39 protein-coding genes and 2 pseudogenes are annotated in these 50,441 nt (G+C 60.6%); 29 read left to right on the top strand and 12 right to left on the bottom strand.

Annotation, left to right across the window (positions count from 1 at the left end; genetic code table 11):
- The 10 genes and pseudogenes from BN2475_RS35025 to BN2475_RS19080 form a co-directional block, all read left to right on the top strand.
- Nucleotides 1-603: pseudogene (locus BN2475_RS35025) on the top strand (hypothetical protein); the annotation flags it as partial.
- Nucleotides 594-1,313, top strand: a complete 720-nt coding sequence (locus tag BN2475_RS19120; protein WP_094781070.1) for a CIS tube protein — start codon at nucleotides 594-596, stop codon at nucleotides 1,311-1,313. The pseudogene BN2475_RS35025 and the gene BN2475_RS19120, both read left to right, overlap by 10 nt.
- Nucleotides 1,310-2,380, top strand: coding sequence for a phage late control D family protein (locus tag BN2475_RS19115; protein WP_094781069.1), 1,071 nt, complete (start codon nucleotides 1,310-1,312; stop codon nucleotides 2,378-2,380). Before BN2475_RS19120 ends, BN2475_RS19115 begins: the two co-directional genes overlap by 4 nt.
- Entirely contained in the window at nucleotides 2,377-3,027 is a 651-nt protein-coding gene (locus BN2475_RS19110) for a phage baseplate assembly protein V (RefSeq protein WP_094781068.1), read from the top strand. Before BN2475_RS19115 ends, BN2475_RS19110 begins: the two co-directional genes overlap by 4 nt.
- Before the next feature lie 13 nt (nucleotides 3,028-3,040).
- Nucleotides 3,041-3,436 carry a GPW/gp25 family protein gene (locus BN2475_RS19105; RefSeq protein WP_094781067.1) on the top strand — a complete coding sequence of 132 codons (396 nt, stop codon included), beginning with the start codon at nucleotides 3,041-3,043 and terminating at the stop codon, nucleotides 3,434-3,436.
- Nucleotides 3,433-6,357: a putative baseplate assembly protein gene (locus tag BN2475_RS19100; protein WP_094781066.1), complete on the top strand. Its 2,925-nt coding sequence runs from the start codon at nucleotides 3,433-3,435 to the stop codon at nucleotides 6,355-6,357. Before BN2475_RS19105 ends, BN2475_RS19100 begins: the two co-directional genes overlap by 4 nt.
- Nucleotides 6,358-6,359: 2 nt before the next feature.
- Nucleotides 6,360-7,502 carry a hypothetical protein gene (locus BN2475_RS19095; protein ID WP_094781065.1) on the top strand — a complete coding sequence of 381 codons (1,143 nt, stop codon included), beginning with the start codon at nucleotides 6,360-6,362 and terminating at the stop codon, nucleotides 7,500-7,502.
- On the top strand, nucleotides 7,495-8,181 hold the full coding sequence (locus BN2475_RS19090; protein WP_094781064.1) for a phage tail protein: 687 nt from the start codon (nucleotides 7,495-7,497) through the stop codon (nucleotides 8,179-8,181). Before BN2475_RS19095 ends, BN2475_RS19090 begins: the two co-directional genes overlap by 8 nt.
- A gap of 12 nt (nucleotides 8,182-8,193) precedes the next feature.
- A complete protein-coding gene (locus tag BN2475_RS19085; protein WP_094781063.1) occupies nucleotides 8,194-9,210 on the top strand; it encodes a hypothetical protein in 1,017 nt (338 codons plus the stop codon).
- Entirely contained in the window at nucleotides 9,210-11,402 is a 2,193-nt protein-coding gene (locus BN2475_RS19080) for an AAA family ATPase (protein ID WP_094781062.1), read from the top strand. The genes BN2475_RS19085 and BN2475_RS19080 overlap by 1 nt, the downstream gene beginning before the upstream one ends.
- A gap of 29 nt (nucleotides 11,403-11,431) precedes the next feature.
- Here the strand turns inward: BN2475_RS19080 and BN2475_RS19075 are convergent, their stop codons facing one another.
- Nucleotides 11,432-12,112 carry a glycoside hydrolase family 19 protein gene (locus BN2475_RS19075; protein WP_094781127.1) on the bottom strand — a complete coding sequence of 227 codons (681 nt, stop codon included), beginning with the start codon at nucleotides 12,110-12,112 and terminating at the stop codon, nucleotides 11,432-11,434.
- 303 nt (nucleotides 12,113-12,415) lie between these two features.
- On the opposite strand from BN2475_RS19075, the gene BN2475_RS19070 reads away from it, so the two are divergent.
- From BN2475_RS19070 to BN2475_RS19050, 5 genes are all read left to right on the top strand, one after another.
- Nucleotides 12,416-13,294, top strand: a complete 879-nt coding sequence (locus BN2475_RS19070) for an eCIS core domain-containing protein (protein ID WP_094781061.1) — start codon at nucleotides 12,416-12,418, stop codon at nucleotides 13,292-13,294.
- A 108-nt stretch (nucleotides 13,295-13,402) separates the two neighbouring features.
- Nucleotides 13,403-14,764 (top strand): hypothetical protein, encoded by a 1,362-nt coding sequence (locus BN2475_RS19065; protein ID WP_094781060.1) that lies wholly within the window; start codon nucleotides 13,403-13,405, stop codon nucleotides 14,762-14,764.
- 191 nt (nucleotides 14,765-14,955) lie between these two features.
- Complete coding sequence (locus BN2475_RS19060; RefSeq protein ID WP_143325814.1) at nucleotides 14,956-15,474, top strand: hypothetical protein; 519 nt, start codon at nucleotides 14,956-14,958, stop codon at nucleotides 15,472-15,474.
- The gene (locus BN2475_RS19055) at nucleotides 15,475-15,912 is read left to right on the top strand and encodes a hypothetical protein (protein ID WP_094781058.1); all 438 of its coding nucleotides are present in this window, start codon (nucleotides 15,475-15,477) and stop codon (nucleotides 15,910-15,912) included. It abuts the gene before it with no gap.
- Between the two features lie 356 nt (nucleotides 15,913-16,268).
- Nucleotides 16,269-16,706, top strand: coding sequence for a hypothetical protein (locus BN2475_RS19050; protein ID WP_143325813.1), 438 nt, complete (start codon nucleotides 16,269-16,271; stop codon nucleotides 16,704-16,706).
- 60 nt (nucleotides 16,707-16,766) lie between these two features.
- Here the strand turns inward: BN2475_RS19050 and BN2475_RS19045 are convergent, their stop codons facing one another.
- Nucleotides 16,767-18,458: an ATP-binding response regulator gene (locus BN2475_RS19045; RefSeq protein WP_094781056.1), complete on the bottom strand. Its 1,692-nt coding sequence runs from the start codon at nucleotides 18,456-18,458 to the stop codon at nucleotides 16,767-16,769.
- Nucleotides 18,459-18,467: 9 nt separating this feature from the next.
- Nucleotides 18,468-19,430, bottom strand: a complete 963-nt coding sequence (locus tag BN2475_RS19040) for a substrate-binding domain-containing protein (RefSeq protein WP_245841405.1) — start codon at nucleotides 19,428-19,430, stop codon at nucleotides 18,468-18,470.
- Between the two features lie 714 nt (nucleotides 19,431-20,144).
- Between BN2475_RS19040 and BN2475_RS19035 the strand changes: the two genes are divergently transcribed.
- The 4 genes from BN2475_RS19035 (at nucleotide 20,145) to BN2475_RS19020 (ending at nucleotide 25,182) form a co-directional block, all read left to right on the top strand.
- Nucleotides 20,145-21,206, top strand: a complete 1,062-nt coding sequence (locus BN2475_RS19035) for a cupin domain-containing protein (RefSeq protein WP_245841404.1) — start codon at nucleotides 20,145-20,147, stop codon at nucleotides 21,204-21,206.
- Between the two features lie 59 nt (nucleotides 21,207-21,265).
- Nucleotides 21,266-23,293, top strand: a complete 2,028-nt coding sequence (locus tag BN2475_RS19030) for a LodA/GoxA family CTQ-dependent oxidase (protein WP_094781054.1) — start codon at nucleotides 21,266-21,268, stop codon at nucleotides 23,291-23,293.
- Complete coding sequence (locus BN2475_RS19025; protein WP_094781053.1) at nucleotides 23,290-24,408, top strand: FAD-dependent oxidoreductase; 1,119 nt, start codon at nucleotides 23,290-23,292, stop codon at nucleotides 24,406-24,408. The genes BN2475_RS19030 and BN2475_RS19025 overlap by 4 nt, the downstream gene beginning before the upstream one ends.
- Before the next feature lie 87 nt (nucleotides 24,409-24,495).
- On the top strand, nucleotides 24,496-25,182 hold the full coding sequence (locus BN2475_RS19020) for a response regulator (RefSeq protein ID WP_094781052.1): 687 nt from the start codon (nucleotides 24,496-24,498) through the stop codon (nucleotides 25,180-25,182).
- 56 nt (nucleotides 25,183-25,238) lie between these two features.
- Here the strand turns inward: BN2475_RS19020 and BN2475_RS19015 are convergent, their stop codons facing one another.
- Together BN2475_RS19015 and BN2475_RS19010 are read right to left on the bottom strand one after the other, a co-directional pair.
- Nucleotides 25,239-25,490 carry a hypothetical protein gene (locus BN2475_RS19015; RefSeq protein WP_094781051.1) on the bottom strand — a complete coding sequence of 84 codons (252 nt, stop codon included), beginning with the start codon at nucleotides 25,488-25,490 and terminating at the stop codon, nucleotides 25,239-25,241.
- 77 nt (nucleotides 25,491-25,567) lie between these two features.
- The gene (locus BN2475_RS19010; RefSeq protein ID WP_094781050.1) at nucleotides 25,568-26,338 is read right to left on the bottom strand and encodes a hypothetical protein; all 771 of its coding nucleotides are present in this window, start codon (nucleotides 26,336-26,338) and stop codon (nucleotides 25,568-25,570) included.
- An 816-nt stretch (nucleotides 26,339-27,154) separates the two neighbouring features.
- On the opposite strand from BN2475_RS19010, the gene BN2475_RS19005 reads away from it, so the two are divergent.
- Both BN2475_RS19005 and BN2475_RS19000 read left to right on the top strand, forming a co-directional pair.
- The gene (locus BN2475_RS19005) at nucleotides 27,155-28,780 is read left to right on the top strand and encodes a hypothetical protein (RefSeq protein ID WP_143325812.1); all 1,626 of its coding nucleotides are present in this window, start codon (nucleotides 27,155-27,157) and stop codon (nucleotides 28,778-28,780) included.
- Between the two features lie 41 nt (nucleotides 28,781-28,821).
- A complete protein-coding gene (locus tag BN2475_RS19000; protein WP_143325811.1) occupies nucleotides 28,822-30,861 on the top strand; it encodes a hypothetical protein in 2,040 nt (679 codons plus the stop codon).
- 71 nt (nucleotides 30,862-30,932) lie between these two features.
- On the opposite strand, the gene BN2475_RS18995 is transcribed toward BN2475_RS19000, so the two are convergent.
- Nucleotides 30,933-31,712: a pyrroline-5-carboxylate reductase gene (locus tag BN2475_RS18995; protein WP_245841402.1), complete on the bottom strand. Its 780-nt coding sequence runs from the start codon at nucleotides 31,710-31,712 to the stop codon at nucleotides 30,933-30,935.
- A 412-nt stretch (nucleotides 31,713-32,124) separates the two neighbouring features.
- Here BN2475_RS18995 and BN2475_RS18990 point away from each other — a divergent pair, with 412 nt between their 5' ends.
- Complete coding sequence (locus tag BN2475_RS18990) at nucleotides 32,125-32,973, top strand: N-formylglutamate amidohydrolase (protein WP_094781047.1); 849 nt, start codon at nucleotides 32,125-32,127, stop codon at nucleotides 32,971-32,973.
- 70 nt (nucleotides 32,974-33,043) lie between these two features.
- Here BN2475_RS18990 and BN2475_RS18985 read toward each other — a convergent pair whose 3' ends face one another.
- On the bottom strand, nucleotides 33,044-34,054 hold the full coding sequence (locus BN2475_RS18985; protein ID WP_094781046.1) for a LysR family transcriptional regulator: 1,011 nt from the start codon (nucleotides 34,052-34,054) through the stop codon (nucleotides 33,044-33,046).
- 604 nt (nucleotides 34,055-34,658) lie between these two features.
- Between BN2475_RS18985 and BN2475_RS18980 the strand changes: the two are divergent.
- The 7 genes and pseudogenes from BN2475_RS18980 to hutG form a co-directional block, all read left to right on the top strand.
- Nucleotides 34,659-34,982 (top strand): annotated as a pseudogene (locus BN2475_RS18980) (branched-chain amino acid ABC transporter substrate-binding protein); the annotation flags it as partial.
- A 324-nt stretch (nucleotides 34,983-35,306) separates the two neighbouring features.
- Entirely contained in the window at nucleotides 35,307-36,917 is a 1,611-nt protein-coding gene (gene pruA / locus BN2475_RS18975; RefSeq protein WP_094781045.1) for an L-glutamate gamma-semialdehyde dehydrogenase, read from the top strand.
- A 32-nt stretch (nucleotides 36,918-36,949) separates the two neighbouring features.
- Entirely contained in the window at nucleotides 36,950-38,026 is a 1,077-nt protein-coding gene (locus tag BN2475_RS18970; protein ID WP_094781044.1) for an ABC transporter ATP-binding protein, read from the top strand.
- Nucleotides 38,027-38,338: 312 nt separating this feature from the next.
- Nucleotides 38,339-39,601, top strand: a complete 1,263-nt coding sequence (locus BN2475_RS18965) for an ABC transporter permease (protein WP_094781043.1) — start codon at nucleotides 38,339-38,341, stop codon at nucleotides 39,599-39,601.
- 4 nt (nucleotides 39,602-39,605) lie between these two features.
- Nucleotides 39,606-40,442, top strand: a complete 837-nt coding sequence (locus BN2475_RS18960) for an ABC transporter permease (RefSeq protein WP_094781042.1) — start codon at nucleotides 39,606-39,608, stop codon at nucleotides 40,440-40,442.
- 46 nt (nucleotides 40,443-40,488) lie between these two features.
- Nucleotides 40,489-44,256, top strand: coding sequence for a bifunctional proline dehydrogenase/L-glutamate gamma-semialdehyde dehydrogenase PutA (gene putA / locus BN2475_RS18955; RefSeq protein ID WP_245841400.1), 3,768 nt, complete (start codon nucleotides 40,489-40,491; stop codon nucleotides 44,254-44,256).
- An 81-nt stretch (nucleotides 44,257-44,337) separates the two neighbouring features.
- On the top strand, nucleotides 44,338-45,153 hold the full coding sequence (hutG, locus tag BN2475_RS18950; protein WP_094781041.1) for an N-formylglutamate deformylase: 816 nt from the start codon (nucleotides 44,338-44,340) through the stop codon (nucleotides 45,151-45,153).
- A 206-nt stretch (nucleotides 45,154-45,359) separates the two neighbouring features.
- Here the strand turns inward: hutG and BN2475_RS18945 are convergent, their stop codons facing one another.
- The 5 genes from BN2475_RS18945 to BN2475_RS18925 all read right to left on the bottom strand — a co-directional run bounded on the left by BN2475_RS18945 (nucleotide 45,360) and on the right by BN2475_RS18925 (nucleotide 50,090).
- Nucleotides 45,360-46,289 (bottom strand): electron transfer flavoprotein subunit alpha/FixB family protein, encoded by a 930-nt coding sequence (locus BN2475_RS18945; protein WP_094781040.1) that lies wholly within the window; start codon nucleotides 46,287-46,289, stop codon nucleotides 45,360-45,362.
- Complete coding sequence (locus tag BN2475_RS18940; RefSeq protein WP_094781039.1) at nucleotides 46,290-47,063, bottom strand: electron transfer flavoprotein subunit beta/FixA family protein; 774 nt, start codon at nucleotides 47,061-47,063, stop codon at nucleotides 46,290-46,292.
- Nucleotides 47,064-47,079: 16 nt separating this feature from the next.
- Entirely contained in the window at nucleotides 47,080-47,658 is a 579-nt protein-coding gene (locus tag BN2475_RS18935) for a HutD/Ves family protein (RefSeq protein WP_094781123.1), read from the bottom strand.
- Nucleotides 47,659-47,677: 19 nt separating this feature from the next.
- Nucleotides 47,678-48,865: an NAD(P)/FAD-dependent oxidoreductase gene (locus BN2475_RS18930; protein ID WP_094781122.1), complete on the bottom strand. Its 1,188-nt coding sequence runs from the start codon at nucleotides 48,863-48,865 to the stop codon at nucleotides 47,678-47,680.
- A 205-nt stretch (nucleotides 48,866-49,070) separates the two neighbouring features.
- The gene (locus tag BN2475_RS18925; protein ID WP_159444576.1) at nucleotides 49,071-50,090 is read right to left on the bottom strand and encodes a LysR family transcriptional regulator; all 1,020 of its coding nucleotides are present in this window, start codon (nucleotides 50,088-50,090) and stop codon (nucleotides 49,071-49,073) included.
- Between the last annotated feature and the right edge of the window lie 351 nt (nucleotides 50,091-50,441).

Below are 50,441 nucleotides of genomic sequence, written 5' to 3'. Positions count from 1 at the left end.
GCCGCGAACGCCACCGGCCGGGAAACGCACCCGCCGCTCGCGCACGCCGAGGCAACGGCCCCGCCCGGACACACCGCGTCATCGCCAGGCATCGCATCGCACGCGATCCAGACGAAGCCAGTCGACGGCGCATCACCGCTCAAGCCCGCGATGAACGCCTTGCAACGCACGCCAGCCACGAGCCTCACGGTCAAGCCGCAAGCCTCCGTGCGCCAGACGGCCAGATTACCGCTGCGTCTCGCTGGAGAGCCGCGTGACCCGCGCGCAACGTGTCGCGATGGAGTACCGGTCGCGGCATGGACCGAGCGCGGGATTGCACCGTCAAGCCCTGCGAGTGAACCCGCGTTCATCGACCGCGCCGCCGAGCAGTACGGCGTGATTTCCCCGCTCACGCACATCTCGCGCGACGCCGGCGCCCCAGCGACCGCCAGTACGCCGCCGCCGCCCACGAGCGCTACCGCCGACACGCGAGCAACGGCAGCAGCAGGCTCAGCCGCGAACCCGGCGGCAGACGCCAGCGAACTCGCCGAACAGGCCTGGCAGCTGATCCTCGACAAGCTCGCCATTGAACAGGAACGCCGGGGGTATACGTCATGGGCCTAGCGAAGATGGTCATTCAGGTCGAGGTCGGTCACGGCGAGAAGGACGTGCGCTTCGACGACCACAGCGAAACCAACATCGAGGTGAAGTTCAACCCGAAGACGCTGTCGGTCTCGCGCTCCGTGAGCTGGCAAAGTCAGAAGGCGGCCAAGCGCGACGCTCCCGAGCTGCAATACACGAGCGCAGACCCGGCGACGCTCTCGGTCGATCTGTTCTTCGACACCTACGACTCGGACAAGCCCATAGACCAGAAGGACAGTGTGTTCGCCGAAACGAAGAAGCTGCTCGCGCTTGCGGCTGTGTCGGGCGACAAGCATCGTCCGCCCGTGTGCCGGCTGCAATGGGGCACCCAGGCGGTATTCTTCCAGGGCGTGCTCATACAGATCGATCAGAACTATACGATGTTCACCGAACTCGGTACGCCCGTGCGCGCCACGCTCAAATGCTCGTTCAAGCAATGGCGCTCGAACATCGACGATCGCAAGAAGCAGAACCTCATGTCCGCTGACGTCGCCAAGGTCTGGACCGTCAGGCGCGGGCAGACACTCGCCAGCATCGCCGCGCAGGAATACGCCGATGCGAATCGCTGGCGTGACATCGCGGCGGCCAACGGCATCGACGATCCGCTCGCGCTCGCGCCAGGCTCGACGATCCTGCTGCCGCCGGTGCGCCCGAGCGCCTCGCGCGTCATCAGAGCGGAGGACATCCTGTGAACGCGCGCACCGGCTTCGATACGCTCGCGCCCGAGTTTGGGCTGAAGATCAATGGCGCGCCGCTGCCGGAGGCTGCGACGGCTGACCTGATCGACGTCTGCGTGCTCGAAGATGTCGACGCCATGAGCATGTTCACGTTTTCGCTGACCTGCTACGACACCGCGCAGATGAAAGTGAAGTGGATCGACGAAGCGATCTTCCGCGAGGGCAATCCCGTCGAGATCGAGATCGGCTATCGCGACGACCGCCAGGTGATCTTCAGCGGCGAGATCACCGGACTCGAGCCGGCCTTCCTCGAAAACACGCCGCCGACGCTCACCGTGCGCGGCTACGACCGGCGTCACCGGTTGATGCGCGAGCGCAAGACGCGCTCGTACACCAACGTGAAGGACAGCGACATCGCCAGCCAACTTGCGGGCGGCGCGGGACTGAAACCGCAAGTCGAGGACTCGAAGGTCACCTTGCCCTACGTGTTCCAGCACAACCAGACGGACCTCGAATTCCTGCTCGCGCGTGCGAAACGCATCCATTACGAAGTGGTCGTCGACGACCGGTCGCTGATCTATCGCCCGCGCAAGATCGACGCGAGCGAGACGCTCACGCTGCGGCCCGAGATCGAGCTGCTCGAATTCCGGCCGCGCATGTCGACGATGGGGCAGGTGCAGGAAGTGCTTGTCAAAGGCTGGGACCCGAAGAGCAAGAAGGAAATCGTCGGCCGCTCGGGCGCGGGAGACGAAGCCGGCCTGATGGCGGGCAAGAAGTCGGGACCGTCGAGCGTGGCAGGCATCTTCGGCAAATCGGGCGGCGCGAGCGTGTGCGCGCCCGTGCAGAACCAGGCCGATGCCGATCTCATGGCGAAGCAGCGCTTCGGCGAAATGGCGCTCGGCTATATCCGTGGCGATGGCGTGTGTATCGGCGATCCGCGGATGCGCGCGGGCATCGTCGTGAAAATCGAAGGGCTCGGCGATCGCTTCAGCGGGCTCTATTACGTGACGAGCACCGAGCAGCGCTTCTCGCTCAAGAAAGGCTATCGCGTGCGCTTCGCCGCGCGGAGGAACGCGACATGATGCACGACCAGCTCCTGCACGGCCTGCTCGCGCACGCTGACAGCGAAGGGCGCTATTACGGCGTGGTGGTCGGCGTCGTGACGAACAATCAGGATCCGGACGGCATGCATCGCGTCAAGGTGCGCTTTCCGTGGCTCAATCAGGACGACGAGAGCAACTGGGCGCGCGTCGCCGCGATGATGGCCGGCAACGGGCGCGGCGCGTACTTTCTGCCCGAAGTAGACGACGAAGTGCTGGTCGCGTTCGAGCATGGCAGCGTCGAACATCCATTCGTGATCGGCTCGCTGTGGAACGGCAAGGACGTCGCACACGAATCGAACGCCAACGGCAAGAACGACAACCGCGGCTTCAAGTCGAGAAGCGGGCACATCGTGCGCCTGTCTGATGCGGCGGGCGACGAGAAGATCGAGATCATCGACAAGACCGGCAACAACAAGATCACGATCAGCGCATCGGGCAACACCATCGCGATCGAGGCGCAGGGCGATATTTCGATCCGCTCGACGACGGGCAAACTCACGCTCGAGGGCATCGGCATCGAGATCGATTCGAAGACGGACGTCAAGATCAGCGCGATGTCCACGCTCGACATGACATCCACCGGGCCGATGAGCATTTCCGGCGCGCTCGTGAAGATCAACAGCTAGGGAGGCAAAGGACATGCCCGTGCAGGTGCTTGGAGTCGGTTGGGAGTTCCCCGTCGCGCTGAAGGACGAGCGCATCAGGGTCGCGCGCTACGAGGCGTGCGTGCGGCAATCGATCTTCCTCATCCTTTCGACGGCGAAGGGCGAGCGCGTGATGCGCCCGGACTTCGGCTGCGGCCTGCACGACCTGGTGTTTAGCGTGAATGGACCATCCACCCAGGGCATGGCGGAGTTTCATGTGCGCGAGGCGCTCGAGAAGTGGGAGCCGCGCATCGACGTGATGCGCGTGCAGGCATCGGGCGCGGGCGGCTACGGCGAGCAGTTGCTGATCGAAATCGACTACCGCGTGCGGCTCACGGACAACCGCTTCAATCTCGTCTATCCGTTCTACCTCGACAGGCCGCTCACGTGACGCTCGTCCATGCACCTTTCGTGACGCAGGAACGCACGGCGGCCGCGATCGACGCCGTGGTCTCGGACGCGCTCGAGCTGCGCGACACCGGGCACGATGCGAGCGCCGCCGATCCGCTGCGGCATGCGCTCACGCACGTCTTCACGCACTACTGCGCGGTGTTGACCGAGCGCCTGAACGCGGTGCCCGTCGCGCATCTGGCCGCGTTCGTCGAGCTGCTCGACACCGCACAAAACGGGCGCGAGCCGGCCACGCCCGCGTACGCGCCGCTCGCGTTCAAGGCGGCGCAGGCGGGCGAGGGCGCAGCCGTGCCGGTGGTGCCGAAGTTCACCGAAGTCGCCGCGCCGGGCTCGGGCGGGCGGGCGCAGCCGGTCGTGTTCCAGACCACGGCGGATCTCGAAGTGCTGCGTGCGCAGGCCATGCGCGCCGTGTGGGTCGATGCGCAGGCGGGCACGCTCGCTGATGCGAGCGCGGCCGTTTCGCCGCAAGGCCTGCGCGATGGCGACTCGCTCGGCACCCATGCGCAGCCCATCGTGCGGGCGATGCACATCGGGCATCGCGCTTTCTTCTGCGCGCCCGATCTCGCCGGCTTCTCGCTCGATGTGCGGATCGCACGCGCTCAGGCACCGACAGAACCGCTTTCGCTGCAATGGGGCATGTGCGGGCCAGATGGCTTCGTTCAGTTCGATCCGTCGAGCGATACGACGCACGGCTTCACGAAGAGCGGAACGGTCGTCTTCAACGCGCCGCCGAAGTGGCAGGCGAGCAAGCTGCACGGCGTCGAGAACGGCTGGCTCACGTGCCGCTTGCGCGCCAATGCGAACGCGCCCGGCACCGTCAGCGCGACGATCACCGGCCTCGCGATTTGCGCGGATCGCTCGCTGACGGCAGCTACGCTCGATACCGCGCTGTGTAACCGCGTGCCCGTCGATCTGACGCGCGACTTTTATCCGTTTGGCGAGCGGCCGCGCTTTAACGACGTGCTCTTTCTGGCGTCGAAGGCGTTCGCCGTGGCGGGCGCACGCATCGTGCTCACCATCGAGCTGACCAATCCAGCCGACGCCGCGCCCGGCGCCTCGCCGATTCCGCCCGTGAGCCGTGACGGCGCGCCGCGCGTGAGTTGGGAAGCGCACACCGCCAGCGGCTGGCGCCCGGTCTCCGTCGACGATGCCACGCACGCCTTCACGACGAGCGGCACGGTGAGCTTCGCGCTGCCGGCCGACGCGGTTCCGGCGACCATCAACGGCGCCGCCGAAGGCTGGCTGCGCGCCCGGCTCGCGTCGGGCAACTATCGCGTGGGCACGACATCGGCGGAAAACTTCGCCATGCCGATGGATGCGCCGCCTTCGATCGCGCGCATCGGCCTTGCGATGTCGCTGCACGCGGGGCCGGTGGCGCCGCAAGAGATCATCATCGAGAACGGGCTGACGTGGGCGCGCCCGGCTTTGGACGAGACCGGCGAGCGAGCCGCGTTCCAGCCGTTTCGATCGCTCGATCAGACTGCGCGCGCGTTATATGTCGGACTGCGTGCGCTGCCTGAACAGCTTGCTGGCCACAATCTGAGCCTGTATGTCGGCATGGCGCAGCATGGCGCGCGTGCGATCTATCGCGACGATGAAGCTTCCGGCCACGGCGCGGACAAGCTGCGCTGGCAAGTCTCGAACGGAGCTGGCTGGCGCGACTGCAAATCCGTCGACACGACGGGCGGCTTGCGGCATCCGGGCTATGTCGAAGTGACCATCGCGCACGGCGGCATCGCGCCATGGCACGACACGCTGCTCGACACCGATCAGGCGCTGCTCTGGCTGCGCGTGCTGCTCGACACAGCCGACGAGGACGCGCCGCCGATCCGCCAGATCGTGCTCAACGCGGTACCCGCCGTGCAGGCGCTGCGCTTCGAAGACGAGCTGCTCGGCTCGGCGACCCAGCGCCCTGCGCAGACGTTCAGGACCGCGCGTGCCCCCGTGGTCGGCGGCGAGGTGCGCGTCGAAGTGCGCGAAACCGATACCGGCTCGGCGCGCGACTGGGTGCGCTGGAACCGCGTCGACGATTTCACGGCAAGCGGGCACGACGCACGCGACTTCGTGCTGGACGGGATGACGGGTACCCTGCGTTTCGGCGATGGCCGGCGCGGCCGGATGCCCCCCGCCGGCGGTAACAACGTGCGCATCAGCTACAGCGCGGGAGGCGGCGCGCAGGGCAATCAGCCGCCGCTCGCAATCACCCAATTGCGCACGACGGTGCCGTATGTCGCTTCGGCCGCGAATTGCGATTGGGCGAGCGGCGGACAGGACGCTCCCGACGATCACGCGGTGCGCCGCGCGTCGCTCGCGCGCCTGCGTCATCGCGGCCGCGCGGTCTGCCGCGACGACTACGCCGATCTCGCGCTGCGCGCGTCGCCTGAAGTCGCGCGTGCGGCGTGCATCGGCGGGCGCGACGTGTCGACGGGCGACGCACGCGAACAGGCGGCACTCGGCGTCGTCAGCGTCGTCGTCGTGCCGCGCGGCACCGATCGCGCGCCGCAGCCGACGCTCGCGCTGCTCGCGGCGGTGCAGCGCTATCTGGAAGTGCGCGCGCCGGCCGGCGTCGACCTGGTTCTGGCAGGTCCGCTCTACGTGCAAGTCTGCGTCGATGCCGAACTGGCCGTCGCCGACGATGCCTCGCCGGAGCGCGTGCGCGTGGCTTGCGCGGCGCGCTTCGATGCGTATCTGCATCCGTTGACGGGCGGCGACGCGGGCCACGGCTGGCGCTTCGGCGTCGAGCCGCATGCGTCCGATCTGCTCGCCTGTCTCGATGCGATCGACGGCATCGAGGCAGTGCGCGCACTGCGCCTGCGCTTCATCGAGCCCGCACCCGGCGTGCGAGCGCGCGGTGATTTCCTGATCTGCGCGGGCAGTCATATCATCCAGGCGAGCCGCTGATCATGTCCACGCCCGCAGTCGATACCTGTTTCAGCGCGCCGAAAACGCCGATTGTCGCCGAGCGCGATTACGACACGCTCGTGCGTGAAGGCATGGCGCTCGTGCCGGTGCATGCGCCCGAGTGGACCGACCACAATCCGTCCGATCCGGGCGTCACGCTGATCGAGTTGCTCGCCTATTTCACCGATGCGCTGTTGTATCGCATCGGCCGCGTCACGCCCGCCGCGAAGCTGCAATTCCTGCGGCTGCTGAAGGGCGAGCCGCATCACGATATCGTGCCGCACGTCACGCAGTCCGACGGTTCGGTCGATCTCGCCGCCGAACTTTCGCGCGCCATCGACGATACGGTAAGCGCGCTCTCGCAGACGGAATGCGCGATCACACCCGCAGACTTCGAGCGCTTCGCCCGCGCGGCGGCAGCGCGTGAGTTGCCGGGTCGCGCGATCGGCGCGCGCTGCATAGCGAACCTCAATCTGAGCGGTGCGCGCATGCATGGAACCGACGCCAGCAGGCAGGCACGCGGACATGTGAGCGTCGTGCTGGCGCTGCCCGCCGATGTGCCCGACGACGTCGCCAGGCACGTGCGCGAAAAGGTGAGCCACGATCTCGCGTCGCGCTCCCTCTTGACGACGCGACATTCGGTCGTCGCGCCCGCGGTGCTGCATGTGTCGATCGCTTTCGCGGTGGCGCCGTTGCCAGGCGTATCGCTCGACGAGGCGCTGGCGAGTATCGACGACGTACTCGCGGGCCGCTTCGGCAACGCGAATGCGGTGAGCTTCGGCGGCACGCTCTCGCTCGCGTCGATCGCGAAGACGATCGATGCCGCGCCCGGCATCGACTACGTCGAGGACGTCATCGTGCTCGATGCGACGAGCGACCCTCGACTGCAGGCGCGCGGCGTCGGCGTGCAGGTCGGCGCGGTGGCGACGCTCGGCGTCGACACGGTGCTCGGTGGGCCCGCGCATCTGTCCGAAGACGCGTTCGCGCGCTTCGTGCGCGATAGCGGCGGCAGGCTCGCTTCAGTATTGCTCACGCCGTGGGAGCAACTGCGGCTGACGGTGTCGCGCGCACACGTTGCGCTCATCGCTGCCGGCGTGAACGATCGTGCGCGCCGGATGCGTCATGGGGGAGGCGGCCATGAATGACACCGCTGGGCGCTTGCTGGCCGCGCTTCCCGCGATCTATCGCGCCACCGGCGACGACCCGTTGCGCGCGCTGCTCGCCGCGTTCGAGCGCATGCTGCTCGCGAGCGGCAACGCGAACGCGCCCGCCATCGCCGACGAGATCGACGCGATTCCGAGTCTGTTCGCGCCGCTCGGCGTGAAGCCGACTGCGTACCGGCAAACCATCAACGGGCCCGCCAGCATCCAGAGTGAAGCGCGCCCGCCCGCGCCCGATCGCTTCATGCCGTGGCTCGCGCAGTGGGTCGCGTTCACGCCGTATCGCTATTTCTCGGCAGATGAGCTGCGGCACATCGTGGCGGGCATTGTGCCGCTCTACGGCAGACGCGGCACACGCGATTACATGGAAAAGCTGCTTGCGCTGTGCTTCGGCGCGATCGGCGAGTCGTCGATCGACGAGAACCCGGTGCGCGGTTTCGTGATCGGGCGTTCGCATGTCGGCGTGGATACGGAGCTTGCGGTGAGTGAACCGTACCGGTTTCGCGTCGAGTTCCGCCTGCACGAGCGCGCTTTCACGCGGGCGCATGGCGCGCCGCATGATCTGGAAGAGCGCGTGCGCGCGGTGGTCGAATTTGCGCGACCCGCGCATACCGAATATGAGTTGGTGCTGACCCGCAATCAGCGGGAACCGATGGAAGGCTGAGAGGTACATCAAATGCACAAGAAACAGTTCATCCACAAGAAGCCGGCGTACTACCGGGGGCAACTACTGAACGAGGAAGACTTTCGCGACGAGCAGCGCTATCACGCGAACGCGCGCTATCGCCACAACCTCAATTTGCACGGCTGGGGCATAGTGCATGGGCTGGAAGTGCGGCACGCGGGCGGCAATGAGATCGTTGTGTCGCCGGGCTTCGCCGTGGACGGACTCGGGCATGAAATTGACCTGAGGCACGAGGAGAAGCTGCAGTTGCCGTCGAATGAAGCGAACGCAGTGCTTGTCGTGAGCCTTCACTATGAGGAAGACGACGTTGCTTCAGCCAGCGACGACGACGGCGAACGCAACACGCGCAAGTGCTATGGCGTGGTGACGGTAGCGCCGGGCGCGGTGGAGGCGGCGGTGATCCTCGCGACCATCGAGCTCGACGACAAGAGCCATGTGAGCGCGCACGCCATCAAGCCAACCAATCGTCGGCACATGAAGACGCTGCTCGCGCCGGGCTCCGTCACTGCTGACTCCCTCGAAGCACATCTGAAGCGCGGCTGGCTGCGCATGCCGTTTCGTCCGACGCCTCTGCCGGCCGACAAGGAAGTTGCGCCGCCGCCATTTCGCGTAGGTCCGACCGAGGCGCGGGCGCATCGCGAGATCGATGAGAAACCCAACAACAAAGGTGCGGCCGGCACCATGGCGATTTCGCTCGCGCCGGGCGTCACGCGCGTGCTGCGTTTGCGCGTTGCCGGCGAAATCAACGATGCGCGCCTGTCGGTCGAACTGTTTCTCGGCGGATGGGATGCGAATGCGCGCAAGCACGTTGCGAAAAGCCTCCTCAAGCAGGAGATCAAGGGCGGCCCTTATGACGAGACCTGGCACATCAAGGAAGGCGACTTGCACCTGGAAACGTCGACGTTGTCGATCGAGATTCGCAGCGAAGCGTATGTGAGAGTCTCGCTCGTGGCAATCGAAGTGACATGTGATCCGTCGCTGTTGCATGTGGCTGCTGTCGAGGGGTGATGGCCGTGTCGTGCTACGAGTCTTCGCTAGCGCATTTGCTTGCGCGACTTGAGCAGATCGATCTCAAGATCCGCTCGCAAGTCGCGCGTTTTCGGTGCGTGCAGCGGGAAGACGAGCAATTCCGCGGCCTCTATGTTTCGGAACAGCAGGTTGACGCGCTGCTTGCCGCGCCGCTCGCCATGCCCGCCTGGCTGCTGAATCCGTCGCCTAATGCTGCGCATCACACAGCCACCGCGCGCCGCATCGCCGAGCACGAAAGCGCGACGCTCGAAGCGGGCACCGAACTGCGCCTCGCGAGGCTTGCGACGATGTTCTCGCTCGATCCGCTCGATATCGATATCTTGCTGGTTTGCCTCGCGGCGGAGCTCGACACGCGATACGAAAAGCTCTATGCGTATTTGCAGGACGACGTGACACGCACGCGCCCGAGCATCGATCTGGTGCTGGCACTTCTGGTACCCGATCCATTGCAGCGCATCGCCGCCCGAGAACATTTCAGCGCCGCTGCGCCGCTGCGCCGCGCACGGCTCATCGACGTGTTCGAGGATGCGTCACGGCCGTTGCCGCCGTTCATCGGCAAGCTGCTGCGCATCGATGAGCGCATCGTGTCGTATTTGCTGGGGTCGAATGCACCGGATGCGCGCATCGCGCCTTACCTGCGCAACGATGCGCCGCGACACGGGCTGGACCAGCTCGTGCTGCCAGCATCGACGCTACACGGCCTCAAGACGCTCGCGCGTGAGAAGACCCATGACATGGCCATCGCTGTGCATCTGCAAGGCCCGGCGGGCGCCGGCAAGCTCACGGTCGCTCGCGCGGTCTGCCGCGAGCGCGGCGCATCGTTGCTGTGCGTCGATGCGAGCCTGCTGCTCGCCGATGCGGACATCAACCTCAATACGCAATTCGCGCTGATCGCGCGTGAAGCGCGCCTCGCGGATGCGGCGCTCTACATCGACGGCTTCGATGCGCTGCTCGCGCATGAACAGCACGCCGCCTTGCGCGCGTGCCTCGATGCAGTTGAAGAAGTCGCGTTGTCGTTCCTCGCGGGCGAGGCCTCGTGGCTGCCGGGCAGTGCATTGCGCCGCGTGCGTTTCTTCGCTGTCCCGCTAGCGCGGCCCGACATTCCGGAGCGCGAGCATCTGTGGCGCAAGACTGCGCACGCGCACGGCGCCGCACCCGATACGCTCGATCTCAAGGGCGTCGCCACCAAGTTCCGCTTCACACCAGGACAGATCGACGATTCATGGCGCTCGGCGATGAGTCTCGCGACATGGCGCGCGAAAGATGCGAAGGGCACCGGAGACGGGAGCGGAAACATCACGTCGCAGGATCTCTACGACGCGTGCCGACTCAATTCGAACCGCGCGCTCGCGTCGCTCGCGCAAAAAATCACGCCGCGCTTCAGCTGGAACGACATCGTGCTGCCCGCTGATCGCATCGCGCAGTTGCGCGAAATCTGCAATCACGTCAAGTACCGCAATCGCGTGTTCAACGAGTGGGGCTTCGAGCGGAAGCTCGCATCGAGCAAGGGGCTGACCTTCCTGTTCGCGGGGCCGTCGGGAACGGGCAAGACGATGGCGGCTGGCATCATAGCGAACGAGCTGGGGCTCGATCTGTACAAGATCGACTTGTCGCTCGTCATTAGCAAGTTCATCGGCGAGACGGAGAAGAATCTCGCGCGCATCTTCGACGAAGCTGAGACCGCCAATGCGATCCTTTTCTTCGACGAAGCCGATTCGCTGTTCGGCAAGCGCAGCGACGTGAAGGATTCGCACGACCGTTACGCGAACATCGAAGTAGGCTACCTTCTGCAGCGGATCGAAGAATACCAGGGCGTCGCGATTCTCGCGACCAATTTCCGACGCAACATGGACGAGGCGTTCGTGCGCCGCCTGCAATTCACCGTGGACTTTCCGCTGCCGACCGAGAGTGACCGGCATCGCATGTGGATTGCCATTTTGCCGGAGCGCACGCCGCGCGATCCGCAGCTCGATCTCGCGCTGATGGCGCGCCGCTACAACCTCAGCGGCGGCAACATCCGCAACGTCGCGCTGGCCGCCGCGTTTCTCGCCGCGGACGAGGGCGACATGATCCGCATGAGCCATCTGATTTCCGCGACGCAGCGCGAGTATCAGAAGATGGGTAAGCTCGTCGGCGACGGCGCATTCACTCATGCGTTGACACAGGCATGATCATGAAGCTCGCCGCCGCCTCCAGGGAGTCACGCGACGGCCACGCCGCTCTGCTCGGTGCCGGGCATCGCGTTGAGGGCATTGCTCGCGAGCTGGAACGCTTCCTCGCGGCCGGTCTCGCCCGCATGTGCCGGATTGATTTGCGCTGTGATGGCGGAGAAGTTGTTCGCGTCGGCGAGTTCGTTGCAGCCGTGCGATTGCCAGTACCACGCGGACACCAGCGCGGCAGTGGCGGCGTCGTTGCGCACCAGGTCCGGATCGCCGACGAGATCCACGCCGATCGCCTCGCCCGCGCGTGCGAAGTTCTCCTTGAACGTCAACTGGATGAGCCCCGAGCCGCGATAGTTCCAGCCGTCGTCCGTCGCGGCGGGGCTGTTGCCATAGCGCCCGCCGTAGACGAGGTTGGCGATCTGCTGCTCGCGCTCGGGCGGCACGTGCGTCTCGCCTGGCTGACGCCCGAGGCTCGCACATTGCTCGGGCGTGAGCGAGCGGAAAGTTGCCTCCAGGCCTTCGACCGAGTAATTGAAGTTCTCCGACACGGGCAGCAGCGGGAACCGGCCGCTTTCGTACGCGACTTGTGCGAGAAAGGCAGCCTGGCGCGCGGGCGTGTTGATCTGGAAACGCTCCATCGCGGCTTGCACCGCGTCGAGCCAGAGGTCAGCGCCCGCTTCGGAGCTGCTCGTCGCAGCCATGAATGTGATTTTGTCCATATAGGACTCCATATCGTTAAGGATGAGATCGTATTTCACCGCACGAACAACGCATGCGAGTGAACGCGACAGGACCGGTTAGAGTGGGGAGGCTGTTTTATGAGGCCGCTGAAGAGCGAGATCAAGCACGGCGCTGGCGTAATGCGAAGATGGTTTGCATTACTGATGATTCAGCGTGCGAGGCAGCTCTTGTATAGAGTTTTAGCAGGTATTTTCCGGCACGCAAAGCGAGCGCAGCGTCGAATGTGATATTCGACACATTGGCTCGATGAATGACGAAAAAACATTGCATAGGAGTTCAAAATGATAGACCGAGAATCGATTGACAAGATGCCTTCCGCAATCGTCGCGCGACGCAATGAAACACGCGCGCTGGGTGACGGCAACTCGTTGTCACCGGGTGCGGCCATCGCGCGAGTCGCAATGGACGGCCTGTCCTGCCACATCGCCAATGCGTCGTGCGCGGGCGCGATCAGCCGCTCGATGAAGATCGACACGGCATCCGCGCAGCGCTCGCTGCTCCAACTGCAAATGCGCTATGGCAATCAGTTTGTTGGGCGCGTGATCGACCGTGCAACGAACGGCGACGGCCAGTCAGGCAACATGAGTGCGATTGAGCGTTCGATAGAATCCTCGCGCGGCGGCGGCAGCGATATGGATCATTCGACGCGTACTCGCATGGAAACGGCCTTCGGTGCGGACTTCTCGGGCGTGCGCATCCATCACGATCCGGAATCGGACGAGTTGAGCCAGTCGCTCTCGGCGCGTGCGTTCGCGACCGGGCGGGACGTCTACTTCCGGCAAGGCGAATATAACCCGGGGACGTCGGGGGGGCGCGAGCTGCTCGCGCACGAGCTCACGCATGTCGTGCAGCAGACCGGCGGCATCCAGCGCAAGATGACCGTCAGCCAGCCGGACGACCCGCATGAGGTGGAAGCGGATCAGATGGCGCACGCGGTGATGAAGCAGGATCAGTCGGGCGAGTTGGACAGGCAGATCGCCGCGCACGCGGAGGAAGAAACAGGCACGGGCAGGCATCTGGCGAAGCAAGCCGTGAATGCCACTCTGATGCGCCAACCTGAGGCGCCGGGACCGCAGGACGAGGAAGAAAAGAAGAAGCTACACACGAAGCTTGACTTACAGACGCTTGCGCGCGCGCAAGACGACGAGCTGGCCGGGTGACCGGCGCACCCGCATCCGCGCGCCGCCGCTGCTTTCGTTCGCGCAATCCGAAGTCAAGCGAGAGTTCAGCTTCAACAGCGTCGCTTTCGCCGTATCAGGAGCCGTACCATGTCCACCGCAACACTGTCATTGCCAGCCTCATCGACCTCACGCAAGCCTAGCCCCCTCATTGAAAGCCACCTCACCGGCCCGAGCCGCGCGCTCATGCTGAGCGCGGGCCTCATCGGCATCAACCTTGGCGGCGCGGCATTCATGCATTACGTCGTGAATGCCACAGGCGCATCGCTCGGGCTCGTCGTCACGCTCGGGGCGTTCACGACCGTGATGGCCGGCACGCCGTTCATCGTCTTTCTGAGCATGGTCTGGTTCACGCGCTATCGGGAGTTCCAGAACAGCCTGAAAGGCAGCGCGCTTTCGGCGTATCTGCAACGCTTCTGGTCGCAGCGTCTCATCTGTGCGCTGGAGGACGGCGGCGCGTTGCCGGCGTCGCCGCCTGCGCCGTGGCCGGCAGCGGCGCAATGGCAGCGCATGGCCGACGAGCGCCTCGACATCTGCGAGCGGCTGTTCGCGCGCATCTATCACGAGCAATATGGCCTCGTGCCGTTTGTGCCCGCCGTGTTTATCCTGTACGTGGTTGTCTATGCCGCGGCGGGGCTCGTCGGCACGAGCTTTTTCGATGTGCGCCCGTGTGCCGCGAGCGAAACCGCGGGCTGCATCTACGGCATCAGCCAGCGCGTGCTGATGGCGTCGTTCGCGGGTTCGTTCATGTTCGTCGTGAGCGATTCCGTGCTCTGCATCCGCCGCAAGTCGCTCAACGTCGCCGACGTCTACTGGTACGCGCTGCGCATTTTTCTCGCGATTCCGCTTGCGCTGGTCATCAACAACGTTACGCAATCCGACGGCGCACGCGCCGCGATGGCCTTCGCGCTGGGTACCTTTCCCGTCGATGCTTTGCTCAAGCTGATACGCCGCTTCGGCTTTCCACAGATCACCGAAACTGAGAAGAAGGAGAACGCGCCCGACAAGCTGCTCACACTCGACGGCGTGACCTTGCCGATCGTAGCGACCTTTGAGGCCGAAGGCCTGAATTCGGTCGAGCAGGTGGCCGCAGTTGATCCCGTGTTGCTCTCGATCCGTACGGGAATGCCGTTCCGCTACATGCTGCGCCTCGGCTCGCAGGCGATCGTGCGGCGCCATTTCGGCGATGCGGCGACGAAGCTGATTCCCGTCGGCCTCGCGGATGTCGTGCCCATCTATCTGCTGATGAAGGCGCTGGATTCAACCGCGTCGAACGATCTGCCGCGCGTCGCGCGTCCAGACATCGTGCTGAAGGATGCCGCGCAACGGCTTTTTCCGGATATCGCCGACGAGCAGCGCATGGCCGTAATCGATATGAAATTCCGGCAGATTGCCGCGGAGGAATATTCGCTGATGCTCGCCCGCATCACGCCACTGGATCCGTCGCTTTGATCGCAGCTATCGCACGTATGTGCTGTGGCATGCGTAGCCTACGGTTCGTCGTCTGAAGAAAGTATTCAATAAAGTCGCATTTCAAAAATAACGTTGCTTGCGAGAAGATCTCGCTATTCAATTCGCAAACCAGATTGCGTCCGCATTGTTAAAAATGTCGATTCGTCAATCGTTAACGTAATGACGATCAAGTGCTTTTCATCGTCGTAAACATCGCATTCCTAAATAATATTGGAATGCGAACCTTGAGTACTTATGCAGTTTCATCCCGTCAATCTGCCATGCGCAGCGTGACTCACTGCAACACAGGAAAATTGGAGGTAGAGATGAGTGCATTTTCTGATCGTTGGACCCAGTGCATGCAAGGCAGTGGATTCCCCGTTCCAACCGTCGAGGACGCAAACGAGGCACTTGAGGTTTTGCACAAAGTTCATGATGCCTGGGAAAATTCTGGCGGTGAGGCGGAACTGACCATCGGTGCATTATTGGCTGCTGGTGCAGTCGTAGGGGTCGACGAAGGGGTCCTGGCTACGCTCGGCGAGGTGGCGACGGTCGCGGTTGGGGTTTACATCAGCGCGTGCGTTGCCTGCCTGGGTTCGGTAGCATTCGACGATCTAAAGGGACTTTTCGCTAGCAATGCGGTTCCGGATTTCGTGGTAGCTCAACTAAACAGTCAAGGCGTCGATCTCGGAGGGACGGTCAACGCCTAAATGGCTGTTTCAGAAAGCGTCGACCATACGCTGAAGCACTCGCCAGAAATTAAAGCTGCAATCAGGTTGACAGAGTGCTTCGCGAATGCCGACACGACGTTCGTAGCGCGTGCGAACCGCCACATTGCGCAAGTCGCCGACTGGGCGGGCACCGTGCAAACATTGTTTCGAGGATCAGTCATGGCCAGCACAATTCACTTTAGTCTGCGTAACAACCAGATGACGGATGTTACCGTCAACGCGTGGGACGGTCGCACAGGCCAGCAAGTGGCCAGTAACGTGCCAATTAATATAGACGAGAGCATCGGTATTGATATCGCGGCGGATTCGGACGCTACCGGCTCGTCACGCTGGGTGTTCGCCAGCAGCGACGGCAGCGTCAACAGCAACAACCAGAAGAGCGATATTCACGATGGCGATGAGTGCACGCTCGGGTGAGTGTCAAAGGGTCTTTAAAACCGGAAGTCAACTCGTGGACCGGGGATAGAAGCAATACTGGCTCACGGGTTTGCGGAAAGAACTACGTCGGCGTGATCCCAATCTGAATGGGGTCACGTTGCGCAGAAGATTATTTTTACACGGAGTGACACGCTGAAAGATTGCAACGATATTTGAAGTGTGACGGCAACGGGGCACCGATTCGCGTGCCAGATGCGAGACTACGACCTGCGCGAATGCGGTGGGCGTCAGCGGATTTTTTCGCGGTGCGGCTGGGAAGGTGAAATGAAGTCCCGAGCTACGGCCGAATCTTTGAGTCGACACACTGAAAACGATTGCCATCGGGAGGCGTTCATATGGATGCGATGTCTGATTCATCTTCTAACGTCTGTGGTGTTCGTACGGTTCAGTCTCCGGACGGGTTCGATGTGCCAGTGCCAAGCGGGGCGGTTGGTCTCGCTACGGGCGAGACCGTGACGATCCGCGACGATGCTGACGTGCAGGTGTCGTCGAAGCTTGATAACGGATTTTATGTCGTGGTAAACAATGGTGACCCTTCCAACGATGAAGCATCGCATCTGTTCGGCGAGCTTGCCACGGAGGCAGGTCTGAAATCGATCGAGGGACTAGCGGTGGCTGCGTTCGGAGCCGCAGTATCAGCGCCGGTTGCTATCGGGGCGTTTCTCATTGGGCAGTTGGTATCGCTGCTAACTCCGTCAAACCTGACACGCGAAATCTTTATCCGCGGGCAACTCAACGACGGCACTCCGGTGACTTACTGCCTCTTGATCTAGGTTCTGTTCAAATTTTCACGAGTTGCATAAGATCTCACATGCATTACCCGGAGCCGGTCGCTACGACGGGCGGCTCTGTTCGTCTTGTTGGGATGTGATAAGGACACTCAACAATTCATGGAGTCGGGCAGGAGGAAGTGGTTTATGGATTTGTTGATAGCCACTTTCATTCACTTCTCTCAGACTGTCGGGCGCTGTCTCACCGGTGATCAGAACAGCAGGTATATCACTTCCGAACCGTGCCTGCAGGTTCTGGATGACACCAATTCCCGACACACCCTCGCGCAGTCGATAGTCGACGAGGAAAGCGTCTGGCCGTCGAGCATGGCGACTGAGCCGTTGCGTAGCTTCCTCGAGTGTTGCCGCACAGACGGTTTCGCAACCCCACTGTGACAACAGGGTATACATTGCGTCGAGTATTTCCGGTTCGTCATCTACGACAGCGATCAGACTTCCCTTCACGGCGTCAGTCGAAAAATCGCCTGGAGGAATGCTCTGTTTCGGGACGGATAGTGGAGGGTACCCGATCGGTATCTCGAAGCTGAAGACGGAACCCCGTCCCGGCTGCGAAGCCAGTTGCACGTCGGATCCCAACAGCTTGGCCGTGCGTTTCACAATCGCGAGGCCCAGGCCCAGGCCTTTCCTGCGGTCACGTTCCGGGTTGCCGAGCTGATAAAACTCTTCGAAGATTTTTTCAGTCTGGTGTGCCGGAATTCCGATTCCCGTATCCCAGACTTGCACGCGGAGCTTTTGCGCGCGGCGTCGGCAACCTACAAGTACGCGCCCGCCGCTCGGGGTGTAGCGAATTGCATTCGCTATCAGGTTGCTGAGGATTTGCTCAAGAAGGATTGAGTCGCTGAAGACCTGAGCCTTGCTTGTCATGATCTTCAGAGACAGTCCTTTTTCGATTGCCATCGGCTCATACTCAACTCGCAATTTGGAAAACAACGCTTCGATCGGAAAGTAGCTCGAAACCGGCTGGATAACCCCCGCATCAAGCTTCGATATATCCAGTAGCTCGTTGAACAGTTCTTCCAGTGATTCGGTGCAGTCATTGATCTTGGCGACGATCCCAAGCACGGACGGCTCCCGGACGACAGAGGTGAGTCCCGCAGCAAACAGGCCGAGCGCGTGCAGCGGTTGGCGCAAATCGTGACTGGCTGCTGCGAGAAACTGTGACTTGGCCCGATTCGCGGCCTCCGCTTCCCTCCTGGCCTCGACGTGTTGTTTGATCTCCTGCTCCAGCGCTTGCGTTACGTGCTGCAACGCTCTGAGGGGAAGCACACGCAGGACGAAGAATACGGCCGCGCCCATCAATAAGCCGAGCAGTGCGACGATGATCGTATCGCGAACCACGGCTCGCATCGAGCGAGTCACTTCAAGATAGCCAGTGACCTTGCCGGCATCATAGAGTTCGACCGTATGCTTGATTCGTGGCCATGGGGGAGGTTTCCCTACGCTTGCCACGGTTTCATGCTTCAAGTTCAGGATCTGGTTGAATTGTTCCGGCCGCAGCGGCGGGTCGCGAGAAAGCGCTTCGTGCAGACTGTGCTCGTAGAACGTCCACAACTCCGGGTTCGCGCCGATGAACTGACTTAAAAGTCCAGCGCGTATCTCGGCTTCTGTTTCGGTTTGACTCTCAAGTGCACCGTACGCGACCCGGAAATAGCCCCACGGGAGAGCCACCGTCAAAATGAGGGCAACGATGGTAGCAATCCTGGTTACGGTGACGGCGACCTCGTTTCGGACCATGTTCAATGACTACTGTTTTGGCCTGTCGACCACGGTATGCCCGGTTTCCGCAAGAATCTCCCGACCGTCTCTCGATTTGACGAATGCGATGAACGTCTGCGCTGCGGGGGAAGACCTGGAGCCGGTGATAAGGAAAACAGACTTGTAATATGGATAGCGTCCATCTGCAACGGATTGCGGCGAAGGTTCGACTCCGTTGATGGCCAGCGGCCGGATTCTGCGATGTTCCGTCACGATGAGGCTTAGGGTCGAGGTGCCAAACGCGCCAGGGATCTCCTCAATCGCTCCCGCGTTCTCCTGAGCAGTCGACTTGACAATCATGCCGGGTCGCACTTCTAGCGCCGTCATCGCCTGGTCGATTTCCGGGGAGATCTTCTTGATGATTGCATTGTCCGATTCATTGCTCGGCCGCATGACGATTCGAATTCGAGGAAGAGGCCCGTCATGGTGGGGAAGATTTCGATCTACGTAGCTTGACCAATCAGGGTCCTTGTTCTGGAAAGTATCCCAATAGATATCCTGCAACTGACGGGTACTCAATCCACTGACGGGTGTGCTCATGCCGACCACGAAGACGAACGGTGTACGAGCGACTTCCGTATCTATCGCTCCCTTGTCGTGCTCGGTTTCGGTCAACGGTACGCTGCTCACACCGATGTCAATCGCGCCCTCGGTTGCAGCCCGGATTCCTCCGGCAGAACCCAGGCTCGCGGCCAGCACCTTTATTTTCGGCTCGTCGTGCGTCTGGTTGTAGCGTTCAGCGAGGAGGCGCATGGTTCCCATGGCGGGGCCCGCGCCGCCGATCTTGATCTCTTCCGCTGCGGCAAGTGAGGCGGCGAGCAGAGCGCATGTGACTCCTGTTCGAACAAGCAGGCTGCGCCCGCGCATTTTCATATTCCGCTTTTCCCGCATTTCCTTTCTCCCTGTTTCGACGTCTTCATGCGTTCCGGCCGTTCCATGGCGACTTGCCAACGTTCCAGTCTCCGTTTCGTTTTGTAGTCTAGTTGCGCATTTGAAAATGAAAAATAAGCCTTTCGGACTAGAACGACGTGCGGGGTGGACAATTTCGCTTTCGTTGACTACAGCGTGCCTTGTCCAGCGAAATGAAATGTGCGGAGCGCATCTCGTGTGCTTACCTCAGCGGTTGCGGCAGAGAGAAAGTGGGAGCGGCCCCACGTATGTTGGGGCGCGATGATCCAAAATAGCGAGCCGCCTTGTGACTATCAATGAGTCTGGTCAATAGATGAAACCCATCGAGATTCTGAGCGAGCCGGAGCGCCGCCGCCCGCGCACAGCACAACAAATTCTCCACGCGGGCGACCAGGATCGCTCTTCCCTCGAGGCCCCGGTCGCGGCAGTAATGGTTCGATCAGTGTCCGCCGCAATTCGTCTTCAATCACCGTGCTTTCATCCTTGGGATTCCGTTGCTCAGGTGCCCTGGGTTAACAGGTTGCTGAGAAGGCAAATATCCCCCGGGGTTTTGAACTGGCCTCTTAACCTGGCGATGTCCGAGTGTCCTGACCTACAGGGACAACTCCAGAAAGTCTGACGCCACTGCCGCGTGAATAAATAATCGCTATCTCAGTTGACTTGCGAATTCGAGTTTCTACAATATTTCTCAACTATTAGTTATCGATAAGCGGTAGCAAGTCCGGGGGGACTCATTTTCCTGATTGACGCCTTGTAATGATGAGCCTCGGAGGAAAAACCGTGATCAACTTTGGACAGGTCAATATTAAGCATTTAAGGGATTTTGTCGCCAATGTTCGTGCAGCGGGAGGTCCAGGTTTCCAACGCATGCCGATCGCGTGGCCGAACATGAGCGATCCGTCTCCGACCGTAGAAGTCCTGTCGATCGCGCCCGGCCAGCAAACTCTTCCCCATTACTACACCGACCAGGTCGAACTCGTGATTTGTTGGCGCGGCCGCGGGACGGTTTCCGTCGCGTTGCAGCGGTCGGAAGGACCGGGCTGGGATCCTTGCATAGTCGACGCGGCGGATTCGAACGGCATTCATATCGAGCCGGGTGACACTTTGGTTCTGCCAAAGTATGCGTTGCGCAGTTTCACGGCTCTCGACCAGGAACGGAAGAGCGTTCAGCATCCGTTTCCGAGAGCGGGGCAAAATCCGCAAGTGTGGCCAGTTGAAAAACTTGTTCTTTTGCTAGTTCGCATTTCAGATAACCACGGCGTTCCGGACGGCGTTACATCATACGTGGAAGGCAAAGCATTTCCGCAAGGCTATCCCCAGGTGTTGAGCAGCGATACGCTGATGTCGTACAAACGAAAGATCCTCGACTATCTCGGCTTTGAACTCGATCCCAAACTGATATGCGTCAGGTCGAAGATCTGGGGCAAGGAAGGACTCGTCGCGGGTGGCGCAACGGATTTTGCCAAGCCCGCCTTCCATTTCACGGCCTATACGTTCGTGCCTGGGCAGGAAAATCCTGAGCACTTTCATCCGAAGAGCGTTGAACTCGCTCTATGCTGGCAAGGGTGCGCCAACATGACAGTCAGGCCATCGCTCAACCCTGTCGAGGCCGGAATTGCCAAGTGGAACGACGCCCTCGAGGAAAAAGAACTGATGGAAGGCGATCTCGTGCTCGTTCCGAAAGGTGCACTACATTGGTACGGGGTTTCAGGTAACGAAGATCTCGTCATGCTTGCGCTGCAGACGCCGCATCCGATTCTGCACGTTCTGGAAGATGATTCCCCCGGTAGCAGCCTGGATGCACCCAAAGGAAAGTAAGTTTTCGCACGGTATTGTTTCGACGCAAGAATGCTGCCCCTTTCATTGAGGAGACTTCAGTGATAGACGAAAAAGCGGACGCGGGCGCGAAGGTTACCTACGAGATCCATCCGTCGATCGGGATCGCCCGGCTGGGAAATTCAGAGCGGTACTTCGTTGGACCGGAACCGGAGCCCGACCGGGTGGGCCCAGATGGCTTGCGAGTGAGGCGATCACCTTTTGAATGCGATACGGCAGGCAAGCCTTCTCAGCCCGAGCCTCCTCAGCCCTTCATGTATCGTGACGGCCAGGGAATGCTCAAGCGCCAGGCTGCGCGCTTCAGGATATACAAATGCTCGCGCGACAGTAAAGGCGTGCTAAAGCAGGCTGAAGAAGTCCTCTGTGGCGCGCAGGTTCAGGAAATCAAATGGACCGTGCGACTGAGAAACCGCAAAGGAGCCGCCGCCCAGTTTGAACGTGATAACACGGACAAATCGTCCTCGAAAGAGATGCTTCGCAATCCGGGTTGGGACCGCGACAAACTGATTATCGCTCCTCCTCCTTGCAGCCTGCACGTCGGACCCGGCAAGGCCGTGCCCCTCGATGCGTCATTCGATCCCGGGACGTTTCAGGGCAGACCGGTGATGCTTGGTGAAATCCACACGGATTCCGACGGCCGGCTGCTGGTAGTAGGTGGTAAAGGCGAATCGTTTTTTGCGTCATCACAGCCCGCGTCGCTCGATAACGCTGCGGACAACGATGGCTGGTGCGACGATACGTCCGATGGACCGGTGACTGCGGCAATCCGCGTGAAAGACGGCGATGCGTGGATCGACGCCGAGCCGTCCTGGGTCATCGTCGCGCCGCCTGACTACGCTCCGGACATCAGCAGCTTTGTCACGCTGTATGACATCTGTTATCAGGCTTGGATGGACCAGAGCGGGCTGGCGCTACCGAAACCAGGCGAAACCAACTTTCATCGCGACGTGTTGCCTATTCTCAGGCGGGCAAGAGGATATCGGTGGGTATTTGCGGGCGTGATGCGTTCCGAAGTGCCGGACAAGCACGGCTCGTGGAGCGACGAAACCTCGAGTCTGTTTGCCGCGCTCGCCAAGCCTTCCGATGATGCGCCCACGCCGGGCAGTGTGTTTGAAAAGGCGATTCGATACCGGCAAATGCTTTTTGCCCACTTGCGAGATCCTGACAGTAGCGTGCCGCCGCGTGAGGTCGCGATGCCGAGGCTGCACGACGACGACAATAAGCTCGCGAAGTCGAACGATGCGTCGGAAGTACTTGCTCTCACTCCGATTCAGTATCGGCACATGCGCAACTGGGCCAATGGAGCCTTTACCGACCGTTGCGAGAAGGTTGAGGAGTTCGAATGTGAAGCGCTCGACCGGATTGCGCTGCAAGCGTGCTCGGGTGGCCCGCTTTTCCCGGGAATAGAAGCGTCACGCATCATGAAGGACAAACGTCTCTACAAGGCGCTATGCCGAATCGATCCCGATTCGGAATTATGGTGCGCAGATTCCACACAGGAGAAGCAGCCGGCCGACGACATGGGAGCAGGCCGGATTACCGAGGGACTCGCAGTGCCATGGCAGGCTGACTTTTACGCGTGTCGGATGGGCGGGGACGCAACCTGGTGGCCTGCCACCCATCCGGACAAAGTGCTGGTGCTGCGTCGCGACGACAAGGATCTGGACAAGAATCTGGATCGACCGGCAGACCTGTTATCGGAACAAATGGAACTGTGGCATTTCGGTATCAACGACAGTCGGGACATGCTAAACAAGTGGTCGAGTCTGGGTATCGTGAAGGCGAAGCGGCTGACAAAAGCGGACGGTTGGACAATCCCGGCCACGGCAGAAGATATTGATAAGGACGATAAGGGCGAAATCACCAGCGGCACGATCTATGTCGAGGAGGAGCGAGTCGAACGAGGCGAGCTGAGCCCACGAGACGAGCCGAACAAACGCAAAAACGAACCGAACAAACGCAAAGACGAGCCAGCAGATGGCAAAAACCTGCCTGACCGGCCTGACTCGCCGCGCACCAAACGCGCCGAGAACAAACGCGACGATACGATCGTTTCCCGTTCGCCATGAAAGCGACTCACGTTGCGTCTCGTGAATGTCCTGTACCGCGCACACTGGACGTCGTCGTCATGGGGGGCGGCCCAGCGGGATGCGCTACGGCAATTGCATTGGCGCGACGCGGTCTGGCCGTTACGGTGCTCGAACGGTCCTGCTACGACACGCGCCGTATTGGCGAAACATTACCGCCAGAATGCCGTGTTCCTCTCGCCGCGCTGGATTCGCTGCAACGCTTCGAGACCGACACGCATTTGCCCAGCAGCGGAATAGCCTCTGTATGGGGAGAGGAAGGTCTTTACCAGAACGATTTCATCTTCAATCCATACGGCCACGGTTGGCATCTGGATCGCTGTCGCTTCGATGCCATGTTGGCGCGTCGCGCCGCGGACGCGGGGGTACACGTGTTGCTGGCCAGTACCGCGCGACATTGCCGAGCGGATGCCAACGGTGTCGAGATCGAGGCGCAGCGCGCGGGTGACAGGCCTATCACTCTGCGCAGTCGTTTCGTCGTCGACGCCACGGGGCGGGGCGCTTCGCCGTTGCCGGGACGGCAGCGCCGCATTGTTTACGACAAGCTTGTTGGACTGGTCGGCTTCGTCATCCCGCCGTGCGGGCAGCGCAATGCGCGCACCCTCCTGGAAGCGGTTTGCGAGGGCTGGTGGTATAGCGCCCTGTTGCCGGGAAACCGACGGGCCGTCGCCTATATGACGGACGGCGATCAATTGAAGCGTCATTGCCACGATCTCTTGCGCTTTTTTGTCGCCCGGCTGAACGAGGCGCCTCATACGTGCGGGCAGGTCGGAATACCCTCCGATGTGGAAAGTCTTCACCTGCTGGCGGCGAGCACTTACCGCCACACGTCGATTCACGGCGAGCGATGGCTGAGGGTAGGCGATTCGGCTTGTGCCTACGACCCACTTTCGTCGTCCGGCGTATTGAAGGCGTTGCAGTCCGGCCTCGACGCCGCAGCAGCGATAGAATCCAGCCTCGGTGGGGACGCCGGTGCGCTCGCTCACTACGCTGCGCGGGTGGAACAGCGTTTTTCAGCATATCTTGGGATGCGCGCATACTATTATGGTCGCGAAATGCGCTGGCCAGCGTCACTTTTCTGGCAGCGCCGGCATTGAGGAGAATGGCAAGGATGTCTTGGTGGCGCGAACCGAAAAATGGCTACAGGTTTCGCGTCCCAAACAGGAATAAGCGAAGGAACGGCAATGAAGATTATGCTGGTCGACGATCACGCGCTGTTCCGGGAGGGCCTGCGGCTTGTCTTGATGCAACTTGATGCGGGTACCGAAGTCGTCGAAGCCGAAGACTGCGAACAGGCGTTCAGGCTTGCGCGGCAGAGAACCGATCTGGACCTGGTTCTGCTCGACTTGTCGCTGCCGGACGTCTCGGGCATGGAGGCATTACGTCAGTTCCGCGCCGAATATGCAGGCCTACCCGTCGTTGTCTTGTCGGGTCGCGACGATCGGGCCACGATCATCGAGGCATTGGACGCAGGGGCGATGGGTTTCATACCCAAGTCATCTACCAGCCGTGTGATGATGAGCGCGTTGCGGCTCGTCCTTGCCAACGGTGTTTACATTCCGCCCGCGGCGCTCCTGGCCCCCGGCACCAGACCACCACCTGCAAGAGGAGACAACGGCGAACCCGATGCGCCATCCCCTGCGCTTCGTTTGCCGGACAAGGCTCTTACCGAACGACAGATGCAAGTGCTCGAATTGCTCGTCCAAGGCAAGCCGACCAAGCTGATTTGCCGGGAATTGGGCTTGGCGGAAGGAACGGCGAAGGTGCATATCGCTTCCGTGCTTCGCGCACTTCATGTCGCGAATAGAACCCAGGCTGTGGTCGCGGTGAGTCAGCTCGGCATCACCTTCAGGTCGAGCCGGGCTGGCTGACTTGGTCGCTGCGTGACGGGGCGAAGCCAGTCGACCCGAGGGGCTTTCGTGTTCACTCACGCTGCACGACGCTCTACATTGAACTGCGGCCTGTCCGGCAGCGCGGGAAAAACTCTCCAGCAGCCGTCGTCATGTCGAAAGAAGAAGAGCGCATGCGAGTTCATCGGGTGACTGGATTCGACACACACGTAGCGCCTTCTGTCCGAACGCGTTCGGCTGAAGCGGACGACATGCACGCTTCGTGTCGTCGTCGGCGCGAGCCATTTGTTGACCTGATAACGCAGGGACTGCTCTTCCACGGTTTTCATTTGAAGCCTCGATTTCGGTTTTGCGGGCCGCGAGAGGCCCGTTACGCGGTCCCCCATGTCGTGCCGGACGTTGCGTGTCACTCGTGCGCATCGAGAGCAAGCAGATTCAGGACGATTAGAATGACGGGCCGGTTCTCGGCGATGATCTCGATGCCTAGCGTAGCTCTCATCCAGCCGCCGATTTTTGTATTGGCGAAGTCCTCGGGATTCGCCGACTTCTTCATAGTGACGCCGAGCTTTCGCGCGTGATAGTGATAGGACGGCAGGCGATGCTGATCCGCGATGCCCTTGAGCCCCCCTTTCACGCCGCAATACGCCCCAAGGCTGCCCACAAGAATGATTCGGTCCGCTTCATCGAGTGAGCGCACGAACGCACGCGCGGCCTGCCGCGTTCGCGATTCGTTGAGACCGTGCTCTGCGAGAACCGATTCGACAGGGTCGGCGAGCGATAGTGCATGGGTATCGAGTTCGGCGGAAACGCCATCCATCTCGATCGAGACGTTGCGGCGGTGCCTCGCACTGCGTAGGCAGTCAATCAGGTAACGCCTGAAATACCCGCAAATCACGTAGGCGTTGAAGGGTGCGCTTGTAGTGGATTCGTGCGGCGCGTCGTGATCGGCATCCAGTCTCAGCACGCGCGAAAAGATGAACTGCGCGATGAGTTCGTCTTTATCTTCGGAAAGCGCCCGCAATTCGCACGGATGGTATCCACGCAACGCACGCCGTACGAGGGTGTAGATGCAGCCCATCTCCATGCCGGAAAGACTGGTGCGCCGATGCCAGAGATCGGTTAGTGTCGCGGCGTCATCATCGATCCCGGCGCCGTCCGGGTAGCTCAACGTGGCCATGACGTTCTCCGGCAAGCAAGATCTCGTTGACGGGTGCAACGCCTGGCGGCAAACAACTGGGTGATAGGGAACTGTGGAAGGAAGGTCATGACGTTGCCCTGTTTGAGTCGATCCATTTGTGTTCAGCCTGCCCATCGGTTGCGGACTGATGGCAAGCCATACGTTCCGACACGGAGGCACGATAGAGTCAGCGCACCGTTCGAGACGCTTGCAGAGTAGAGCTCCGGAAAACGCACGCCAATCGGCCGGACGAACTACATCCGATATCGCGGAGGGCTGATCGTGGTGTAGAAGAGGGAGCGCTGGAACCCATCGAACGCGAATTGGCCGAGCGAATTACACCGGGCGGCCTAAGCCGCTCATGCATGACCGCGCGATGGCGCGCCCTGAAGAGCGTGGGCAAAAATTCCGTCGTCCGTCCGGGATTAGTTCCAACGTTGTAGGCCGCACCGGTATGCGGGCGGCTGGACAGTCCAGCTGTGCACGTTCGATGGCGCGCACAAGCGAGCCCGTGCCCGTGTGACAGAGCATCGCGCCCGTGAAGAATCCTGAGCCTCTCGTGCTTTCCGGCGTGCCTGAGCGACAATCCGGGGGCAGACGCTGATGCACCGATCCGCTAAAACAGACGACTGACTAAAAAAAGCAGGCCTCTCTTTCGTTTTTATGGCTGTACGCTCCACGTGTGCACTCCCTTTCTCACAGGGATGATCGTGACTGTTTCCCAGTCGCGAACCGTGGAAGACGGTGTAGGCCGTTCACGAAAAAACTGCGGTCACACGGGTTTAAGGCAATTGAATCTCGGCAGTGGAGGTTCCTATGAGTTCTGCGTCTTCAATGGAAGGAAAGAACGGCGACGCGCCAGACGGCGAGATGCCGGGCTCGAATTTGAAGAGTGACATCGCCCGCTGCGAGATGTGCATCTCGCTCGCAGCGCGCACTGGCGTGCGAATTCCTGAATTCATGCTCCGCGCCGTCAAGACCGCGCGTGCGGAACTGGAAGCCGCCAAGGTTAGCCCGGGAACAGAAGCTGCCTTCTATAACGCGATGGCGTATATCGTGGCGCACGCGCCTTATCCGAACGCGAAAGTCGCGGATGATCTGAGGCATTGCGCGGATGTCGTGTCGCACGCGGGACTGACCGGAAAGCCGATCTCAAGGCCCGATATCGAGGCGCTGTCCGTCGCACGCCAGGCACAGAAAGATTTCACTTGGTCCGCCACGGTCGAGGTACCGTTCTACGATGCGATGAGCCGGATTACGCATGCGGTCGCGCCCGTCGTAGGGGAAACCGTGGGCGCGCAAGCGCGCAGAGGCGCGCGCAGAGCAACCAGAAACTATTCGATCTCCGCGGCGGCGCTCACGCTCTTCGTACTGGTTTTGTCTTGCCTGCTGTTTGCCATCAGACAGATATCGGACGACATTCAGGACGGAATCCAGAAGAACGATCCGATCGCCCTTATGATGCACAACCAGTTGCAGGCGTACGCCGCCGCGCTCACAAAGGCGAATGAGCATCCGTCCGGGGACGTGCTGGCGCAGATGCAGAATTCACCGGAAGCCGATACGATCAAAGATACGCTGCAGAAGTTCGCCACCAACAACCGTCAGCTCTATTCCGACATCGAACGAACGAAAACCATCAGCGGGTTTTTCTTCTGGGTGCCAAATTCGATAGGAAAACGAATCTTTGAATTATTTGGAAAACCGTGGGGCGTCAACTGGGGCATGGTGCCAAGCCAGTATGCGAAGGATTGCGACAGGGCGGAGATCGCCGACGTGCCCGATGAAGGATTCACCTTCTTCAACGGCGTGAAGTACGGATTCCGTCTGATCTGGCCTGATCCGCCTCCCGCCGCCGATTGGGAGTGCACGACCGACTCCATACGTCACGCGCTGGAAATCGATTTGCCGCTGTTCGACATCGGCATCGCGCCGGATAAAAAGAACCGGATGATTCCCGACGATACGGTGAAACAAGGCTTTCAAAAAATCGCCATCTATCAGCAGATTCGCGCGACGGCGAACTATGCGCGCGACAACATTCTCACGTTCGTCGGAATGACGACGGGGTTCATCCTGCCGATTTTGTATGCATGGCTCGGCGCCACCGCGGCCATTCTCCGCAAGTTGCGCGACGACACCGCGGCATGCCTCTTTCACCCCGAATATTCAAAGGTCGCTAACCGGTCACATGTGACGACGGCCGTCATCGTCGGTATCTCCATCGGATTGTTCAGCGAACTGGTGTACGGCGGAAAGGAACTGTCTCCATTGGCGATCGCGTTCGTGGCCGGATACGCTTCCGACAGGTTTTTCCAGTTCGTTGACCGCCTGGTGCAGGCGTTGTTTCCCTCGGACATCAGCCAGAGACTACATCCCGCTGAGCAACAGCGTGAGGATCCGGCGCAGCCGGGAGGCGCTCCGCGACCCGCGCAGTCTTGAGAGAGCGAACGCCAGCTACTGGAAGGCGGACAAGGTGGTCAATGAAACGCGACCGCGCGTGCGAACGGTGCTACGGCGCGGAAGAAATCAACACTCACGACGTTTCACCGGAACGGGCACATGGTGCGCGGCGGCCAGTAGGAGGCGTCACCGTGGTGGGATGGCATCGACAACGTCGGACGTCGTCTTTTCAGGAGGCGGGAAAAATGCGAGAGTTTGATCAGGAAACGAGTCACAGCGTGTGCGCCCGGGAAACCAGCAAGCGGAAAAGGACGAGCGAGTCATCCGCAGACACGGCGTCGGCGCGACCTGGTCGCGAGCGTCGGGCCACCGCTGCGCAGAGCGGCGCAATGGCTAGCGTCGGAACCGGCAAGGACGGCGTGTCCTTCGAATCCGTCGTCGTCTCGCCGAATGCGGTGCTGGAAATGCAACGGACGCTCGGCAATCGCTTCGTACAGAGCGTCGTTCAGACGAAGGTCGAGGGCAGCCGCAGCTTCGTGAATCGGGCGCCGGGCGGCAGCGTCCACGTTCAGCGCGATGAGGCGAAGGATCTCAGCGACCTTGCCGATGCGGGCGAATGGGCTGCGATCGAGGATCAGAAGCGCAATCTCAATCAGGTGCCGGCCACGCAGGTATCGAACGTCAACGACGTTTCCGCGGCACAGACGCTCGCCGGCAAGATCGAAGAATGGCGTCCGGCCATGGAGCAGGGCGCCAAGGCCGGCGGTGCCTTCGTCGTGTCGTCGCAACGCGTCACGCCAGAAAAAATGCGGGCGAACGAGACCGCAATCAGCCAGCTGAATGACTACCTCGTGACTGCTGGCGAGCAAAGCCGAACGCTGGATTCCTTCCAGGATGGATTGCGGAAGGCTCAGATCAACTATGCGCGGCTTAAAGCCCAGGTGAATCATCTGACCGTATCCAACGTTGTTTCGCGCGACGCAACAGCCGGACAGATCGGTGAACAGATCGTCCAGGCTTCTGGCTTCGCCGATACCGACGCAGCGCAGGACGCGATGAAGAAGCTGGAGCGGGATACGGGTTTCCTCGGCGTTCACAATCAAGCACAGGATGCACATACGGAGATGGTGAAATCCGGGCAGGCAGTTGGCAGCACGCAGAGCAAAGTGAGTCAGGCGGCATACGCGTACAACGCCGCTCTCAATACATTCGAGGGCGGTATTCCTCCTGTCGAAGACAACCCTGAGCAGGCGAAAGCCTTGAGCGATTTGAAGGGCAAAATCGAGAAGATAAAGAAATACGTGGGCAAGGGACTCGAATACGCCGGTAAGGGCCTCGAGAAGCTGGGTGTCGAAGGAGCCGAAAAGGTCGGCGGAGCGGCTGGACCGGTCGTCGACTGGATCACGGACCAGGTGTACGATGCCGAACTCAATGGGCTGCAAAGCCAGATCGCGAAGTACAACCAGGCATACACGGAGCACAAGGTCAGTGGAGAACTGGATGAGGTTCGGAAGGCATCCCGCGCGTTCACTGAGGCCATCGCGAATTTCAATAATGCTGTCAATCAATATGGCGAGAATCAACGGATTTTCAGAGACAAACTGAGCAAGCTGGCGGGCGCAGCGGCAGGCAAGGGAGCGGGCGGCGGACGCTTCGCGATGATCGCAACCGTGTTGCCCGAAGTCGATAGCTACGAAGATCAGCTCGACACTACGCTACGACTCGGTTATCAGGAACAGGCTGCCGCAGCCGAGGCTGCGGCTTCGCGGCGATCCCTCGAAGGAGGGCCGAAAGAAGGTGGCGGCCGCGATGCAGGCCTGCCGTACTACGAACCGTACATGTTCCATCACAATAACGGCGGTTGGAACTATGAGTGCCAGCGCAACGAATTGCGCATTGCGTCCTTGGGCACATCGCGGGGTTCTGCGGCCGGCGTCGCGAATATCGGCGTGAACGAGACCATCGACGAAGCAATCCGGACTCTCCAGACCTTGCGTGCCGAAGTCGATCCAATGCGCAAGGCACTGGCGAAGGCAATGGATATTCGCATGGATACAGGGATGCCGACTTCAGCCGGTGGCGTGGCCCCAACGTCGCGGAGTGCAAACACTGGCTTATAGGAGAGCGCGGATAAGTCTCCGGCGCGCAGCGAGCGCACCAGCTTGATCGCATCACGCCGAAGCCGAGCGGTCTAGCGAACCCCGTTGATCCACGCCAGCGCACCGTCGAGCGCGTGCGGATAGAGATCGAATGCGCCGGCAGACGATAGTTCAAGAAGCACCTTTTCGTTAATGCCGCCCGGCGTGATCGAATGCTGGATAAGTTCGGGAAACGAATAATCTGTGTGCTCGGCGCGGTGCGCCATTCCAGCACAGTATGACGAAAGAAAACTCCGGGCTTTTTCGGGCGGCAAACCTTTTGCGATGAGCCAGTCCGCCTGACTCTGCATGAACGCGAAGTAGCTGGCCATTGTCGCAGTGGCAGCGTGCAGGCAGTCGAACTGATCTTCGCTTTCAACCTCGACGACGGTCCCTATAGTGGAAAATAACTCGCACGCGGCATCATCGGGCGGGTAGACCGAGGTAGTCCCGATGCGCTGTTCGACTGCCGGCAACGGGACGGCGCGGGCGATGCCGGCAACGTGCGGTATCAATCTGGCCAACTCGTCCGTCCGCAAGCCAGGAATGAAGCTAATGACTCTATGCGTCTGTGCAAAATCGAGCTCGCGGATAACGTCTCGCGCCACCTGGGGGCGAACCGCGAGGCAGACCACATCCGATGCTTCGAGGACCTGTTGATTCGATCCGCAAACCCGAACTTTCGGATGCAGTGCCGCAAGGTCCTTTGCGATGTGAGCGTTTCTGTTAGAAACGGCGATCGCTTCAATTCCCGCCCCCGCCTTGAGAAGGCCGGTTACGATCGCCCGCGTGATGCCACCCGTTCCAACAAAGCCAATCCTCATTTCGAACATCCTCACCTGATTTCCATCGCCCCAGCTGGGATGACGAGAGAGCCTTTTGGTTAGCGGTAAAGACGCAAACTGGAACGTTACGTCGATCAACTGGCGCCGTGTTCCCGGCGGGCGGCGAAACCGGCAACAACGGGATGACGCGCGAGTTGCCCCGCAGTGATCCAGAGCATTTCATGCACTTGCCCGATGAGCGAAGCATTTGAGCAAGCGGTCGTCTGCCAGTCTGTTCCATCGCCACCTGATCAGTGGAGTATCCACCACGGAGTGACTCGCGCGGAATCTCATCAGAGACACTTATACATAAGGCAAGCAGTGCTTGGACTCTAGTTTTCCCCGTTCAGATGAGCTATTTTGGTCATCGCTTCGCATTTGAATCTGGAAGCACTAACGCTAGATCGGGAAGAGGGGAACTATGGAAAACGACGACACGATCTTTCGCGGCAAGCCAGCGGTGATGGTCGTGACACCACACACTGGGACACTGGTTCCCACCGATCTGCTCGTTCATCCTGCCTGGGAACCCGTCAATGGCCGACTTTCGGACCCGGGAGGAAAGGCTCTCGGTGCAGTTGCGCGGGAACGCGGGATCACCTGCATTTCCGCCGAACTTCATCCATGCGTGATTGACCTGAATGTTGCGGCGAACAACACGGGGTTGTCCCAGCGATTGAACCGGCTGGGTCTTTGCCGTACGCATACGTCGCGCGGGGAGGCGCTCTACCCGCCAGGGTTCGAACCCAGCGAGGCGGATGTGCAACGTCGGGTCGAGGACTACTGGAAGCCGTTTCATGCGTCGGTTTTGCGGGAACTGATCCGGCTTCGCGACAAGCACGATAACGTGCTGATGCTGGTCTCGCATGCGGGCGCATGGTTGTCCCCGTATCGGACGCAGCCAGGGGCAGCTGATTGCAACTTCAGCACCAACCATGGTGCCTCCAGCGCGAGAGCGATTGTGAGCGCCATGACGCAGGCGGCGCAGGCACTGGAACGGTCGTGGGTCGTGAACGGAAAGTTGACCGACGCCTTCGCCACCCAGCGTTATGGCCGGCCAGAGTGCGGTGTTCACGTTATCGAGCTGGAGGTTGCAGGTCGTTGGCGGCGAGAGCTTGAGGTTGCGCAGGGCAAACTGCACAGCGAGGCTGGACCTGATGCGCTGATGGCGGAAATTCTGTGCGCTGCTGAACGGGCAGTTGACGGCCTTGCTGCGCCGCGCGTGACCGGCGACCTGCCTGGCGAACTCCGCAACGCGTGTCTGGACTAGCGTCAGCGGTATCTGCGGCTGCGGCAGTCCGGATCGGAGGCGCGGATTCGAAGAAGCCCTTTCAGACTTGCTACTCGTCGTCCGGAAGACAAACTTCCTCCGGTCGCAGCCCCAGTGCCTTGGCGATGTCTCGCGAGACCTGCTTTTCGAATGTGCGCTTGAGCAGATCATAAAGATCGGCGGGCAGATGCCCCAGTTCGTTCTCGCGATGCGCGAGGAAGAATGACCTGCTTAGAGGCTGATACGGCCGTCCCTGGCGGGAGAACATGGCGAGTGGCACGACCCGGATTTCCGGCAGGTAGTGCCGGGACTGCCAGATACATAGTGGGGTCGTGAGCGCGAATCCCAGTCCGGCGGCAACCAGGCTCAGCATGGGATCTGTCGCGTCGAACTCGCACGTGCGGTCGATATCTTCACCATGTGACGCCAGGTAGGCGTCGACATGTTGTCCAATCACGGAGCGCGAGCTGTATCGGATGAATTGAAGGTGACGGCTCAGTTCCGCAAGGGTCGTGATCCGATCGATTTCAAAGCTTTTGGGCAAGACGGCCACGTACGGCTCCGTGAAAAGCTTCTGGCGCTTGATGCCAGCAGCGTTTGAGAAGCTGGTGGTCGTCACTGCCATGTCGACCTGTCGGGCCTCCAGTTGTGCGTCCAGCGTCGGCGTGATTCCCGACCACAACCTGATCTGGTGCGATGTCCCCGACAGGGCCCTGATGATAATGGGGCCGATCGTTGCGGCGAACGAGTCGACGCAGCCAAGGCGGACAACGACGCGCTTGGCGCGGGTTACGTTGCGCACGCTCTCGACCATCTGGTCCGCGCCCTGCAGCAGGACAGTCGCGTGCTCGAACAGTCGTTGACCGGCGGCGGTCGGGCGTGCCGGTCGGGTGGCGCGGTCAAGAAGGCTCGTGTCGAGTATGGATTCCAGAGCCTTGATGCGAAGGGAGACGCCTGCCTGGGAAATGGCAAGCCGACTTGCGGCGTCTGAAATAGACCCGGCTTCGACAACCGCTACCCAGCTCGCGAGCAGACCCCAATCGGGGAACTGCTCAGGAGCACTCTCTTTCATGGTCGCCATGATGTTACTTGCCTGCTAGAAAAGTCTTTCGTCTTTCGCCTGTCAGTCATAGCTTGTCTCGATGCGCAAGGCCTGATGTGGCGCACGGAATCATCGCGGATCATGCGTCGACCATGACATCAGTCGATCGCGCATCCCTTCGTACTGACTTGGGTCGTCCTTGCGGATCTCAATCTCAGCGGTCCGCGTCTTCTGTTCTTGCATTTCCCGATTCCACAGTTGATTGAGGAGAGCTTCGCGGCATCGCTCGCGCGCCCGACAGGTGTTCTCGGAACGCAGTCATCAGTGAAATTGAACGAATGTTCATTTTAAGGCAATCGGGATGGCATCTTTTTGCCAGCGTGTATGTTGAACAATTGTTCACTAAAATAAGGAGCGCTGAAGTAGGTGAAAACCCCTGCTTTACCCAGAAAATGCCAAGAATATAGTGTAAACAGGGCGCGAAATTTTTTTTGATCCGTGTTAGTTCGGATATATAGTTGCTCTGGCAGCGCATATGATGAACATTTGTTCAAGGCATGCAGCGTCCGAAACGGAACCACAGCACTTTGTCGATGTTCCCGGCCGAGCGCCAGACACGCACTTTCCTGAACCAATGATCAACATGTTCAAGCTCCATTCGCTGGTAGTCGCCGTAGTCGGCGTCACCCTCTTTGCCGCAAGCGTGCAGTTCGCATCCGCCGAGCAGGTGGTGAAGATCGGGATTTCTGCGCCCCTGACCGGACTGAACGCCGCCAATGGCAAGGACATGGAGACCGGCGTGCGGAAGGCGCTCGAGGAGGCCAATGCCCAGCACATTGCAGTGCTTGATGAGCGCACCGCGTTCGGTCAAGGGGCAGTCCAGGAGTTCAAGAAGGCGGTGCAGGCGGCCGGCGGAAAAATCATCGTCACCGAATACACCAATGACAAGGCCGTCGAGTTCAACGCGTAGTTGACCAACATAAAGGCAGCGAATGCCGACCTGCTTTTTTACGGTGGTGGGTTCCAGTGACGACCATCAGCGCGAACTGAAGAACCCGTCGTTGCTTGTCGTGCGCGCGTCGCGGCTAGATGTTTTTCATAACGACGAGCGAAAGCAAAGCATAACGTTTGGTTGAGCAGTAAGCCGGAATTCTTTTGAGGACTACGCTGGGCAGTGAGGTAAAGCGTTGCGGAATGACAAGGCCAACCGAGATGTCGCGGTCAGTCGATATCGATAGGTCCTTCACTTCCCCGTAGTCCGTCCAGATCGTTTTTTTGTAAAGGAGTTAGCGTGATCTCAAGCCCACAACTGCCACTGCCGGCAAACGAAACCGAAGTGAGCTTCCGTCCCGGCACCGCCGCTGCCGCAGAGCTTGCCAAAGCGCTGGAACAACGTGAAGTCGTCGATATTCCGACGGTGATCGGTGGTAAGCGCTACTTCTCGAACGACACCGTCGAAGTGCGCGCACCGCACGACACGCAGCGCGTTCTTGCGCGCATTCATCGTCCGACGGAAAGCCAGATCGCCGAAGCGATCAAGAGCTCGGCTTCTGTCGCGAAGGACTGGGCAAGTCTGACGCACGCGAGCCGCGCGACAATCCTTCATCGGGCCGCGGATATCGTGGCGACGCGTTCGCGCATACGGATCAACGCGGCCACTGTGCTGGGGCAAAGCAAGACGATCGATCAGGCGGAGCCTGACAGTGCATGCGAGCTGATCGATTTCCTGCGCTTTAACGCATATAACGCTCAACGCGTGTATGCAGAGCAGCCGATGTCGGTTCCCACGGCCGTCAATCGTGCCGACTGGCGCCCGCTGGAAGGGTTCGTCTACGCCGTGTCGCCTTTCAATTTCACGGCGATCGGCGCGAACCTCACGACGGCCCCGGCGATCATGGGTAATACGGTTTTGTGGAAGCCTTCCGAGAAGTCGGCTCTCGCAAACTGGATCTTCTACGAAGCGCTCGAGGAAGCCGGGCTGCCGCCGGGCGTGATCAATTTCGTCCCTGGCGATGCCGAGCTGACCACGCGCGTGGCTCTGTCTTCGCCGGACCTTGCTGGTATCCACTTTACCGGGTCGTCGGCCGTATTCCAGTCGCTCTGGAAGGGTGTTGCATCGAAAGTCGACAGCTTCCGCACCATTCCGCGGCTCGTGGGGGAGACGGGTGGGAAGGACTTCGTTCTGGCACACCCTTCGGCCAATGCATCGGAAGTCGCCATCGCATTGATCCGCGGCGCGTTCGAGTACCAGGGGCAGAAGTGCAGCGCTGCATCGCGTGCCTATATCCCGCGCAGTCTGTGGACAGCGGTGAGCGAGGAGATGCGTGAGCGTCTCGCGCAGCTCAAAGTAGGGGATGTTGCGCAGTTCGATACCTTCATGGGCGCTGTGATCTCCCAGGCCTCGCACCAGAAGTTGACGCGGGTGCTGGCGGCGGCCAGGGAGGACGCGGGCGTGAAGTTCGTGTCTGGCGGGAAGACGTGGTCGGAGCCCGGATATTTCGTCGAGCCGACGGTGCTGGAAGTGAGCGACCCACATCACGCCCTGATGAAGGAAGAACTCTTCGGACCGGTCCTTTCGGTCTTCGTGTATGACGACGCGAACTGGGAGGAGACGCTGCAACTGATCGATTCGACCAGCCCGTATGCACTGACCGGTTCGATCTTCTGCACCGATCGTTTCGCCCTGCATCGCGCAGAGCAGGTGCTGATCAACGCCGCCGGCAATCTCTATCTCAACGACAAGCCCACGGGGGCCATGATCGGTCAGCAACCGTTCGGCGGCGGCCGCGCCAGCGGCACGAACGACAAGGCAGGTTCCTATCTCAACCTGCTGCGTTGGGCATCCCCGCGCGTGGTCAAGGAAACCTATCTGCCCCCACGCGACTGGCAGTTCGGCGCATAAATCCTGATTCCGGCTTCTCCTGAGGAAACATCATGTCCACCATTGTCTCTTTCAAGAATGTTCAGAAAACGTACGACGGCGAGACGCTTGTCGTCAAGAATCTCAACCTCGAGATCCAGGAGGGCGAGTTCTTGACGATGCTCGGGCCGTCAGGCTCTGGAAAGACAACGTGTCTCATGATGCTTGCGGGCTTCGAGACTGCAACGCATGGCGAAATCCTGCTGCAAGGGAAGCCGATCAACCGTATCCCGCCGGAGCGTCGCAACATCGGCATGGTGTTCCAGAGCTACGCGCTTTTCCCGCACAAGTCCGTTGCCGAGAACCTCGCCTTCCCGCTCAAGGTGCGCAAAGTGCCGAAGGACGAGATCGCACGAAAGGTGAAGCGCGCGCTCAACATGGTGAACATGGAAAAGTTCGCCAACCGCATGCCGGCCCAGCTCTCGGGCGGGCAGCAGCAACGGATTGCCGTAGCGCGGGCGCTTGTGTTCGAACCGGCGCTGGTTCTGATGGATGAGCCGCTTGGTGCGCTCGACAAGCAGCTTCGTGAGCAGATGCAATACGAGATCAAGCAGATTCATGAGCAGAGCGGTTTGACCGTGGTGTACGTGACCCATGACCAGGGCGAAGCGATGACCATGTCAGACCGGATTGCGGTCTTCAACAACGGCATCATCCAGCAGCTCGCGCCACCTCCTGTGCTGTATGAGAACCCCGAGAACGCGTTTGTCGCACGCTTCATTGGCGAAAGCAATGAACTGCTTGGGACGGTCGCGTCCGTGGACAGGGAACGCTGCACCGTCAAGCTGGAAAGTGGACAGAACATCCATGCGCATGCGGGGCCGAGTGTCCGCGGTACCGGCTCCGCCAGCATCTCCCTGCGGCCGGAGCGGGTGACGGTTGGAGATCAGGCAAAGAGCTGCGACAACGTCTTCCAGGGTGGTGTCAAGGATCTCATCTATTACGGCGATCATCTTCGCGTGGTCATGCAGGTATGCGGCAGAAACGACTTCATCGTGAAACTGCCGAATAACGGTGATGCGCGTCAACTGCGGATTGGCGACTCGGTACACGTCGGCTGGATGGCGGAATGCTGCAGCGCGTTGCAGTAACAAACCGGACACCGCGTAGCGGATCTATGCGACGGACGCGGAAACAAAGGAAAAAATTAGTACAACTAGTGGAGACTGAAACCCGAGCCATGTGCCTCGGGGTGACGCAGGCGAGCGAAGTTTAAAACGGACGCCCGTGTCGCATTTCCACCAAAGGCTGCCTTTCTGCAGGAACAGCAGGGCGCCCGACTTTTCCTTGCAAGTTTGCATCGGATGGCGACCGTGCTCGCATCCGGATACGAAAGCCTGGTGTTGAATTGACGAGGAGGACGCGGCGCTAGCCGCTGGACGATGATGATACTTCCCCACGATATGGCCGTGCCCACAGACCAGTCACCGCAAATGACTGTGAAAGAATCCAAAAGTCTCAAGGCAAAGCTGCGCAGCGCAGAACGCACCGAACGCGTGAAAGCTTTCCTGCTGGTAGCGCCGCTGCTGATCTTCCTTCTCGTCACCTTCCTCGTTCCTATCGGCAGCCTGCTGATGAAGAGCTTCAGGGATCCGACGCTTTCTCAGGAGATGCCGCACGCATCCGTGCTGCTTCGAGAGTGGGACCCGAGCGCAGGCAAGCCGCCGGGGGAACAGGTCTATGACGCATTTGCCCACGATCTCCTCGCGGCAAAGGGCAGCGAGGGAGTGAGCCGGATCGCCTCGCGACTGAACTACGATGAAGCCGGAATGCGCAGCCTGCTCATGAAGACGGCTCGACGTCTCGGTGATGACGCAACGGGATCGTGGCATCAGCGTCTCACCGCGATCGACGCTCGCTGGGATGACGTCGCTACGTGGTCAACGCTCAAATATGCTTCGTCGCCGTGGACCTTGGGCTACTACCTGAAGGCATTCGACTTCAAACGCGACAGTCATGGCGCGATCGTGCGCCAGAGCGAAAGCGAGCGGCTCTACGTCGGCGTCTTCATTCGCACCGCGTGGGTGAGCATTGCGGTCAGCGCGCTCTGTCTGCTTTTCGGATACCCGGTTGCGTTCTTCCTCGCCAACATTCCGGCGCGCTACAGCAACCTGTTCATGATCATGGTTCTGTTGCCGTTCTGGACGTCGATCCTGGTTCGGACGACAGCCTGGGTGGTCGTGCTGCAGACCAACGGGGTAATCAATGACGTGCTCAAGCACCTTGGCTTGACAGACCATGGACTACCGCTGATCTACAACCGTTTTGGCGTGCTGGTCGCGATGACGCACATTCTTCTGCCCTACGCGATCCTGTCGCTCTATTCGGTGATGAAGGGTGTCCCGAACATCTACATGAAAGCGTCGCGCTCGCTCGGTGCAGGTCCGATCCGCTCATTCTTCCAGGCGTATTTCCCGCAGACGCTTCCGGGTGTCGGCGCGGCAGGCATGCTGACATTCATTCTCGCCGTCGGCTACTACATTACGCCAGCGATCGTCGGTGGCCCGGATGATCAACTGGCCAGCTACTACATCGCGAACCATGTCAACAACACCTTGAATTGGGGATTGGCGAGCGCGCTGGCGTCCATCCTTCTCGCAGGGGTGCTGCTGATTTATGGCGTATTTGTCCGCATGACCGGCGGAGCCGGCGTCAAGTTGGGGTGATCAAATGTTCAGTTTTCCCGCATATGTAACGATCTGGGGACGGTTGGGACGTTGGGCGCACGTGATCCTGTCGCTGGCGGTGCTGGTGTTTCTGATTTCCCCAATCCTGGTTGTGATGCCGCTGTCATTCAACTCGCAGCCGTACTTCACCTATCCGATGCCAGGGATCAGTCTGCGCTGGTACCAGGACTTCCTCGATAGCCCCGAATGGATGCTGGCGCTCAAAAATACGCTGATCGTGGGCGTTGTCTCAACGCTGCTCGCGACCACTCTCGGCATCATGGCGTCGCTCGGGTTGACGCATCCGCGTCTGAAGGGAAGGGCGCTCATCACCGGCATTCTCGTTTCGCCGATGATCGTGCCGTTGATCATTACGGCCGTGGGCGTCTACTTCGCCTTCAGTCCCTTCGGTCTGGTCAACAGTCTGACGGGTCTGATCCTCGCGCACGCCGCGCTTGGCGTACCGTTTGTCGTGGTCACCGTGACGGCGACGCTGGCAGGCTTTAACGAAACGCTGTCCCGTGCAGGCCGCAGTCTGGGTGCCTCGCCGCTGCGCGTTTTCCTGCAGGTGAAGCTCCCCATCATCGCGCCGGGCGTGATATCAGGCGCGCTCTTCGCGTTCGCGACCTCATTCGACGAGATTGTCGTCGCTCTCTTCCTGACGGGCACCGAGCAACGAACGGTACCCCGGCAGATGTGGGCAGGCATCCGCGAGCAGCTCAGTCCCACCATTCTGGCCGTAGCAAGTGTGCTCGTCGTCATATCGACGCTGTTGCTCATTACTCTGGAGCTTTTGCGGCGCAGAACCGAGCGTCTGCGTGGAACGGCCAACCAGTTCTGATCGGTCAATCGATCAATCAATCAGGAATTCATCAGGTAACCTAATCATGCTGTCGGAAATCCAATCGATGCAAAGCGGCACGGCAGATCTTCAAACGCTGCGTCAGCGCATTCGCGACGCCTCGGCGCTTGCCGAGGACGTAGTCGTGCGTGGGCTGATGGAAGAGGCGCGCATGGATGCGCCGACGCTGGCAAAGGCGCAGGATCTTGCCGCGCGACTCGCTCAAGGCGTGCGTGACGCACGTATCAATGCAGGCGGAGTCGACCTGCTGACCCAGGAGTTCTCGCTCGACAGCCGCGAGGGCATCGCGCTGATGTGTCTCGCCGAGGCAATGCTGCGGATTCCCGACACCGAGACCCGTAACCAGCTTATCCGGGACAAGATTGTCGACGCGGACTGGCGGGCGCATATCGGCAAATCCCCATCGCTGTTTGTCAATGCCACAGCCTGGGGTTTGCTTTTCACCGGGAAGCTTCTGAAACAACCGGACGAGAACGCGCTCGCGGAGGCGCTGTCGCGCGTCGTGCGCAAGGGTGGGGAGGCGGTCGTGCGCGCTGGCGTCGCGTACGCGATGCGAATGCTTGGCAAGCAGTTCGTCACCGGCCAGACGATTGAAGAGGCGATCGGCGTGGCCAAGGGACGAGAGTCGGGCGGATACCGATACACCTACGACATGCTGGGCGAAGCGGCGCTCACGAACGAAGATGCACAGGCGTATTTCGAGTCCTACCGGCATGCAATCGAAGCGATCGGCAAGGATGCGAAGGGTCAGGGGCCGATCGACGGGCCTGGCGTTTCGGTCAAGATCTCGGGCCTGCATCCACGATATGAGCTGGCGCAACGGGACAGGGTACTGGACGAGATGTATCCGCGACTGCTGCAACTCGCGCAGACGGCGAAGGAGTACGGCATCGGCTTCCACCTTGACCAGGAGGAGTCGGCGCGATTCGACCTGACGCTGGAGATGCTGGAGCGCCTGTGCGCCGAGCCAAGCCTGAAGGGCTGGAATGGAATCGGCATTTCCCTGCAGGCGTACCAGAAGCGCGGCAGGGCCGTGGCGGACTGGATTATCGCTCTCGCTCGCGCCAACGGGCGACGGATCAACATCCGTCTGGTCAAGGGCGCCTACTGGGACACTGAAATCAAGCTCGCACAGGATGCCGGCGCGGTTGGCTACCCGGTATTCACGCGAAAGGTGCATTCGGACGTTAGCTACATCGCCTGCGCGAAAGTTCTGCTCAATGCGCCGGATGCCATCTTCCCGCAGTTTGCTTCGCATAACGCATTCACGGTTGCGGCAGTGCATACGCTTGCCGGAGACAAAGATTATGAATTCCAGTGTCTGCATGGCATGGGCGAGACCGTATACGACCAGGTAGTCGGCACCGCCAAACTGAACCGTCCGTGCCGCATCTACGCGCCGGTCGGGCCGCATGCGACCCTGCTTGCGTACCTTGTCCGTCGCCTGCTGGAGAATGGTGCGAACTCGTCATTCGTCAACCAGATCGTCGATCCGGCGGTCAGCATTTCTGACATCGTTGAAGATCCGGTCGCAAAGGCAGCACGAACGGGCGGTAAGTCACATGCCGGCATCGCAGCGCCGCGCGACCTGCTGCCGGGCCGGGTCAACGCGGTGGCGCTGAGTTTCGGCGGCGCGCCGGAATTCGAGCGAACAGTGGTGCAGATCCGGCAGAACCGGGTGAACGCGCATTCATTGATCGCGGGAGCGACAGACGCGAAGTTCGAATCGACTGCTGTGATCTATAGCGCGGGCAATCTCGCCGAGGCTATCGGAAGTTTTGCCAGCTGCAAGATGAGCAGTGTGGCGGCAGCTTTGGATGCTGCAGGTCACGCCGCTTCCAGCTGGGGCGGCAGGACCGTGGCCAATCGCGCCGAAGTTCTGGAACGGGTCGCTAGCGAGCTGGAAGACAACGCGTCGAGACTTGGGGCACTGTTATCGCTCGAAAATGGAGCAACTCTTTCGGAGGCTGTGGAGGAGGTCCGCACTGCTGTCAACCTGTGCCGGTTGTACGCGTTCCAGTTGACGACGGACAGGGCGCTGTCAAACGTGCAGCCGCTAGGGACCGTCATTAGTGTTACGCCTTCGGCGTGTCCGCTGAGTTCTTTCGTCGGGCAAGTATCGGCTGCACTCGCGGCGGGCAACGCGGTTATCGCAAAGCCGTCGTCGGACGCTTCGCTGATTGCGTTCGAAGCTACCCGAATCTTCCACGGCGCGGGCGTGCCTCAAGACGTGCTTCAGCTCGTATTGGGCGATGGCGCGACGGTGGGCAAGGCGCTGGTGTCCGATCAACGCGTGGGCGCAGTTCTTTTTGCCGGATCTCGTGAGGTGGCCCGTGCTATTGCTGTGCAACTCGCAGCTGCCGCGCGCCCGGTAAAATTCATTGCCACCTACGGGTCCATCAATTCGATGATCGTCGATAGTTCGGCTCTGCCCGAGCAGGTCATCTCAGACGCTATTGTCTCCGCGTTCCAATCGGCGGGGCAGGGGGCATCGTCGCTACGCGTTCTGTGCCTGCAGGACTCAACGGCAGACAAGGTGCTGCGCATGCTCAACGGCATGCTCAGCGAGCGCATCACGGGCGATCCCCTGAGCGGTGCGACCGACGTCGGGCCGGTGACAACCCGCAAGGCGCGCGATCGCGCCGAGACGTACCTCGAGCAGCTGAAGCGTCGCGGCTTCCGGATTACCCGGGGCAAGCTGGACGCCGGCTGCGGCAATGGAAACTTCGTTGCGCCTACGATCGCGGATATGGGCGATGTCGGATCGCTTACCGCGATCGACCCTTCGGTGACTGGCCCGATCCTGCATGTCGTGCGGTACGAAACAGGCAATATGGAAGCCCTTATCAGGGCGTTGAACGCGTTGGGCAGTGGTGTCCAGGGGTTGCACACCCGCATCAACGAGACAGCAGGCAATCTCCTTTCGTTGTCCGGGGCGAGCAGTATCTGCGTCAACCGGGCGATGCATGGCGCCTTCCCTGGTATGCAACCGGCGGGCGGTAATGGTGCATCCGGTACGGGATGCATGGTCGCTGGTCCGTTGACGCTGATCAGCCTCACCCGTTCCCCAGCCAACAGGTACGAGGCGGACATGGGACCGTTCGCCCCGTCGCGGACGGCGGTGAGTGACAAGTATTTCGAGTTTCCGGAAGCTTCTGCGCAGGGTCGCTTTATCGCGCGGATGAGCGCGCAGGCTCAGGCACGAACCAACTACAGGCAACGCGTTGAAGCGATCGCGAATACGCCGGCCGCCCGACGGCTCGATGCCGACGCACAGGCGCGACTTGGCCGGTACAACGCGCAACTCCTTCGACTCGCGCAGAGCTTCCGGCCTTTGAGCCTTCCAGCATTGACAGGCGAGGAGAACACCGTCGAGCTTCTGCCTCGCGGGCAGGCATTCTGTGCCGCGGACTCCATTGAGTCGCTGCTGGTCCAGGCAACGGCGGCCTGTGCGTTCGGCAATGCAGTGTTGCTACTGAAGTCGTCGGTTGCCGATGAGATTGCAGCTGCTCTCGGTACCGGTTGCCATGTGATTGACTCGGCGGATGCGGCTCGGGTGCTCGATGGCGAGTTGCCCGGCGTTCGCCCGGATGTGGTCCTTGCGACATCTGACCAGCGAGGCGTGGGCAATCTGCGTCGCATGGCGGCACAGCGGATGATCGGCATGGCAGTCGCCCACGACGACGGCACCTACGACTGGACGCAACTGGTTCGAGAGCGCGTCACAACTATCAATGCGAGCGCTGCGGGCGGCAACACGCAGTTGATGATAATGAGCGAGGACGTGGTCTAGGTAGCAATGCGGGTGCGGTTGCGAGCCGGCACGTCAGATGCCCGGACGATCGCGGCGGGATTGCTTATAGGAGATTCTGCTGTGCAAGAAGCGATGTTCACTTTCCATCAAGGGGAGATTCCGCTGCTGGTTTCCATTCCGCATTTGGGCACAGAGATTCCGGCGGAGATTGCGCAGGATATGACAGACGCCGCTCATGCTGTAGCCGACACGGACTGGCATCTCGACCGTCTTTACAGCTTTGCGAAATCTGCCGGCGCTTCGATACTCGGCGCTCGCTATTCCCGCTATGTCATAGACCTCAACAGACCGCCAGGTGGTGAAAGCCTGTATCCGGGGCAAACCACGACGGGACTGTGCCCGACGGAAACATTCCGCGGTGAACCACTGTACCTCGATGACAAGGCTCCGACGCAGGAGCAGGTGCAAATGCGTCTGGAAAAATACTGGCGGCCGTACCATGAAAAGCTGCGCGCTGAACTGGACAGGATGAAGCAGCAGTTCGGGCAAGTGCTGCTGTGGGAAGCGCATTCGATTGCGAGTGTTTTGCCGCGACTGTTTGAGGGCAAGCTTCCTGACCTCAACATTGGCACGAACGCCGGGGCCAGTTGTGACGCAAGTATCCTCGATGCAATTTCAGCCGAACTGGTCAAAGGCCAGCCGTTCACATGGGTCGCGAATGGCCGGTTCAAGGGTGGCTTTATCACCCGGGCATTCGGTCAGCCGTCCAACGGTATCCACGCAGTACAGCTCGAGATGTGTCAGTCGAGCTATATGGACGAAGCTGCTCCGTTCGGTTATCGGCAGGATCTTGCTGAACGGATCCAACCGGTGGTCGACTGCATGATTTCCGCGGCCGTCGACGCGACACTGAAGCTGCGCGCCGGAACTTCCTGAGCGCAAGCAACCAGAACGTACGCCAGTCGCGGTTGAAGGCGTGGACCCGCTGGCCATCTCACTGGCTATCTATAACGGACAGCTCTAGCTCCAGGTTTCCCCCGCACAATACGTTGGACTCCTGCTCAAAAAAAAGCCGGCACCGCGTACATCATGCGGTGCCGGCCAGTTACCCAAGGAGATGGGGAAATCGTGCGGCGTCGAGGTTATAGTGACTGCGTGATCTGCGGAATGGCTTCAAACAGATCAGCCACGAGGCCGTAATCCGCAACACCGAAAATCGGTGCTTCAGCGTCTTTGTTGATGGCGACGATGATCTTCGAGTCCTTCATGCCCGCCAGATGCTGGATGGCGCCAGAAATGCCGACGGCCATGTAGAGTTCCGGCGCCACGATCTTCCCGGTCTGACCGACCTGCAGATCGTTGGCGGCATAGCCGGAATCCACTGCAGCGCGCGAAGCGCCGATCGCGGCACCCAGCTTTTCAGCGAGCGGGTTGAGGATGGCGAAGTTTTCGGCACTGCCGAGACCCCGTCCGCCCGATACCACGACGCGGGCAGCCGTCAGATCTGGACGGTCGCTTTTCGCGATCTCGCGGCGAACAAATTTTGAAAGGCCGGTGTCGGCCGCCGCCGCCACTTCAGTAATACTGGCGCTTCCGCCTTGCGCCGCCGCAGCGTCGAACGCGGTGGTGCGGATCGTCGCGATCTTCACGGGATCGTTCGTCTGCACGGTCGCGATGGCGTTACCCGCATAGATGGGCCGCTGGAAAGTGTCGGGCGCGTCGATGGCGATCACATCCGAAATCTGCGACGCGTCGAGCTTTGCAGCGACGCGCGGAGCAATGTTTTTGCCGGCTGCGGTCGCGGGAAAGAACAGGTGCGTATAGTCGCTGGCCAGTCCGATGATCTGGGCAGCGACATTCTCGGCCAGTCCGTCGGCGAGATGAGGCGCGTCGATCAAGATGACCTTCTCGACGCCCGCAATCCGGCTTGCGACTTCTGCTGCGGGACGGGCATTGCTACCGGCAACCAGCAGGTGCACGCCGCCGCCGATCTTCTGTGCTGCAGAAACCGTGTGCAGCGTCGAGCTCTTTACCTGAGCGTTGTCGTGTTCTGCAATAACAAGCGTCGTCATTTAAATCACCTTTGCTTCAGATTTGAGTTTCTGGAGTAGCGTTGCAACGTCGGGGACGATCACACCTGCTTTGCGCGCCGCAGGCTCGACCACCTTGAGCGTCTTGAGGCGAGGGGACGGGTCCACACCCAGGTCAGCAGGCTTCAGGACGTCGATAGGCTTCTTCTTCGCCTTCATGATGTTGGGCAGCGTCACATACCGCGGCTCGTTCAGACGCAGGTCGGTAGTGACGATTGCCGGAAGACGGATGGTAATCACTTCAAGCCCGCCATCCACTTCGCGCGTAATGGTTCCCGACCCGGTTGCCGACCCGGTTGCCGACCCGTCGCCGATTTCGATGTCGCTCGCAAAGGTTGCCTGCGGCCAGTCGAGCAGCGCCGCGAGTAGCTGACCGGTCTGGCCGGCGTCGTCGTCGATCGCCTGTTTGCCGAGGATGACGAGCTGCGGCTGTTCCCGGTCGATGACGGCTTTGAGCAGCTTGGCTACCGCGAGAGGCTGCAGTTCGGCATCGGTCTCAACGAGGACACCACGGTCCGCACCGATAGCCAGCGCGGTGCGCAGCGTCTCCTGACTTTGCGGCACGCCGCACGACACGGCGACCACCTCGCTAGCCTTTCCGGCTTCCTTCAGCCGGGTAGCCGCTTCGGTGGCAATCTCGTCGAACGGATTCATCGACATTTTCACGTTGCCGATATCGACACCGCTTTGATCTGCCTTGACGCGTACCTTCACGTTGTAGTCAACCACGCGCTTTACTGCAGTCAGTACTTTCATTTCATGTTCCTCAAGTTCAGACGGTCGCCGGCTCTATGATCACCAGCTGTGGGACGGGCCCAAAGCCGCCATCTTTTCCGCCGACCCGGTCGGGACTGATCCGAACCGGATGTTCCAGATTTTTAAAGACCGCGAACTGGTCTGCGTTGATCCGTTGCTGTGCTGTCTCTGGCGAATCGGTGAGATGACATGCACGACCCGCGGCCAGCACGATAGCCGAGGCACCCGCGGGTACGGTCACCGGACCTGTGAGGATCCGCACGGTCGGCCGGTAGATGTGCCTTCTGCACATGACGTTGAGCGCGGTCACCGGCCCGTCTGTCAACGAAGCATCCCACGCCATCGCGCCGTCATATTCGGCGACCGTGAACGGCGTGAGACGCGTTGTCAGATCGCCCGCGCGGAGCACGACTCCATTGCCCCCGAGAATGACGGACAGCCGCGTCATGCCTTCGAAGGTCGAATACGGACCGTCGCGTTCGACCGCTGCAATGCTCACGCGCCAGTCAGTACCATGCGCGGCCAGCGTTCTCGTTACGCCCTTACCGTTGCGCCATTTCTCGGAAGGTATCGAGGCGATATCGCGCACTTGCATCGGGGACATCGACTGGTCCTCAGGAAACGGCGCCCAGACCATACTTGCCCGTCAAAAGCTCGCCCGTTGCAAAGCGTTCGATCGAGTACGGCTTGAGCGAAACATCCGTCGGCATGCCCAACGCCTCCTGCGCGAGCACGCGGCCCACCGTCGGCGACAGCTTGAAGCCGTGACCCGAGAAGCCGTAGCCCACCACGAGGCCTTCGATTCCCGGCAGCTTGCCGAGAACGGGATTCCAGTCGGGCGTGACGTCATAGACACCCGTCCACGAAGACGCAATGCCTGCCGTTTCATATTCGGGGAAGCGTTCGGCGACCTGGGCGCCGACTTCGACGATGTAGTCCATCGGAATGTCGCCCTGTTCGGTGTCCGTCGTATTCAGCTTTTCGCCGACGACGCCTTCGCTGACCAGCATCTGGCTGCCGCCATAGCTGCGGTAGTAGAGCATGCCGGGCGATGCCAGATCCTTGAAGACGGGCATGTTGAACGTATACTTTGCCGCTTCGCACTCGAGCGCGAGCACGGCATGGCGTTCCGGCATGACCGGAAGGTTTCGACCCGTCCAGCCCGCAAGCTCAGGAGTCCAGATGTTCTGGGTGCTGATCACGGTGGACGTGCTGAAGTCGCCAATGCTCGTGGATACGCCAACGACCTTGCCGTTCTCAAACAGGATCTGGTTGACGTTGACGTTTTCCTTGATCGTTACCCCGCCACGGCGTGCGGCGCGCGCAAAGCTCGTTGCGACGAGGTATGCATCCGCGAAGCCAGCTTCCGGCTCGTAGCCGATAAGGGCTGCATCGTCGAACCGGGCGATTGGCATCAAGTCTCTCGCTTGTTGCTGGTCCAGCAATTCGAGCGGAATGCCCTGCGCTTTCTGCTGGTTCAGCGAGGCGCGCAGGGGCTCGATCTTGTCGCCCTCGCTGGCTACGATCATGTATCCGCACTTCACCAGACCACATGACGCTTCTTCGTCGCCCAGGTAGGACGAGAAGTTGTTGAAGACTTCCCACGACTTTCTCGCCAGTTCCACGTTTTCCTTGACGGAGTAGTGGGTACGCAGGATGCCGGACGACTGGGAGGTCGTGCCGCCGCCGATCAATCCGCGATCCAGTACCAGAACGTTCTTCGCTCCGAGCCTGGCAAGCTGGAAAGCCACAGAGCTGCCGATAACGCCGGCACCAATCACAACCACATCGAAATTGTTCACGGTTTGCATCCTTCATTGAGCAAGCTATGAGGCAAGTTTGCGACCAGAAATAATTTCGTGCGGCAATATAAGCAAGTTCTATTTTTAGTTTAAGTATCGCGATAATAGGTCCAATGGAGCCCTGCGACGCGAGCGCCTCCAACCAGTTGCGCAAGACTGTAGAACCCGGCGTTGCATGCCGCGACGGCCTGATGCAGCTCCGGATCTATTCCAACGCAAAATCCTGAATGCTTCGACTTTCCGGGGTGTCCAGATTAGCGGTGTGGAAGAACTCAAAAACCGACGGGGCGGCTTCTGGGAATGTTCGCTGGAGAGTCGGTGTTATGGTGTCCCGAGCGATCGCAACGGATTCGCACGAGATAGTTTCCGCCAGGCTCGACCACTCGGAGCGCCGGGTAAGAACGAAAATGTCACGATGACCGAGCCGGGTGTTGAGCAATGGAATGACCGTTGTGCTCCTGAGGAGGGCGCGATACTGATAGAGGCATAACGGAGTGCTTATCGCGCAGCCGAAACCGGAATCAACGAGGCTCAGGATTGCTTCGGTGCTATCGATCTCATATCGCTTCGGCGCGAACAGACCTATCTGGTGCATGAAGCGCTCGATTTGCGCGCCCATTCGCGCGCCGGCACTGTAGCGCAGAAGCGGTAGTTCGCGCAGTATCTGTTCGAGTTGAGGACGCTCTGCGAATTTCTTCGGGGCAACTGCAACGAACTGCTCGGATAGCAGAGGGCGTACTTCGATCTTTTCAGTGTCCGCTGGCGCGTCGCTGCATATTGCCAGTTCCAGGTCGCCATCAGCCAGCCTGGCACTGAGCGTGTGAGTCGAGCCGGACGAAATCGTCAGATCGCTGACTTGTGGGCCCAACCGCTGAACGAGGCGTGGTCCGAAGATCGCAGCGAACGATTCGAGGCAGCCAATTCTCAGGCCTGCCGCTTGACTGCTGGTAGCTGACCGGACCTGCAGTGCGACCGCGTGCGCGTGTTCAAGAAGTCCCGTGGCACTCGCGAACAAGATCTTGCCGGCAGCGTTTGGCCTGACTGGCCGACACTCCCTGTCAAAAAGCGCGACCCCTTGTTCCCGCTCCAGGGATGCGATCAGTTGACTGACTGCGCTTTGCGTGACACCCAGGACCTTTGCGGCCTCAGTCATGGATTTCGTTTCACAGACTGCCACGAATGCCTGAAGTGCCCGGAGGTCCACTCTAACGGTCGCAGTTCGCATATTCACCTCCATCTTGGGTGAATGATGCCGCGAGACTGACCGCGTCGAGCCAATTCAAACGATGCTTGAAACTAGCATAAGCGACCGTTATGTCCGCCGCCTGGCAAATCGTTCGTTCTACGATCCGGCACGGTTGATCGTTGACATGCGATCAAACCTGGTGCGGGCGATGTCCCTACCGGCATGTCCTCTTCCCTATGCTGACAAAAGTATTTTTGAATATGAACGCGCAAAGTTTGGTCGAGCAATTTGGTCCCAGGGACGCTATGGAATACGACGTGATGATCGTCGGCGGCGGCCCGGCCGGCCTGTCCGCGGCGATCCGCCTGAAGCAGCTGGCGGCCGGCAAAG

Origin of the sequence: Paraburkholderia ribeironis (assembly GCF_900019265.1) — a bacterium.
Lineage (GTDB): Bacteria > Pseudomonadota > Gammaproteobacteria > Burkholderiales > Burkholderiaceae > Paraburkholderia > Paraburkholderia ribeironis.
This window is presented reverse-complemented; position numbering and strand designations above follow the sequence as displayed.

Coding starts and splice junctions, on each gene's coding strand:
- BN2475_RS19085 (WP_094781063.1), top strand. CDS start 8,194: ATGCACAAGAAACAGTTCATCCACAAGAAGCCGGCGTACTACCGGGGG.
- BN2475_RS19005 (WP_143325812.1), top strand. CDS start 27,155: ATGAGTTCTGCGTCTTCAATGGAAGGAAAGAACGGCGACGCGCCAGAC.
- BN2475_RS19075 (WP_094781127.1), bottom strand. CDS start 12,112: ATGGACAAAATCACATTCATGGCTGCGACGAGCAGCTCCGAAGCGGGC.
- BN2475_RS19080 (WP_094781062.1), top strand. CDS start 9,210: ATGGCCGTGTCGTGCTACGAGTCTTCGCTAGCGCATTTGCTTGCGCGA.
- BN2475_RS19035 (WP_245841404.1), top strand. CDS start 20,145: ATGATGAGCCTCGGAGGAAAAACCGTGATCAACTTTGGACAGGTCAAT.
- BN2475_RS19000 (WP_143325811.1), top strand. CDS start 28,822: ATGAAACGCGACCGCGCGTGCGAACGGTGCTACGGCGCGGAAGAAATC.
- BN2475_RS18995 (WP_245841402.1), bottom strand. CDS start 31,712: ATGTTCGAAATGAGGATTGGCTTTGTTGGAACGGGTGGCATCACGCGG.
- BN2475_RS18960 (WP_094781042.1), top strand. CDS start 39,606: ATGTTCAGTTTTCCCGCATATGTAACGATCTGGGGACGGTTGGGACGT.
- BN2475_RS19070 (WP_094781061.1), top strand. CDS start 12,416: ATGATAGACCGAGAATCGATTGACAAGATGCCTTCCGCAATCGTCGCG.
- BN2475_RS19020 (WP_094781052.1), top strand. CDS start 24,496: ATGAAGATTATGCTGGTCGACGATCACGCGCTGTTCCGGGAGGGCCTG.
- BN2475_RS19105 (WP_094781067.1), top strand. CDS start 3,041: ATGCCCGTGCAGGTGCTTGGAGTCGGTTGGGAGTTCCCCGTCGCGCTG.
- BN2475_RS18970 (WP_094781044.1), top strand. CDS start 36,950: ATGTCCACCATTGTCTCTTTCAAGAATGTTCAGAAAACGTACGACGGC.
- BN2475_RS18925 (WP_159444576.1), bottom strand. CDS start 50,090: ATGCGAACTGCGACCGTTAGAGTGGACCTCCGGGCACTTCAGGCATTC.
- BN2475_RS18935 (WP_094781123.1), bottom strand. CDS start 47,658: ATGCAAGTGCGCGATATCGCCTCGATACCTTCCGAGAAATGGCGCAAC.
- BN2475_RS18940 (WP_094781039.1), bottom strand. CDS start 47,063: ATGAAAGTACTGACTGCAGTAAAGCGCGTGGTTGACTACAACGTGAAG.
- BN2475_RS18945 (WP_094781040.1), bottom strand. CDS start 46,289: ATGACGACGCTTGTTATTGCAGAACACGACAACGCTCAGGTAAAGAGC.
- BN2475_RS18990 (WP_094781047.1), top strand. CDS start 32,125: ATGGAAAACGACGACACGATCTTTCGCGGCAAGCCAGCGGTGATGGTC.
- BN2475_RS19025 (WP_094781053.1), top strand. CDS start 23,290: ATGAAAGCGACTCACGTTGCGTCTCGTGAATGTCCTGTACCGCGCACA.
- BN2475_RS19050 (WP_143325813.1), top strand. CDS start 16,269: ATGGATGCGATGTCTGATTCATCTTCTAACGTCTGTGGTGTTCGTACG.
- BN2475_RS18985 (WP_094781046.1), bottom strand. CDS start 34,054: ATGGCGACCATGAAAGAGAGTGCTCCTGAGCAGTTCCCCGATTGGGGT.
- BN2475_RS19095 (WP_094781065.1), top strand. CDS start 6,360: ATGTCCACGCCCGCAGTCGATACCTGTTTCAGCGCGCCGAAAACGCCG.
- BN2475_RS19110 (WP_094781068.1), top strand. CDS start 2,377: ATGATGCACGACCAGCTCCTGCACGGCCTGCTCGCGCACGCTGACAGC.
- putA (WP_245841400.1), top strand. CDS start 40,489: ATGCTGTCGGAAATCCAATCGATGCAAAGCGGCACGGCAGATCTTCAA.
- BN2475_RS19015 (WP_094781051.1), bottom strand. CDS start 25,490: ATGAAAACCGTGGAAGAGCAGTCCCTGCGTTATCAGGTCAACAAATGG.
- BN2475_RS19045 (WP_094781056.1), bottom strand. CDS start 18,458: ATGGTCCGAAACGAGGTCGCCGTCACCGTAACCAGGATTGCTACCATC.
- BN2475_RS19090 (WP_094781064.1), top strand. CDS start 7,495: ATGAATGACACCGCTGGGCGCTTGCTGGCCGCGCTTCCCGCGATCTAT.
- BN2475_RS19065 (WP_094781060.1), top strand. CDS start 13,403: ATGTCCACCGCAACACTGTCATTGCCAGCCTCATCGACCTCACGCAAG.
- BN2475_RS19055 (WP_094781058.1), top strand. CDS start 15,475: ATGGCTGTTTCAGAAAGCGTCGACCATACGCTGAAGCACTCGCCAGAA.
- BN2475_RS18965 (WP_094781043.1), top strand. CDS start 38,339: ATGGCCGTGCCCACAGACCAGTCACCGCAAATGACTGTGAAAGAATCC.
- BN2475_RS19120 (WP_094781070.1), top strand. CDS start 594: ATGGGCCTAGCGAAGATGGTCATTCAGGTCGAGGTCGGTCACGGCGAG.
- BN2475_RS19010 (WP_094781050.1), bottom strand. CDS start 26,338: ATGGCCACGTTGAGCTACCCGGACGGCGCCGGGATCGATGATGACGCC.